Annotated in this window: 50 protein-coding genes and 1 tRNA gene (2 of these 51 running past the window's edge); 28 read left to right on the plus strand and 23 right to left on the minus strand. The window is 68.6% G+C overall.

What is annotated here, in order from left to right:
- Positions 1–223, minus strand: the 5' end (the start) of a protein-coding gene (locus ACGFIF_RS21710; RefSeq protein WP_393156701.1) for a cysteine dioxygenase. Its footprint begins 341 nt before the window's first position; 223 of the gene's 564 nt are visible here — the first part of the coding sequence; its start codon is at positions 221–223; its stop codon lies off the left edge, out of view.
- Positions 220–1,125: an amidohydrolase family protein gene (locus tag ACGFIF_RS21715; RefSeq protein ID WP_393156702.1), complete on the minus strand. Its 906-nt coding sequence runs from the start codon at positions 1,123–1,125 to the stop codon at positions 220–222. The genes ACGFIF_RS21710 and ACGFIF_RS21715 overlap by 4 nt, the downstream gene beginning before the upstream one ends.
- 107 nt (positions 1,126–1,232) lie before the next feature.
- Between ACGFIF_RS21715 and ACGFIF_RS21720 the strand changes: the two genes are divergently transcribed.
- On the plus strand, positions 1,233–2,240 hold the full coding sequence (locus ACGFIF_RS21720; protein ID WP_393156704.1) for a LacI family DNA-binding transcriptional regulator: 1,008 nt from the start codon (positions 1,233–1,235) through the stop codon (positions 2,238–2,240).
- Between the two features lie 190 nt (positions 2,241–2,430).
- Here ACGFIF_RS21720 and ACGFIF_RS21725 read toward each other — a convergent pair whose 3' ends face one another.
- The 3 genes from ACGFIF_RS21725 to ACGFIF_RS21735 all read right to left on the minus strand — a co-directional run bounded on the left by ACGFIF_RS21725 (position 2,431) and on the right by ACGFIF_RS21735 (position 7,751).
- Positions 2,431–5,337 carry a M36 family metallopeptidase gene (locus ACGFIF_RS21725; RefSeq protein WP_393156705.1) on the minus strand — a complete coding sequence of 969 codons (2,907 nt, stop codon included), beginning with the start codon at positions 5,335–5,337 and terminating at the stop codon, positions 2,431–2,433.
- 93 nt (positions 5,338–5,430) lie between these two features.
- Entirely contained in the window at positions 5,431–6,429 is a 999-nt protein-coding gene (locus tag ACGFIF_RS21730; protein ID WP_393156706.1) for a hypothetical protein, read from the minus strand.
- 119 nt (positions 6,430–6,548) lie between these two features.
- Complete coding sequence (locus ACGFIF_RS21735; protein ID WP_393156707.1) at positions 6,549–7,751, minus strand: hypothetical protein; 1,203 nt, start codon at positions 7,749–7,751, stop codon at positions 6,549–6,551.
- Between the two features lie 310 nt (positions 7,752–8,061).
- On the opposite strand from ACGFIF_RS21735, the gene ACGFIF_RS21740 reads away from it, so the two are divergent.
- The 6 genes from ACGFIF_RS21740 (at position 8,062) to ACGFIF_RS21765 (ending at position 14,658) form a co-directional block, all read left to right on the plus strand.
- Entirely contained in the window at positions 8,062–9,354 is a 1,293-nt protein-coding gene (locus ACGFIF_RS21740; protein ID WP_393156709.1) for an ABC transporter substrate-binding protein, read from the plus strand.
- 116 nt (positions 9,355–9,470) lie between these two features.
- The gene (locus ACGFIF_RS21745) at positions 9,471–10,226 is read left to right on the plus strand and encodes a carbohydrate ABC transporter permease (protein WP_393156710.1); all 756 of its coding nucleotides are present in this window, start codon (positions 9,471–9,473) and stop codon (positions 10,224–10,226) included.
- The gene (locus tag ACGFIF_RS21750) at positions 10,223–11,035 is read left to right on the plus strand and encodes a carbohydrate ABC transporter permease (RefSeq protein WP_393156711.1); all 813 of its coding nucleotides are present in this window, start codon (positions 10,223–10,225) and stop codon (positions 11,033–11,035) included. Before ACGFIF_RS21745 ends, ACGFIF_RS21750 begins: the two co-directional genes overlap by 4 nt.
- Complete coding sequence (locus tag ACGFIF_RS21755) at positions 11,032–11,676, plus strand: hypothetical protein (RefSeq protein ID WP_393156713.1); 645 nt, start codon at positions 11,032–11,034, stop codon at positions 11,674–11,676. The genes ACGFIF_RS21750 and ACGFIF_RS21755 overlap by 4 nt, the downstream gene beginning before the upstream one ends.
- A complete protein-coding gene (locus ACGFIF_RS21760) occupies positions 11,660–14,155 on the plus strand; it encodes a GH116 family glycosyl hydrolase (RefSeq protein ID WP_393156714.1) in 2,496 nt (831 codons plus the stop codon). The genes ACGFIF_RS21755 and ACGFIF_RS21760 overlap by 17 nt, the downstream gene beginning before the upstream one ends.
- 17 nt (positions 14,156–14,172) lie before the next feature.
- Positions 14,173–14,658 carry a hypothetical protein gene (locus ACGFIF_RS21765; protein ID WP_393156716.1) on the plus strand — a complete coding sequence of 162 codons (486 nt, stop codon included), beginning with the start codon at positions 14,173–14,175 and terminating at the stop codon, positions 14,656–14,658.
- 46 nt (positions 14,659–14,704) lie between these two features.
- Here ACGFIF_RS21765 and ACGFIF_RS21770 read toward each other — a convergent pair whose 3' ends face one another.
- Together ACGFIF_RS21770 and adh are read right to left on the minus strand one after the other, a co-directional pair.
- Positions 14,705–15,085, minus strand: a complete 381-nt coding sequence (locus ACGFIF_RS21770) for a DUF779 domain-containing protein (protein ID WP_393156717.1) — start codon at positions 15,083–15,085, stop codon at positions 14,705–14,707.
- The gene (gene adh / locus ACGFIF_RS21775; RefSeq protein ID WP_393156718.1) at positions 15,085–16,608 is read right to left on the minus strand and encodes an aldehyde dehydrogenase; all 1,524 of its coding nucleotides are present in this window, start codon (positions 16,606–16,608) and stop codon (positions 15,085–15,087) included. The genes ACGFIF_RS21770 and adh overlap by 1 nt, the downstream gene beginning before the upstream one ends.
- 82 nt (positions 16,609–16,690) lie before the next feature.
- Between adh and ACGFIF_RS21780 the strand changes: the two genes are divergently transcribed.
- Positions 16,691–18,142 (plus strand): GAF domain-containing protein, encoded by a 1,452-nt coding sequence (locus ACGFIF_RS21780; RefSeq protein ID WP_393156720.1) that lies wholly within the window; start codon positions 16,691–16,693, stop codon positions 18,140–18,142.
- A 1-nt stretch (position 18,143) separates the two neighbouring features.
- On the opposite strand, the gene ACGFIF_RS21785 is transcribed toward ACGFIF_RS21780, so the two are convergent.
- Positions 18,144–18,692 (minus strand): hypothetical protein, encoded by a 549-nt coding sequence (locus ACGFIF_RS21785; protein ID WP_393156721.1) that lies wholly within the window; start codon positions 18,690–18,692, stop codon positions 18,144–18,146.
- A gap of 186 nt (positions 18,693–18,878) precedes the next feature.
- Between ACGFIF_RS21785 and ACGFIF_RS21790 the strand changes: the two genes are divergently transcribed.
- The 4 genes from ACGFIF_RS21790 (at position 18,879) to ACGFIF_RS21805 (ending at position 24,474) form a co-directional block, all read left to right on the plus strand.
- Positions 18,879–21,032, plus strand: a complete 2,154-nt coding sequence (locus ACGFIF_RS21790) for a (Fe-S)-binding protein (RefSeq protein ID WP_393156722.1) — start codon at positions 18,879–18,881, stop codon at positions 21,030–21,032.
- Positions 21,033–21,120: 88 nt separating this feature from the next.
- A complete protein-coding gene (locus ACGFIF_RS21795) occupies positions 21,121–21,912 on the plus strand; it encodes a hypothetical protein (protein WP_393156723.1) in 792 nt (263 codons plus the stop codon).
- Positions 21,913–22,031: 119 nt separating this feature from the next.
- Positions 22,032–23,609, plus strand: a complete 1,578-nt coding sequence (locus tag ACGFIF_RS21800; protein WP_393156724.1) for an alkaline phosphatase D family protein — start codon at positions 22,032–22,034, stop codon at positions 23,607–23,609.
- 10 nt (positions 23,610–23,619) lie between these two features.
- Complete coding sequence (locus tag ACGFIF_RS21805) at positions 23,620–24,474, plus strand: NEW3 domain-containing protein (RefSeq protein WP_393156725.1); 855 nt, start codon at positions 23,620–23,622, stop codon at positions 24,472–24,474.
- On the opposite strand, the gene ACGFIF_RS21810 is transcribed toward ACGFIF_RS21805, so the two are convergent.
- Positions 24,471–25,265 carry an SDR family NAD(P)-dependent oxidoreductase gene (locus tag ACGFIF_RS21810; protein ID WP_393156726.1) on the minus strand — a complete coding sequence of 265 codons (795 nt, stop codon included), beginning with the start codon at positions 25,263–25,265 and terminating at the stop codon, positions 24,471–24,473. The genes ACGFIF_RS21805 and ACGFIF_RS21810 overlap by 4 nt on opposite strands.
- Before the next feature lie 100 nt (positions 25,266–25,365).
- Between ACGFIF_RS21810 and ACGFIF_RS21815 the strand changes: the two genes are divergently transcribed.
- From ACGFIF_RS21815 to ACGFIF_RS21830, 4 genes are all read left to right on the plus strand, one after another.
- Positions 25,366–26,127 carry a hypothetical protein gene (locus ACGFIF_RS21815; protein WP_393156728.1) on the plus strand — a complete coding sequence of 254 codons (762 nt, stop codon included), beginning with the start codon at positions 25,366–25,368 and terminating at the stop codon, positions 26,125–26,127.
- Complete coding sequence (locus ACGFIF_RS21820; protein WP_393156729.1) at positions 26,124–26,954, plus strand: DUF4097 domain-containing protein; 831 nt, start codon at positions 26,124–26,126, stop codon at positions 26,952–26,954. Before ACGFIF_RS21815 ends, ACGFIF_RS21820 begins: the two co-directional genes overlap by 4 nt.
- Positions 26,955–27,058: 104 nt before the next feature.
- Positions 27,059–27,286 carry a hypothetical protein gene (locus tag ACGFIF_RS21825; protein WP_393156731.1) on the plus strand — a complete coding sequence of 76 codons (228 nt, stop codon included), beginning with the start codon at positions 27,059–27,061 and terminating at the stop codon, positions 27,284–27,286.
- Positions 27,287–27,420: 134 nt separating this feature from the next.
- Positions 27,421–28,950, plus strand: coding sequence for a hypothetical protein (locus tag ACGFIF_RS21830; protein ID WP_393156732.1), 1,530 nt, complete (start codon positions 27,421–27,423; stop codon positions 28,948–28,950).
- Here the strand turns inward: ACGFIF_RS21830 and dcd are convergent.
- The gene (gene dcd, locus ACGFIF_RS21835; RefSeq protein ID WP_393156733.1) at positions 28,947–29,522 is read right to left on the minus strand and encodes a dCTP deaminase; all 576 of its coding nucleotides are present in this window, start codon (positions 29,520–29,522) and stop codon (positions 28,947–28,949) included. The genes ACGFIF_RS21830 and dcd overlap by 4 nt on opposite strands.
- 215 nt (positions 29,523–29,737) lie before the next feature.
- Positions 29,738–30,181, minus strand: a complete 444-nt coding sequence (locus ACGFIF_RS21840) for a MarR family winged helix-turn-helix transcriptional regulator (protein WP_242002341.1) — start codon at positions 30,179–30,181, stop codon at positions 29,738–29,740.
- 380 nt (positions 30,182–30,561) lie between these two features.
- Here ACGFIF_RS21840 and ACGFIF_RS21845 point away from each other — a divergent pair.
- Positions 30,562–30,635: transfer RNA gene (locus ACGFIF_RS21845), tRNA-Gly, on the plus strand.
- A gap of 96 nt (positions 30,636–30,731) precedes the next feature.
- On the opposite strand, the gene ACGFIF_RS21850 is transcribed toward ACGFIF_RS21845, so the two are convergent.
- On the minus strand, positions 30,732–31,451 hold the full coding sequence (locus ACGFIF_RS21850; RefSeq protein WP_393156735.1) for a phosphatase PAP2 family protein: 720 nt from the start codon (positions 31,449–31,451) through the stop codon (positions 30,732–30,734).
- Between the two features lie 69 nt (positions 31,452–31,520).
- Complete coding sequence (locus tag ACGFIF_RS21855; protein WP_393156736.1) at positions 31,521–32,120, minus strand: TetR/AcrR family transcriptional regulator; 600 nt, start codon at positions 32,118–32,120, stop codon at positions 31,521–31,523.
- A gap of 181 nt (positions 32,121–32,301) precedes the next feature.
- Between ACGFIF_RS21855 and ACGFIF_RS21860 the strand changes: the two genes are divergently transcribed.
- Together ACGFIF_RS21860 and ACGFIF_RS21865 are read left to right on the plus strand one after the other, a co-directional pair.
- A complete protein-coding gene (locus ACGFIF_RS21860) occupies positions 32,302–34,287 on the plus strand; it encodes a hypothetical protein (RefSeq protein WP_393156737.1) in 1,986 nt (661 codons plus the stop codon).
- An 81-nt stretch (positions 34,288–34,368) separates the two neighbouring features.
- On the plus strand, positions 34,369–36,888 hold the full coding sequence (locus ACGFIF_RS21865; RefSeq protein WP_393156738.1) for a polysaccharide lyase family 8 super-sandwich domain-containing protein: 2,520 nt from the start codon (positions 34,369–34,371) through the stop codon (positions 36,886–36,888).
- On the opposite strand, the gene ACGFIF_RS21870 is transcribed toward ACGFIF_RS21865, so the two are convergent.
- From ACGFIF_RS21870 to ACGFIF_RS21895, 6 genes are read right to left on the minus strand one after another with little or no spacing between them, the layout of a single operon-like run.
- On the minus strand, positions 36,866–37,342 hold the full coding sequence (locus ACGFIF_RS21870; RefSeq protein WP_393156739.1) for a MarR family winged helix-turn-helix transcriptional regulator: 477 nt from the start codon (positions 37,340–37,342) through the stop codon (positions 36,866–36,868). The genes ACGFIF_RS21865 and ACGFIF_RS21870 overlap by 23 nt on opposite strands.
- Complete coding sequence (locus ACGFIF_RS21875; RefSeq protein ID WP_393156741.1) at positions 37,342–39,129, minus strand: MFS transporter; 1,788 nt, start codon at positions 39,127–39,129, stop codon at positions 37,342–37,344. Before ACGFIF_RS21875 ends, ACGFIF_RS21870 begins: the two co-directional genes overlap by 1 nt.
- A complete protein-coding gene (locus ACGFIF_RS21880) occupies positions 39,126–40,151 on the minus strand; it encodes a MerR family transcriptional regulator (protein WP_393156742.1) in 1,026 nt (341 codons plus the stop codon). The genes ACGFIF_RS21875 and ACGFIF_RS21880 overlap by 4 nt, the downstream gene beginning before the upstream one ends.
- A gap of 33 nt (positions 40,152–40,184) precedes the next feature.
- On the minus strand, positions 40,185–40,703 hold the full coding sequence (locus tag ACGFIF_RS21885) for an AAA family ATPase (RefSeq protein WP_393156743.1): 519 nt from the start codon (positions 40,701–40,703) through the stop codon (positions 40,185–40,187).
- 15 nt (positions 40,704–40,718) lie between these two features.
- Positions 40,719–41,873: an anhydro-N-acetylmuramic acid kinase gene (locus ACGFIF_RS21890; RefSeq protein WP_393156744.1), complete on the minus strand. Its 1,155-nt coding sequence runs from the start codon at positions 41,871–41,873 to the stop codon at positions 40,719–40,721.
- Between the two features lies 1 nt (position 41,874).
- Positions 41,875–43,167, minus strand: coding sequence for an MFS transporter (locus ACGFIF_RS21895; protein WP_393156745.1), 1,293 nt, complete (start codon positions 43,165–43,167; stop codon positions 41,875–41,877).
- Positions 43,168–43,319: 152 nt separating this feature from the next.
- On the opposite strand from ACGFIF_RS21895, the gene ACGFIF_RS21900 reads away from it, so the two are divergent.
- From ACGFIF_RS21900 to ACGFIF_RS21910, 3 genes are all read left to right on the plus strand, one after another.
- Positions 43,320–43,820: a SigE family RNA polymerase sigma factor gene (locus tag ACGFIF_RS21900; protein WP_393156747.1), complete on the plus strand. Its 501-nt coding sequence runs from the start codon at positions 43,320–43,322 to the stop codon at positions 43,818–43,820.
- Positions 43,817–45,172: a hypothetical protein gene (locus ACGFIF_RS21905; RefSeq protein ID WP_393156748.1), complete on the plus strand. Its 1,356-nt coding sequence runs from the start codon at positions 43,817–43,819 to the stop codon at positions 45,170–45,172. The genes ACGFIF_RS21900 and ACGFIF_RS21905 overlap by 4 nt, the downstream gene beginning before the upstream one ends.
- 100 nt (positions 45,173–45,272) lie before the next feature.
- The gene (locus ACGFIF_RS21910; RefSeq protein ID WP_393156750.1) at positions 45,273–46,187 is read left to right on the plus strand and encodes an endo-beta-N-acetylglucosaminidase H; all 915 of its coding nucleotides are present in this window, start codon (positions 45,273–45,275) and stop codon (positions 46,185–46,187) included.
- Here the strand turns inward: ACGFIF_RS21910 and ACGFIF_RS21915 are convergent.
- On the minus strand, positions 46,184–46,705 hold the full coding sequence (locus ACGFIF_RS21915) for a histidine phosphatase family protein (protein ID WP_393156752.1): 522 nt from the start codon (positions 46,703–46,705) through the stop codon (positions 46,184–46,186). The two genes, ACGFIF_RS21910 and ACGFIF_RS21915, sit on opposite strands and share 4 nt — an antisense overlap.
- A gap of 99 nt (positions 46,706–46,804) precedes the next feature.
- Between ACGFIF_RS21915 and ACGFIF_RS21920 the strand changes: the two genes are divergently transcribed.
- The 6 genes from ACGFIF_RS21920 (at position 46,805) to ACGFIF_RS21945 (ending at position 53,213) form a co-directional block, all read left to right on the plus strand.
- Positions 46,805–48,664 carry an acyl-CoA dehydrogenase gene (locus ACGFIF_RS21920; RefSeq protein WP_393156753.1) on the plus strand — a complete coding sequence of 620 codons (1,860 nt, stop codon included), beginning with the start codon at positions 46,805–46,807 and terminating at the stop codon, positions 48,662–48,664.
- A 195-nt stretch (positions 48,665–48,859) separates the two neighbouring features.
- Complete coding sequence (locus ACGFIF_RS21925) at positions 48,860–50,074, plus strand: hypothetical protein (protein ID WP_393156754.1); 1,215 nt, start codon at positions 48,860–48,862, stop codon at positions 50,072–50,074.
- Positions 50,071–50,724 (plus strand): hypothetical protein, encoded by a 654-nt coding sequence (locus tag ACGFIF_RS21930; protein ID WP_393156755.1) that lies wholly within the window; start codon positions 50,071–50,073, stop codon positions 50,722–50,724. Before ACGFIF_RS21925 ends, ACGFIF_RS21930 begins: the two co-directional genes overlap by 4 nt.
- Positions 50,721–51,965: a hypothetical protein gene (locus ACGFIF_RS21935; RefSeq protein ID WP_393156757.1), complete on the plus strand. Its 1,245-nt coding sequence runs from the start codon at positions 50,721–50,723 to the stop codon at positions 51,963–51,965. The genes ACGFIF_RS21930 and ACGFIF_RS21935 overlap by 4 nt, the downstream gene beginning before the upstream one ends.
- Positions 51,966–52,079: 114 nt before the next feature.
- A complete protein-coding gene (locus ACGFIF_RS21940) occupies positions 52,080–52,850 on the plus strand; it encodes a DUF4097 domain-containing protein (protein ID WP_393156758.1) in 771 nt (256 codons plus the stop codon).
- Positions 52,851–52,964: 114 nt separating this feature from the next.
- The gene (locus ACGFIF_RS21945) at positions 52,965–53,213 is read left to right on the plus strand and encodes a DUF6458 family protein (protein ID WP_393156759.1); all 249 of its coding nucleotides are present in this window, start codon (positions 52,965–52,967) and stop codon (positions 53,211–53,213) included.
- Here the strand turns inward: ACGFIF_RS21945 and ACGFIF_RS21950 are convergent.
- The 3 genes from ACGFIF_RS21950 to ACGFIF_RS21960 form a co-directional block, all read right to left on the minus strand.
- A complete protein-coding gene (locus ACGFIF_RS21950) occupies positions 53,203–54,981 on the minus strand; it encodes an NHL domain-containing thioredoxin family protein (RefSeq protein WP_393156760.1) in 1,779 nt (592 codons plus the stop codon). The genes ACGFIF_RS21945 and ACGFIF_RS21950 overlap by 11 nt on opposite strands.
- A gap of 44 nt (positions 54,982–55,025) precedes the next feature.
- Entirely contained in the window at positions 55,026–56,660 is a 1,635-nt protein-coding gene (locus ACGFIF_RS21955) for a hypothetical protein (protein WP_393156762.1), read from the minus strand.
- Positions 56,661–56,841: 181 nt separating this feature from the next.
- Positions 56,842–57,257: the 3' end of a carbohydrate ABC transporter permease gene (locus ACGFIF_RS21960; protein WP_393156764.1), read on the minus strand. It continues 490 nt past the right edge of the window; the window shows 416 of its 906 coding nt (coding positions 491–906); its start codon lies beyond the right edge, outside the window; it ends in the stop codon at positions 56,842–56,844.

Raw genomic sequence — 57,257 nt, forward strand, 5'->3', positions numbered from 1 at the left:
CGCGGTGCAGCGAGGCGAAGACGCGCTCCTCGTCGCTGTAGGCGACCTTGTCCTCCCACAGGTGCGGCTGGGCGGCGATCGACGCGGCGAGCTCGGACAACTCGGTGGGATCGAGGTCCCGGCCCGGAAGGTTGTCCAGCGACAGACAGTTGTTGAGCTCCACGAGCCGGCTGGCTTGGCGCGCTGGGACGACTGGGACGTCGGTGATGGGCTGAGCAGTCACTGCACTCCCCTCTCAGGAGATGGTTGGCCGGCCCCGTACAGGAGCCGGTGTGGATTGTCGTGGCGGATCACCGCGGTCGCGGCGGCGCCTTGGCGGTGGTCGGTGATCCCGGCGTACGGCCGGTCGGTGCCGTGCACGACCTGGTCGATGCCGAGGATCCGCGCGACCGCGTCGATGCCCTGCGGGCCGTAGCTCGAGGTGTCGACGTACAGGTTGGGGTCGATGGTGCCGAGCCGGCCGCCGCGAGCGGCCAGCCGTTCGTGGTGCACGGGTGCGAGCCCGGCCGCGGCGACGAAGCACAGCCGCAACCGAGGGAACTCGTGCCGGCCGCCGTACGCGTGCCAGGCCCACCACGCGGCCTGCAGCTGGTTGGCGTAGTCGACGACCGGGGCCCACCAGCCGGGAGCCGCCTCGACCGGCTGGGCGATGCCGGGGTGGACGAGGAGCGGCTTGTTCAACCGCTCGAGCAGGCCGAGGAGCTCACCCTGCGCGGCCCAGCCGGCTGGCGTACCGATGACATGCGCGGGCAGCTGCAGACCAAGGAACCCCGTGCTCAGCAGGGATTCCAGACCTGGCAGGTCAGGCTCAAGAAGACTGACAGACGCCCACGCCTTGAAGGGCTCCGGCAGTGCGGCAGCGCCGATGTGCCACGCGTCGAGGAGCGCGAGATCGCCGAGCTGCTCGACGCCGAGCGGACTCGACAGCGACACGGCGGCAAGCGTCGTGCCGACGTCCTGCTCCACAGCGACCCGCTTGTCGATCGCATGTGCCGCCGGGTCGATCTCGCACGGCGCCTCGGTCGCGGTGTGCAGCGTCCAGCCGTCGAGGTACGGCGCGGTGTCGCGAGCCCGGAGCCGATCGACGAACTCTGCCGGCCACAGGTGCTGGTGGACGTCGATCACGGCCCCTCCTCCCGATCAAATTGAAGCGCTTCAGGATGTTCTGAGTGAAGCGCTTCAAAGCCCCCGTTGTCAAGTTTCTGTCCGAGCCACGGGCTAGGGTTCGACCCATGTCCGGAAACGGCCGGAGGCCAACCCTCAAGGACATCGCCGCGGAGACCGGTCTCTCGATGGCGGCCGTGTCCTACGCGCTGCGCGGCCTGCACGGGACGCCGGAGACCAGACAGCGGGTCCAGGACGCCGCCGATCGGCTCGGCTACCAGGCCGACCCGGTCGCCCGGGCGCTCGCCTCCGGCCGCAGCGGCTCGGTCGGCGTGCTCTGCGCATCCCTGGAAGACCTGTGGCAGCAGCGTCTCGCCGCCGCGCTCGGCCGGGAGCTGCTGGCGCCGGACCGGAACGCCTGGATCATCGACTCGGCCGGCGACGCGAACCGGCAACTCGAGCTCGCCCAGCACCTGGTCGACCACCGCGCCGACGCGATCGTGGTGATCCCGATCAACCCGGCCGCGAAGGGCTGGGCCAGGATCGCCCAGCAGACGCCGGTGATCGCGATCGGTGACGCGCTGCCGGGTGCGAAGGCGAAGTCCGAGGTGATCTTCGACAACGAGAACGGCGTCAGTACGGCGCTGGGCCGGCTGGCCGACGCGGGTCATCGGACGGTGGCGATGCTCAGCCCGTCGAGCCGCTTCGAGACCGAGCGACCGGCCGAGGAGATCGCCCAGCTGGTCGCGTCCAGGCTGAAGCTGAAGCTCCGCATCGTCTCGTCCCCACACGATCTGGCCGGCGCCACCAGGGTCGCCCGCGACCTGCTCAGCGACAGTCCGCGGCCGACCGGCATCCTGGCCCTCGCCGACTCGCTGGCCTACGGCGTGTACGCCGCCAGCCGCGAGCTCGGCCTCCGCATCCCCGAAGACCTCTCCCTGCTCGGGTACGACGACCAGCCACTGTCCCAGCTGCTCACGCCGCCACTGTCCACCTTCCACTGGCCGCTCGATGAGCTGGTCGCCGACGTCGTGGCCCGGGTGACCTCTGCCGTCGACACCAACCGCCGCGTCCGTCGTACCACCGTCGCGCCGACCCTGATCGAGCGTGGCTCGGTTGCCGCCCCGCCCACCTGAGCGTGACGACGACCTCTGAGCCACAGCATCCACACCCGCGAAACTAGACTAATTCACTGCACTTACTTCCCGCTGTCCATCATGTGGAAAGCCGGAAAGCCGGACGGCCGGAAGGCCGGTCGAGCGGGTGCTCGGCCGGAAGGCCGGTCGAGCGGGTGCTCGGCCGGCCTTCGCGGGGTGGTACTGCGGGTTACTTCGTGCCGAAGACCTGGAGTTCGGTCATGTCGGTGAACTGGCAACCGCCGAAGGCGCCGGCCGGGCAGTTCGTGGCGAAGTCGGGCACCTGCGGGCTGAGCATCCAGAACCGCACGTACTGGACCCCGCTCGCGTTGCCGGTCGGGGTGACCAGGTTGTACTTGCCCCGGTTCGCCGCGGTGAACTCACCCTCCTGGGCGGTCGCCCAGGTGGTGCCGTCGGCCGAGGTCTCGATCCGGTACTTGCCGGTCGAGGAGCTGCCCGGGTCACCACAGGTGTTCGACGGGTCGACGTTGAACGCGCTGACGTTGACCTTCTCGGGAAGCTTGATGTCGATGTGCTTCTCGACCATCACGTTCGTCGGCGTCGCGTTGTCGTCACCGGTGGTGCTGCCCCAGCCGGTGCCCTGGGCGTTGTCGATCGCGTAGTCCGGACCGCACTGCGGGCTGTAGTCCGGCCCGTTGAAGTCGACCACGGAACCACCACCGGAGGCGGCGGCCCAGTTGCGACGCGGCTCGAAGCTCGCCGTGGCACCGGTCTTGACGGTGACGGGCTGGACGATCAGCTCGTAGCCCGGCGCGGACACGACGACCTTCGGGTAGGTGCCCGGGGCAACACCGGTGATGCTGAACTTGCCGGACGCGTCGGTGGCGTCGGCGTAGTCACCCGCGTAGCCGGAGGCGTGACCGCCGATGTAGACCAGCGCACCGGCCACCGGAGCACCGGTGTCCTTGTCCTTCACCGTCCCGGTCAGCGTGGTGGTCGTGCCCTTCGGCGGCTTGTGGAAGTCCTCCGCCGGGAAGGCGTCACCACCGTCGACGACACCGGCGTACCAGCCCATGCCGCGGTTGGCGAACACGGTCCAGATGATGTCGGCGTTCTTGCCGCCGCTGGCGACCAGGTCGGCCTGCACGATCGCGTTGCGCATGTCGAGCATGGTCGGGTCGTTCGGCGACAGCTCCATCGCGCGGGTGATGATGCTCATCGCGTAGCTGCGGCCGAAGCGCTCCCGCAGGTCCCACAGCGTCTGCGCCCAGACCTCACCGGACGCGTGCACCTCGGGCGTCCCGCCGATGGTCGGGAAGTCGCCGTAGGTGTAGCCGCCCTTCGATCCGTCCAGCGCGACGCAGTTCGGGGCGATCGACTTGACCCGGCAGTCGTTCGCCTGGGTGCGGATCGTGCCGCCGCCGGTGACGTACTTGCCCTCGAGGATCTCGCCCGGGGCCGTGGTGTCCTTCTCCAGGCCGTGCGAGACCAGGTAGTCCAGCGCGTAGAAGTCGCTCCAGGCCTCACCCATCGAGCCGGCCTGGATGCTGTTCAGCGTCGAGTTGCCGGTCGCGTCGACGACCAGGCGGTTGGACAGACCGTGGGTGTACTCGTGATACAGGATGTCGGCCGCGTTGGACGAACTGGTGGCCACGGTCGTGTTGTCGCCCGGCGTGCCGAACAGGTACATCTGCATCGTCGGCGGGATGCCGTCCGGCGGGGTGTTCATGTTCGCGTTGTTGACGTGGTTGGCGTCCGGTCCGCCGTTGGCACCGGTGGCCGCGCCGTCCAGGGCGTTCAGCAGCACCGGGTCGCCGCCCGCGGCGTCGAACGAGCCGGCCGCCGGGGTGAAGCTGATCGGCGGCTTGGCCAGCCAGTCGTGGAAGTTGCTGGCCAGGTAGAACCCGTTGGTGACGTCCTGGTTCATGTTGGTCTTCCAGGAGTCCGGCTTGGCCGGGTCCCAGGAGCAGACGAACGTCGCCGAGCAGATCGTCGAGGCGTTCGGGAACGGCGTCAGCTTGTACTCGGCCGCGGTCTTGGTGCCGGGCACCTTGACCGTCTCGCCGGCGTTCGGCTGGTTGTCGTCGTTCACGTCGGCCCAGGCGGCGACCGACGTACCCTCGAGCAGGGTCTTGGCGTTCTTCGGCAGCCACTTGTTGTAGATCAGGTTCTCGACCCGCTGCGTGCCGCCCTTGGCGGCACCCGGGTAGTTGTCCTGGACCAGGGCGTCGCCGACACCCTCGCTGGACAGGTTCCGGCGGTAGAGCAGGCCGCCGGTCTGGGCGTCGATCACGTGCGTGTAGATCTTGGTGCCGCCGGTGTTGACGTACGTCATCCAGCCCTTGCGCAGCCCGTCGGCGGTGTGGAACCACACCTGCTTGACGACGTCGCCGTTGCTGAACTTGGTCTCGGCGCCGGCGGTCTTCGCGGTCGCCGACTTCGCCGTACCGCCGATGTCCTCGGCCGCGGCGCTGCGAGCCGCCGCCGCGGTGAGCCTCGGCGCGGCCGCGGCGGACCGGGCCTGCGCCTGGGAGGTGAGGCCGGCCACCGGGGCGCCCATGACCGAGATCAGCTGGCCGTTCTTGGTGACGTTGGCCTTCAGGCCGTTGCCGAACACCTCGATACCGTCGACCACCTGGGTCCAGAAGACGTGGTGGGTGCCGAGGTCGTCGACGTAGTCCTTGCGCAGCTTCAGCGTGGCCAGGTCGGCCTCGGAGAGCTTGAAGACCTCGGGGTGCGCCTTGACGTAGTCCAGCGCGATGTCCCGGGCCTTCTTGGCGCTCTTGCCGGTCAGGAAGCCGTCGAGCTTGGTCACCTGGGCCGGGGTGCCGGTGTTCGGGTCCACCTCGACGACACCTTGGGTGCCGAGCGAGTTGCGGAACTTCTCCGACGCCGCGGTCTCCTTACCGGCCACCTTGGCGGCGCGGGCATATGTGGTCTTGGCGCTCGGGGTGCGGGCGTCGTAGTTGCCCTTCTGTTCCCGGCCGCCGAGTTTCTCGCCCTGTGCCGCCTTGCCCTGGTCCGGGCCGGCGGTCTGCGCGGCCGTGGCGCCGCCGGCGGCGGTCACGACCAGCACAGTGGCGGCGGAGACGGCGGTGGCTGCCAGGAGCCCCCGCCCTCTGCGTGATGAGATCACAGCAACGCTCCATGGAGTTGTGTGCGCGGATCGCCCTCCACGACCCGTCCGGGGGTGACCCTAGAGCCCGACCGAGGGCCCGGGGAAGGGAAATCACCGGAATGGCGTGGAGACGAGGGATGTCCTTCGTCTGCGGCAGAGTACTAGGACCGACAGCAGAACAGTTGCACCCAGCCACGAACCGGCGAGCGTGAGTGTCGTGCCACTCGGATGGACCAGCGACTCGCCCCGCTGCGCCTGCCAGGTGACCAGCCAGATCAGCCCCGCGTACGACGCCGAGCCGACGAAGACCAACGCGGTTCGGGCACCCTCGGGACGCAGCACCGGGAACCGCCGGGCGAGCAGAACGAGGCCGACGGCAAGCAACGGGATCGCCTGCAGGGCGTGGACGCCGAGAAAGTGACCGATCCTCAAGTCGCCGCCATCGGTGCTCCAGCCGGTGATCGGCATCCCGGCGCCGCCGTCCTCGACACCCACGGAGTGCGATCCGAAGTGCAGTTGCTTCCCTGCCTCGGCAGCCTCCTGCTCCTGGGCCGGCGTGACCCGGAACATCAGGTTGCCGAGCAGCATGCCGCCGAGCGTCGTACCGAGGGCGAGCCGGATGCTCCAGCGCAGTGCCCGGTCGCCGGGCTTGTCGAACAGCAGCTGGATCGCGATCACCAGTACGGCGGCCCAGACCAGGTAGATCGTGGTCGCCATGATGTTGTGGATCAACTGGTCGGTCGGGGTCGACACGTTGAAGTGCAACTGCCGCCCGCGCACCACGACCTGTCCGGCGATGAGGACCATCTCGGCCGCCACACCGACGGCCACGACCGTGCCCATCCACCAGCCGAGCCGACGGGCCTTGGTCTGCAGGGACAGCATCCAGGCGAGGGTGATGCAGTAGATGCCCAGGCTGATGGCGAACTTCAGCGGCTTCATCCAGATCGGGTGACCGATCAGGATCCGGTCGTCGAACAGTGCGCCGCCGATCCCGACCAGGGTCATGACGGCCAGCCCGATCGAGACCGCGACCAAGGGCCGGTGCAGCCTGCTGGGCTTGTCGGGAAGAGTTGGTACGGCGTCCGGCCGGGCGGTGATCGTGGTCATGTGTCGATCCTCGGCACTGCCCTGCCGAGGATCAGGAGCGTCAGCCCCACTCGTGTGGTGGAGCTGGGCCTACCTCCAGAACGGGCGGACCCCTGTCGCGGCGGGGTCCGCCCGTTCCTTCAGAAGGCGCCGGCGCCGTTGGGGGTGCCGAGGCCGGTCGGGCCGTCCCAGCCGGTGCGGGCGTTGCACCACTGGGTCGTCGGGCAGGACCCATTGCTGCCGCTCGTGACGTCGAACAGCGAACCCGGGTGGGCGTACGGCAATGCGTTCGCGTAGCCGCTGGTGTTGCCGGACAGCGCGTAGACCGCGGCGATGATCGGCGCGGCCTCACTGGTGCCGCCGAACTGCGCCCAGGTCGACGCGGTCTTGCTGGTCGGGTAGTAGATCGCCATCCCACCCTTGCCCGGGTCGGCGGCAGCGGACACGTCCGCCATCGCCCGCTTCGAGCAGCCGGTGTTGAACGACGCGGCCGCACTCAGCGCGGTGTTGTACGTCGAACAGCCCGAACCGGCACCGCTCCACACGGTCTCGCTCCAGCCCCGGCTGTTGCTTGCAGCAACAAGCGACGTTCCGCCGACAGCGGTCGTGTACGTCGAGGAGGCCGGGTAGCTTCCGCCCTGGTAGCCGTCGTCACCGGTCGATGCGGTGACCGCGATCCCCGGGTGGTTGTAGTAGCTGCCGTACGTCGCGTCGGACGCGTCGCCACCGCCGTAGCTGTTCGAGATCGCCACCACGCCCGGCTGCTTGGACGCTGTCACGACCGCGGTCCCGAGGTCGGCGAAGCTGGCGGAGTTGGCCTGGACGACCACGATCTTCGCGTCCGGCGCAGCGGCTGAGACCGCGTCGACATCGAGGGCCTGCTCGCCGGCCCAGCCCGCGTTGAACCGCGGCAGCGACGTACCGCCGGTCTGGTTGATGATGCGCAGGCAGCCGTTGGCCGTCGTACAGGAGGACAGGCCGAACTGGGACCGGTAGACGCCGAGGTCTCGTTCGAGATTCGGGTAGCCGTAGGCGTCGACGATCGCGACCGTGCGGCCGCCGGCGCTCAGGCCGTTGAGTTTGTACGCGTCTCGCAGGCCGGCCGGGGTGAGCCCGGTCGACGGCGGTGTGGTCGAGGCCGGCGAGACGTTCTTGTCGTTCACCAACTTCTCCGCGCTGCAGGTCGCGGTGTGCGCGGCCTTGGTGGCCGAGCAAACCTTGGCGGCGTGCTTCCCGGCGGTGTAGGGGGTGGGGGCACCTTGCGCTGTCAGTCCTTGTGCTGTCAGTCCCGCGACGGCCAGTGCGCCGACGCCCAGGGCGGACACGAGAATCCGTTGCCTCAACAGAACTCCTCGAGCTGGGCAGGTCGCCGCCCACGGACCCTCTTCGAGGCCGGGGGCGGAGACCGGCATGGGTGGGGTGCTCGAAATCGTCCGCCCGCGCGGGACCCCGAATCCAGCGATCGGAGCCACGACAAATGTCATGGGTTTGAACCGCGGCCTGGCCGGTTTTTCCCGTCCTGACGGGGATTCCGGACCGGCGCCGGCCGCGAAGGTTTCCCCCCGACTTTTCCGTCACCCGCCCTTGACACGGTTTCGGCCTCCGGGCGTAAGGTGTCGAGAAATCGATTTCCCGCCTGCTGGAGGTCCACTGATGTCTCTGCTCAGCCGTCGAGGTTTCTTGCAGGCAGCGGGTGGTACGGCGCTCGCCGGCGCGCTGGCCGGATGCGGTGGCGGCAGTGACGGCGGCGGCGGGTCGTCGACGAAAGAGCTGTCGTTCGTCTACATGGGTACGGCCGAACAGCAGGCCACCTGGAACAGGCTGTTCGCCAAGTTCGGCGAGCAGCACCCGGACATCAAGCTCAAGGCCGAGGGCATCCCGCTGTCGAACTGGGGTGACTTCTTCAACAAGCTCTCCACCCGGCTGGCCGGCGGTCAGGTGCCGGACGTGATCCAGGTGGCCACCGAGGGCCAGCGGCTGTTCGCGTCCAAGGGCCTGCTCGCGCCGCTCGACGACTACATCGCCAAGGACAAGGCGGCGATCGACGAGTACTACGCCGACATGGATCCGAACCTGATCGAGTGGAACAAGAAGTACAGCTCCACCGACGGCAAGACCTATTACCTGCCGGGCGAGTTCAACACGATGTGCATGTGGTACTCCAAGGAGCTGTTCGCGAAGGCCGGCGTACCGGAGCCGACCGCCAAATGGACCTGGGACGACTTCCGGTCCGCCTGTGAGCAGATCAAGGCGAAGACCGGCGCGTTCGGGTACGCCGCGGGCCCGGAGTACTTCGCGGCGATCATGCCGTGGCTGCTCACGAACGGGACGAGCAGCTTCAGCGACGACTGGTCGAAGCCGACCTTCAACGACGCGGCGGTGATCGAGGCGGCCGAGTTCAACCGTGCCCTGGTGGCCGACAAGCTCTCGCCGCCACCGGGCGGCACGTTCGACGCGACGACCGCGGCGGCGCAGGGCAAGCTGGCGATGTTCGGCGGCGGCCGCTGGCCGATCATCAGCATCCGCAACCTCAAGGTGACGGCGAAGATGGGCATCGTGCCGTGGCCGACCAAGGTGCAGCAGGGCTCGCCGGTCGGCTGGAACGGCTACCCAATCATGAAGGCGTCGAAGAAGAAGGACGACGCCTGGACCTTCATCAAGTTCCTGATCTCCAAGGAAGGGTCGTCGTTCTTCGCCCAGCTCGGCGGCACCATCGTCCCGGCCCGCAAGTCGATCGCGAACAGTGAGTCGTTCCTGACCGACGCACCGAAGGGCACGGAGTACCTCTACCAGGCGCTGAGCTACGCGACGCCGATCCCGTCGCCGGACAAGGGCGCCGCCGTACAGAAGGCGGTGGAGGACGGCTGGAAGCAGGTGCTGACCGGCAACGCGTCGCCGGCCGACGCACTCGGCAAGGCCCAGACCGCGCTGGAGGGATTGGTCTGAGCGCCACGCAAGCGCACCGGCGGGACTGGCTGCCGGGTTACCTGTTCATCAGTCCGGCGGTCCTGCTCTTCCTCATCTTCATCGCCGCGCCGTTGGTCGCCGCCTTCGGACTGAGCTTGTTCCACTGGGATCTGCTGAGTACGCCGGAGTTCGCCGGGCTGGACAACTTCCGGCAGCTCGTCACCGACGGGGCGACGATCCGCGCGGTGATCAACACCTTCGTGTTCGCGATCGCCTCGGTGGTCACGCATATCGGGCTCGGCATGCTTCTCGCCCTTGGCGTGCACCGGACCATGACCCGGGGAACGAAGTACTTCGTGAGGACCGCCTTCTTCTTCCCGTTCCTGGTCTCCTGGGCCGCGGTCGCGCTGATCTGGAAATACGTTCTGGATCCAGCTTTTGGTCTGGCGAACTACTACCTTTCGTCGACGACCAACTGGCTCGCTTCGCCGACCTGGGCGTTGCCGACGCTGATCGTCGTCGACTGGTGGCACACGATCGGGTACACGTTCATCATCCTGCTGGCCGGTCTGCAGACGGTGCCGGCGCAGCTGCACGAGGCGGCCCGGGTGGACGGTGCGAACGCCTGGTGGCGATTCTGGGGCGTCACGCTGCCGGTGATGTCGCCGACGATCTTCTTCGCCACCGTGATCACCTTCATCGGTGCGTTCCAGATCTTCGACCCGATGGTGATCATGACGCAGGGCGGACCGGACGGTGCGACCCGCAGCATCGTCCAGTACACCTACGAGAAGGGCTTCCAGTCCTTCGAGGTCGGGTACGCCGCCGCCCTCTCGCTGGTGCTCTTCCTGGTGATCATGATCGTCACCGGTCTGCAGTTCCGGCTCAGCCGCCGGTGGGTGCACCAATGAAGGGCCGGCTGATCGACCTCGCGCTCGTCCTCGGCGGACTGCTGATGATCGCGCCGCTCGTCTGGCTGATCGTGACCGCACTGTCGGAGCCGATCGACGCGTTCCAGTTGCCGCCGCGGTGGATCCCGCGACCGCCATCGCTGGAGAACTTCCAGCAGGTGCCCGAGCTGATCCCGTTTGCGCAGATGGCCTGGAACAGCTTGCAGATCGCTGTCATCACCACGGCAGGATCCTTGCTGACCAGCGCACTGGCCGCGTATGCGTTCTCACGGTTGCGGTTCCCGGGACGCGACCAGATCTTCTCGGTGTTGCTGGCGGCGCTCGTCGTACCGGTGCAACTGACCGTCGTACCGGTGTTCATCCTGATGCGGTGGTTGCATCTGGTCGACACGACGGTGGCGATCTGGTTGCCGGCGCTGGTGAACGTGTTCGGGATCTTCTTCCTGCGGCAGTACATCGCCTCGATCCCGCGGGAACTGGACGAGGCGGCGATCATGGACGGGGCCGGGCACGGCTGGATCCTGTTCCGGATCATCCTGCCGCTGGCCCGGCCGGGGCTGACCGCGCTCGGGATCTTCGTGTTCGAGGCGTCCTGGAACAACTTCTTCTGGCCGTACATCTTCCTGTCGTCGCCGGAGAAGATGACGCTGCCGGTCGGTCTGGTGTCGTTGCAGGGGGCAATGGGCGGCGGGCCCGCGGTGGTGCTGTTTGCGGCGATCACCCTGGTGGTGCTGCCGATCCTCGTGCTGTTCCTGATCTTCCAGCGGTCCTTCATCGCCTCGATCGCGTCCACGGGACTCCGCGCATGACCGATCACCTGCCTGCTGCCTTTCGCGCCTTGTGGCACGAGCTCCCACTTCTTGCCACCGCCGGAGTCCTGGTCTGTACGGCGTCCGGCCTCGTCGTGCTGTTGATACCGGGCGTGTCACCGGGCAGCGTGTTACTCAGTGCACTGCTGGTCGGGCCGGTGTGGGCCGCACTGGTGGCGACTACTGATGCTGTGGTGCGTGATGGACGTGGTGGGGTGCTGCTGATGCTGCGCAACGTTCGACGGTGCGGACTGGCCGGACTGGAAGTAGCTGCCGTTCCCGCGGTCGTTGGTGCGCTTGCACTGCTCAACTGGACTCTCTACAGCGGTCCGCTCTTCCTGGTGCCCATGGCGGTCAGCGGTTGTGCGACCGTGCTGACCAGCTTGGCCGCCTGCTATGCGTTCAGCTTGCGCGTGACCACCGGGCTGCGGGGTCGACACCTTTGGTTCACGTCGTTGGCGCTGGTGGCCCGTGCACCCGCCGTACCACTCGGGATCGTTGCTCTGGCGGTCGTGGCGCTGATGCTCGGCACCTCGGTCACTGCGTCGTTGTTGTTGCTCGCACCCGGCCCGGTGGCGTTGTTCGCCTCGGCCGGGACCTGGACTGTCTATCGGACGGAGAACCATGCACTACACCGGTGACAAGCTGACGCACTTCGCGCTGCCGCTAGGCGGTCTGGGGACCGGCACCGTCGCCTTGGCCGGCAATGGCGCGTTGCGGCAGTGGCAGCTGCACAACATCGGCAACCACGAGGGTCACGTGCCGGACAGCTTCTTCGCTCTGCGACTGTCCCAGGTCGAGCCGCCAATGGACGAGATCCGTTTACTACAAGGGCCTTTGCGGGAGCCGTCGAACACCCCACTCGTGACGGACGACGCCGTACCGGCTGGTGAGAAGCGGCTGCACGAGCTGCTGCGACCTGTGGGCGAGGCGACGGTGTCGGCTGTCTATCCGCGAGCTCGGGTGGACTACGAGACCGATCTGCCGCTGGATCTCAGCATGGAGGTGTTCAACCCGCTGGTGCCTGCTGACGCGGCTGCAAGCTCTCAGCCGGTCGTGGCGTTCACGTTCACGCTGCAAAACACCGGTGAGTTCGCGCTACACGGTCTGCTCGCCGGCGCCTTGCAGAACTCGGTGGGCTGGGACGGCGTCACCCCGATCGACGGTGTCTCCTGCGCTCTCTATGGAGGCAACACGAACCGAGTGCGCCAGTCCGAACAGTGGACGTCGCTCGTCATGGAGAACACCGCACTCGCTGCGGATCACCCGGGCGCAGGGCAACTGGTCCTGTCGACCGAGAGCACCATTCCCTTGAGTTATCCACAGTGGTCGACGCCCGAGCAGTTCGTCACCTACCTGGCCGGACGCCCGACCCGGCGGCCGTTCCCGGCCGACGGTCCCAGCGCACCCGGGACGACGTGGAACGGGGGTCTCGCCGCGCCCTTCCGCCTGGAGCCGGGCGAGACGGTGCAACTGCGGTTCCTGATCGCGTGGCACTTCCCGAACCGATTTGTCGACTTTCAGCAGTTCGGCCCGCGGCGGGACTACGGCCACAGCCGCTTCTGGCTCGGCAACGCGTACACCCGTCGTACGCCCGATGCCGTCGCGGTGACCGAGTCGTTCATCGCCCGGTGGCCAGAGCTGCAGGCACACACCACTGCGTGGGCGGACGCGTTCGAGTCGAGCAGTCTGCCCGGTGAGGCCGGGTCACGGCTCGCTGCGCTGGTTGCCGACGTACGAAGCCCCACTGTCTTCCAGACCGCCGGCGACACGGTGCTCGGCTTCGAGGGCGTGCTCGGTGCGTCCACAGGGATGTGGGGTGGCCGGTACGGCGGCTCCTGCCCGCTCAACTGCACTCACGTGTGGAACTACGAGCAGACGCTGTCCCGGCTGTTCCCGTCGCTGGAGCGGAACATGCGGGACACGGAGTACGACGTGATGCAGGCGCCCGAGGGGTACATCCCACACCGGGTGATCGCACCGACGTACCACCGGCAACTCTGGGACGTGGTGATCGGCGGCCCGGAGGAGCCGGCACTCGACGGCATGCTCGGCAACGTGCTCAAGACGTACCGAGAGGTCCGGCAGGGCGCAGGACTCGAGTGGCTCACCCAACGATGGCCGAACGTCCAGCGGCTCCTCACCCACATCCGCACCAAGTGGGACAGCGACAACACCGGCGTACTGCGTGGCATCCAGCCCAGCACGCACGACATCGACCTGTGTGGCGTCAACACCTTCATGGGCACGCTCTGGCTCGCTGCACTACGCGCCGCCGAGGAGATGGCGCTGCTGCTGGGTGAGGACGGCAAGGACTACCGCATGCTCTTCGAAGCAGGCAGCAAGGCGTACGACGAGCTCCTGTTCACCGGTGAGTACTACCGGCAGGTGCTGTCGCCAGACGAGAAGCCGGACTTCCAGTGGGGCGACGGCTGCCTGGCGGACCAGCTGATCGGGCAGTGGTGGGCCCACCAACTCGACCTCGGGTACATACTGCCCGCGGACCACGTGAAGACCGCCCTGCGCAACGTCGTACGGCACAACCTCCGCAAGGGCTTCGAAGGCTTCGACCACCCCTACCGCGTCTTCGCCGACGGCAACGACACCGGCCTCCTCATGTGCACCTGGCCGTACGGCGGCCGCCCGGACATCCCCACCCGATACTGCGACGAGGTGTGGACCGGCTCCGAGTACCAGGTCGCCGCCCACTGCCTCTACGAAGGGCTGGTCGACGAGGGCTTCCAGATCCTGCAAGGCCTCTGGGACAGATACGACGGCAGCCGCCGCAACCCGTTCAACCCGATCGAGTGCGGTGACCACTACATCCGCAACGCCGCCGGCTGGACCGTCCTCGAAGCCCTCGCCGGCTTCCGGTACGACGCCCTGTCCGGCACCCTCACCTTCGCCCCACTCGACGTGGCGCGCTCGGACGGCGTCTGGCAACTCCCCTTCGTCGCCGGCACCGGCTGGGGCGTCGCCACCAGCACCCCCGACTCCATCACCCTCACCTGCCACGCCGGCCACTTCGACCTCCAGGCCGTCCACGTGGACGGCACCGCACTCCCCGCCGACAACACGGTCGTCGTCCCCGGAAAACCCTTGGTGATCGAGAGGCCCTGACCCCTACCGTCGACACCATGTCGTTGCTCGAACAAGCCCAGGCCCTCCAGAACGAGGCCCGGCAGCTGGCTGACCAGCTCCAGCTGGACACTGCCTTCCCCTGGCAGCCCCAGCTGATCGGCAGCGCGCTGTCGGGCCTGATGGTGGTCCGCGACCTCGACGTCATGTTCGACGCCCCCGACGCCACCCCAGCCAGAGTTCTCGAGGGCCTGGCCACCCTCGCCCACCGCGTCGACCTCCGCACCGTCGACTTCCGCGACGAGCGCGGCGATCGCCGCCCGACCCCGGCAATCACCGACGAACGCTTCTACGCCGTCCTGCACACCCCCACGTGGAAAGTCGACCTCACCTTCTGGCTACATGTCGTCGACCGCCCCCATGTCGCCGACGCTCTGCACCTGCGCGACGCACCGGCCGACAAGCGCCTCACCATCCTGCGGTTGAAGGAGCTCGGTCCCGACCTCAGCAGCTCCGACATCTATGCGGCGGTCCTCGGGACATGAAGAGTGCCGGCCGTCCGGCAACGCCACCGGACGGTCGGCACTCGGTTTAGTGGAGTCCCAGTGCGGCGGACTCCTGGTCGGTGAAGAGGCGGGAGCGGATCAGGAAGCGGACGCCTTCGGGTGCTTCCACCGAGAAGCCGCTGCCACGGCCTTTCACCACGTCGACGGTGAGCCGGGTGTGCTTCCAGTACTGGTACTGGTTCGCGGACATCCAGAACGCGATCGGCCGGTCCAGGCCGTCCACGACCAGGTCACCGAGATGCACGTCCGCCGACCCCGTCTTGAATTCCCCGTCCGGGTAGCACATCGGCGAACTGCCGTCGCAGCACCCACCGGACTGGTGGAACATCAGCGGACCGTGCATCGCGGTGAGACGGCGCAGCAGTTCCGCCGCCTCGTCCGTGAGCCCGACCTTCGCCACGACCATCAGAAGAAGCCGAGTTTGTTCGGGCTGTAGCTGACCAGCAGGTTCTTGGTCTGCTGGTAGTGGTCGAGCATCATCTTGTGGTTCTCCCGGCCGATGCCGGAGCTCTTGTACCCGCCGAACGCCGCGTGCGCGGGATAGGCGTGGTAGCAGTTCGTCCAGACCCGGCCGGCCTGGATCTCGCGGCCGGCCCGGTACGCCGTGTTGATGTCCCGCGACCAGACACCGGCGCCGAGCCCGTAGAGGGTGTCGTTCGCGATCTTCAACGCGTCGGCGTAGTCGTCGAACTTCGTCACCGCGACCACCGGGCCGAAGATCTCCTCCTGGAAGATCCGCATCTTGTTGTCGCCCTCGAAGATGGTCGGCTGGATGTAGTACCCGCCGGCCAGGTCACCCTCGAGCTCGGCGCGCGCGCCGCCGGTGACCACGCGAGCGCCTTCTTCCTTGCCGATGTCGATGTAGGCGAGGATCTTCTCGTACTGGTCGTTACTCGCCTGCGCGCCCATCATCGTGTCGGTGTCGAGCGGGTTGCCCTGTTTGATCGCCTGCGTCCGGCCGGTCGCGTCGGCCAGGAACTGGTCGTAGATCTCCGACTGGATCAGGGCACGGGACGGGCAGGTGCAGACCTCGCCCTGGTTCAGCGCGAACAGCGTGAAGCCCTCCAGCGCCTTGTCGTAGAACTCGTCGCGGGACGCGGCGACATCGGAGAAGAAGATGTTCGGGCTCTTCCCGCCGAGCTCGAGCGTGACCGGGATGATGTTCTCCGAGGCGTACTGCATGATCAGCCGACCGGTCGTGGTCTCACCAGTGAACGCGACCTTGGCCACTCTGTTGCTAGAGGCAAGCGGTTTGCCGGCCTCGACGCCGAACCCGTTGACCACGTTCAGCACCCCGGGCGGCAGCAGGTCGTGGATCAGCTCGAGCAGCACGTGGATCGACGCCGGCGTCTGCTCGGCCGGCTTCAGTACGACGGCGTTACCGGCGGCCAGCGCGGGAGCCAGCTTCCAGGTCGCCATCAGGATCGGGAAGTTCCACGGGATGATCTGCCCGACCACGCCGAGCGGCTCGTGGAAGTGGTACGCGATGGTGTCGTCGTCGATGACCGAGACCGACCCCTCCTGGGCCCGCAACGCACCGGCGAAGTAGCGGAAGTGGTCGATCGCGAGCGGCAGGTCGGCGGCCAGCGTCTCCCGCACCGCCTTGCCGTTGTCCCACGTCTCGGCGACCGCGAGCGCCTCGAGGTTGGCCTCGATCCGGTCCGCGATCTTGTTCAGGATGTTGGCGCGATCGGCCGGCGAAGTGCGGCCCCAGCCCGGCGCGGCACCGTGGGCGGCGTCGAGGGCACGCTCGACGTCCTCCGCCGTACCGCGGGCGATCTCGGTGAAGACCGCACCGGTGACCGGGGTCGGATTCTCGAAGTAGCCGCCCTTGACCGGCGGCACCCATTCGCCGCCGATGTAGTGCTCGTAGCGCGATTTGTACGTGACCGGGCTGCCATCACTGCCGGGAACTGCGAAGATCGTCATAGGTCCTCCTACGGAGCTCGACGGTGGACCGAACCTAGGTGGCGTGACGTTGCAAGGACGTTGCAACCCGGAGTGAGGCTGGATGGACGCACCGGAGCAGGCCCGCCGGTTGAGCCAGATGTACGACGAGGTGCTCGGTGGCGGCCGGGTGCCCAACGTGCCGCGCCCGCTGGTGGCCGCGTCCTGGGAGCGATCTCTCGCCGCCTCCGTCGATCCCGAGCTGGACGCGCCGCCGGTGATCGTCGACACCGGAGTCGTCGAGGGCATCCGCGAGAACCATCCGCTCCGCGCCGTCCTGCCGGTACTGCGCCAGACGCTGACGTCGATTGCCGACGAGGCCTCGCACATCATGATCATCACCGACGCGCAGGGGATGATCCTCTGGCGCGAAGGTGCGGCCGACGTACGCCGCCGGGCCGACCGGATCGCCCTGTCCGAAGGCGCGATCTGGTCGGAGGACAAGATCGGCACCAACGGCATGGGTACGTCGCTCGCCGTCGGGCAACCGGTGCAGATCCACTCGGCCGAGCATCTGGTCCGCCGGATTCACGAGTGGACGTGTGCCGCCGCGCCGGTCCACGATCCCGACACCGGCAAGCTGCTCGGAGCGGTCGACGTCTCCGGACCGTTGCGGACCGTTCATCCCGCGATGGTCGCGCTGGTGACAGCCGCGGCGCAGCTCGCGGAAGGGCAGCTGAAGGTCCGGATGGCCGCGGCCGACGAGATGCTGCGGGCCCGGAACATGCGGCACCTGATGGCCCTGGGCGACGCACCCGGCGCACTGCTCACGCCGACCGGCCGAGTGCTCGCCGTACAGCCGCTCGAGTGGTTGCCTGACCGCCTCGTCGTACCGGACGGTGCCGACCGCATCGATCTCGGCGACGGCCGTGAAGGCTTGATCGAGCAGCTCGACGAGGGCTACCTGCTGCGCATGCCCGGTACGCCGGTCCGCCGCAGCCGGCCGTCACTCCGGCTGCGGTTGCTCGGGACCGGCCAGCCGATCGCGGTCGTCGGCGGTCGCGAGATCGCGTTGACCCTGCGCCGGGCCGAAGTACTCACCTTGCTCCTGCTGCACCCGAGCGGGCTCACCGCCGAGCAACTGATGCTCCAGTTGTACGGCGACGAAGGCAACCCGACCACCGTCCGGGCCGAGATGCACCGGCTGCGGAACCTGCTCGGCGGCGGAGTCCTCGACACCAAGCCGTACCGGATCATCGCCGAGGTCACCGGCGACGTCACCGACGTCCAGGCGGCCCTTCGCGACGGTGACCTGAGCACGGCTCTCGACCGGTACGACGGACCGTTGCTCGCGCGCTCCGATGCGCCCGCCCTCCGCGCCGAACGCGACGAGCTCGACGCCACGCTTCGCCGCGCGATCCTCGACACCGGCGATGCCGACCTGCTGTGGCGGTTCGCCCAGACATCAACCGGTGCCGAGGACCTGGAGATCTTCGAGACTCTGCATGCGGTGCTGCCACCATCGGATCGCCGGCTGCCGGCCGTCGCCGCCCGGCTGCACCGGCTCACCGAGTAGGTCACTCCCGGCCGACGAGGATCCACATGTAGTCGCGGTTCTTGACCGGGAAGGTCGCGGTCTTGCTGCTGAGCTCCTTCGTCTTCTTGCAGTCGCTGGTCGTGTAGCGCCAGCGGACCACCTGGACGCGCCAGGACTGCTTGAGCTGGTGCAGCCGGCGGATCTTCCCGGCCGGGACCTCGGCCGTGTAGGACCAGGTCTGCGAGACCGAGTGCGACTTGCCGACGGTCTTGGAGTACTTGTTCTGGATCTCCGCGATCACCAGCGGGATGCTCACCCCGAGGTCGCCGGACCAGGACGAGTTCGACTCCGAGGTCGCCGTCTTCTGGTAGGTGATCCGGCCCGGGCCCTCCAGCCACTCGCTGTAGAGGTTCGTGCCGACGTACACCTCCTTGCCGCCCCGCGTGTACCAGTTGACCGCTTTGGTGTCGCACTTCTTGGCGACCGTGCTGTCCGCGGCGATCGGCGCGGCTGTCGCCGTACCCGCTCCGGAGACCAGCACCCCGCTCGCCAACATCATTCCCGCGACCGCTGCCCGCTGAAGACGCATCCCACTCTCCCGTGAAATCATTTCCATCCCTACATTCGCAGTGGTTGGAAACTTACGGATTGGCCTACTGCGCGGGCAATGGATCTCGTGTAACGCTCTGTGTCGGTTTGCTCAAGGTCACATCTCGGGCGTGATGAGCCCGACACCGACATGACTCACGGGTAACCAACCAATAACATCGCTGGTATGCAGATCCTCGCCATCGTCGTCTCGCTCGCGATCGCCGCCGTCGGCATCGCGTTGTTCGGCAAGACGATCGGGCACATCGTGTCCGTCATCAAGCTCGGTCAGCCGGTCAGCCGGACCGACCAGCCCGGGCAGCGCTCCGTCACCCTGGCCAAGGAGACGCTGGGCCACACCCGGATGCTGCAGTGGAGTCACATCGGCGTACTGCACTGGTTCGTCGCGTTCGGCTTCATCGGGCTGTTCCTCAGCCTGGTGACGGCGTTCGGGCAGCTGTTCGACGCGCACTTCGCGCTGCCGATCATCGGGCACTGGTTCGTCTTCGAGTGGGTGACGGAGTTCCTCACCTGGACCGGGCTGATCTCGATCATCGGCCTGATCGTGATCCGGCTGCTCAACCTGCCGAAGGGCCACCTGGCCCGGTACAGCCGGTTCTTCGGATCGCGCGCCTGGCAGGCGTACTACGTCGAGTACACGATCCTCGGCGTACTGGTCTGCATCCTGTTGCTGCGCGGCCTCGAGTACGAGCTGGGCGCCGGCTCGAAGTTCCACTTCCCGGGCACCTTCTTCCTCGGCGACGCGCTGTTCGGCGGGCTGAGCGAGCAGGGGCTGGAGAACGCGATCTACCTGGTCGCGATGATCAAGATCCTGATCTCGTTCGCCTGGATGATCACCATCTCGCTGAACGCGACCATGGGTGTCGCCTGGCACCGGTTCACCGCCTGGCCGAACATCTGGTTCAAGCGCGAGTCCGACGGCGGTACGGCGCTCGGCGCGCTGCAGCCGATCATGGTCAAGGGCGAGCCGATCGACTTCGAGAACATCGAGGAACTGGACGAGGACGCGGTCCTCGGTGTCGGCAAGGTCGAGGACTTCACCTGGAAGGGCCTGCTCGACTTCACCACCTGCACCGAGTGCGGCCGCTGCCAGTCCCAGTGCCCGGCCTGGAACACCGAGAAGCCGCTGTCACCCAAGCTGGTGATGATGAACCTGCGCGAGCACGCGTACGCCAAGGCGCCGTACCTGCTGGCCTCGTCCGACGACGAGCGCAAGTCGCTGCCCGAGCTGGTGCTCGCCGAGCAGGACAAGCCGCTGGTCGGTGCCGCCGACGTCGCGGTGATCGACGAGGAAGCCCTGTGGGCGTGTACGTCGTGCGGCGCCTGCGTGCAGCAGTGCCCGGTCGACATCGAGCACGTCGACGCGATCATGGACATGCGCCGCTACCAGGTGCTGATCGAGTCCTCGTTCCCGTCGGAGCTGAACGGACTGTTCAAGGGCCTGGAGAACAAGGGCAATCCGTGGAACATGAACCCGTCCGGCCGGATGGACTGGGCCAAGGACCTGCCGTTCGAGGTCAAGCAGGTCGGCACCGATGTGGAGACGCTGGCCGAGGTCGAGTACCTGTTCTGGGTCGGCTGCGCCGGCGCCTTCGAGGACCGCGCGAAGAAGACCACCCAGGCCGTCGCCGAACTGCTCAACATCGCCGGCGTCAGCTTCGCCGTACTGGGTGACGGCGAGACCTGCACCGGCGACCCGGCCCGGCGGTCCGGCAACGAATTCGTCTTCCAGCAGCTGGCGATGCAGAACGCGGAGGTCTTCAAGGAGACCGGCGCCAAGAAGGTCGTCTCCACCTGCGCGCACTGCTTCAACACCCTGAAGAACGAGTACTCGCAGCTCGGCGTCGAGCTCGACGTCATCCACCACACCCAGCTGCTCAACCGCCTGGTCCGCGAAGGCAAGCTCACCCCGGTCGCCCCGGCCGACAGCTCGCTCAACGGGCAGAAGATCACCTACCACGACCCGTGCTACCTCGGCCGCCACAACCAGGTGTACGACGCTCCGCGCGAGCTGCTCGACATCATCCCCGGTGCCGAGTACGCCGAGATGCCGCGGAACCAGACGAAGTCGTTCTGCTGTGGCGCGGGTGGTGCGCGGATGTGGATGGAGGAGAAGATCGGCAGCCGGATCAACCTGAACCGGACCACCGAGGCGGTCGAGACCGGCGCGGACAAGATCGCCACCGGCTGCCCGTTCTGCCGGGTGATGCTGTCCGACGGCCTGACCGCGAAGCAGGCCGACGGAACGGCGCGCGAGTCCGTCGAGGTCTCCGACGTCGCTCAGCTCCTGCTCGCCTCGGTCAAACGCGGCGAAAGTTGACCTGCAACTAACTGCAAAAGGCTTCCTCCGCAGGTGGTCCAGACCATAAGATCCGGCGTCTGCATCATCTGGGGAGGAATCCACCGCCATGAAGTTCCGCTTTGCGCTGTCCGCGGCCGCGACAGTGCCACTTGTCCTCGGCCTGGCTGCCTGCGGCGGCGAGCCGGCCGCGACCGGCTACCAGCCGTCCACACCGGCGTCGACGCCGGCGACCACCACCGCCGCACCGCAGAAGGTCGTCCCGGCCGCGCACCTCGACTCGACCAGCTTCATGCCGGCCGTGAAGAAGGGGATGATCGGCAAGGACACCGTCCGGATCTCGATGACGATGGAGACCGGCGGTCAGAAGATGACCATCACCGGCGAGCAGTCGATGAATCCGGTCAAAGCCAAGATCGACATGAAGGGCGCGGCGTTCGGTGGCCGGATGAAGCTGATCCTGGTCAACGACATCGCGTACCTGCAGACGAGTGACCTGCCGAAGGGCAAGTACCTCAAGGTCGACCCCAACTCGGACGACCCGATGGCGGCCGAGGTCGGGTCGATGCTGGAGGAGATGAGCCCGACCAAGACCTTCGACGCGTTCGACGCCGGCCTGACGAAGGTGACGTACGTCAAGACCGAGGCACTCCAGCGCCGCAAGGTCGACCGCTACGAGGTCACCGTGGACATGGCCGCGGCGATGAAGGCTCAGGGCCAGAAGGCGCCGGCCGGTGCCCCGAAGGCGATCGTCTACACGATCTGGATGGGCCAGGCCGACCACCTGATGTACAAGGTGTCGTTCAACCTGATGGGCGCCAGCGCGACGATGACGGCGTCCGACTGGGGCAAACCGGTCAGCATCAAGGCGCCGGCCGCGAAGGACATCGTTCGCCGCTGAGACCGGATTCGGTCACTTCACATCCACCTGTGAGAACTTCTCGTAATCTGCTGTTAGACAGGTAGAAGTTTACCTGTTGCAGAAGTGATCACAGTCGATGATCGAGTGGGCGGGTGCCGATGAGCGTGCGTGTGGGTAGTACTCGACGAAGCTTTCTGACTGTCACCGGAGCGGCCGCCGCGCTCGCGCTGAGCGGCAGTCTTCCCGAGGTGGGCCAAGCCCTGGCCGGCGCGACCGGCCGGGGCGACCGCCGGGATCCGTTCACCCTCGGCATCGCGTCCGGCGATCCACTGCCGGACGCGGTGGTGATCTGGACCCGGCTCGCCCCGGACCCGCTGGCACCGTTCGGCGGGATGGACCGCCGGCCGGTCGAGGTTCAGTGGCAGGTCGCCGAGGACGAGCATTTCCGCCGGATCGTCCGCCAGGGCACGACCCAGGCCCGGCCCGAGTCGAGCCATTCGGTGCACGTCGACGTACGTGGACTGCGTCCGTGGCGGCACTACTGGTACCGCTTCCGCGTGAACGGGATGCTCAGCCCGGTCGGCCGGACCCGCACCGCACCGTCGGCCGACGCGGTCGTCCCCGAGGTGTCACTGGCCTTCGCGTCCTGCCAGGCCTGGTGGGAGGGCTGGTACACGGCGTACGCCGACATGGCCAAGCGCGACCACGATGTGGTGTTCTTCCTCGGCGACTACATCTACGAGTTCGGGATCGACCGTGGCATCCGGCCGCTGTCGAACGAGCCCTGGATGACCCAGCAGACGGTCACGCTGGACGAGTACCGAGTCCGCTACGCGTCGTACAAGATGGATCCCGACCTCCAGGCGGCACACGCGGCCGCGCCCTGGGTGGTCACGCTGGACGACCACGAGGTGGTCGACAACTGGGCCGACGAGGCGCATCCGAGCGCGCCGCCCGCGCAGTTCCTGGTCCGGCGGGCCAACGCCTTCCGCGCGTACTGGGAGCACATGCCGCTGCGGCTCGCGCAGTTGCCGAAAGGCCCGGACATGCAGCTCTACCGGCGGATCCGGTACGGCCGGCTGGCCGAGTTCAGTGTGCTCGACACCCGGCAGTACCGCTCCGACCAGGCGTACGGCGACGGCACCAAGGCACCCGGTCCGGAGACCAAGGACCCGGCCCGCACGATCACCGGAGCGGCCCAGGAGAAGTGGCTGCTCGACGGCTGGTCCGCCTCGCGCTCGCGCTGGAACGTGCTCGCCCACCAGACCGCGATCGCCCGGCTCGACACCAAGGACGGCCCGGACGTGCTGGTCCCGATGGACACCTGGGACGGGTACGAGGCGTCCCGCGACCGCGTCCTCGGCGGCGCCGTCCAGCGCAACGTCAGCAACCTGGTCTCGATCGCCGGCGACCTGCACCGCAGCGTCGCCTCGGACCTCAAGCTGGACTTCACCAATCCCGACTCACCGACCGTCGGCACCGAGTTCGTCGGTACGTCGATCACGTCCGGGATGGACGGGATGGACCTCGATCCCGGCGGCCTGACCCTGCTCAAGGAGAACCCGCACATCAAGTTCGGCAACTTCCAGCGCGGCTACGTCAGCTGCAGCATCACCCCGCAGCGGTGGATCTCCGACTACCGGGTGGTCGACCGGGTCAGCGTCCAGAACGGCACCGTCAGCACCCGCGCCAAACTCCTCGTCGAGGACGGGCGCCCGGGTATCCAGACCCTCTGAGGAGAGACCGATGACGATTCGATGGCAGTCGGCGGTCGCGCTCGGAACCGCGGCGGCGGCGACCGTGATCGCGTTGCCCCAGGCAACCAGCAACCCACCGCGGACCGACGTACAGGTCTCGGTCCAGCCCGAACAGCTGAGCGTCGTCGGGCTGCCCTGCTTCCCGGGCACTCTGACGCTCACCATGACCAACACCGGCACCGAGGACCGGTACGCCGACCTGACCCTGGATCCGAGTGGTCCGCTGCAGCTGTCCCGCGAACTGTTCTCGTCCTGGCTCCCGGCGGTCGACCCCGACCAGCCGGTCTCCGCACCGGTCGAGGTTCGGGTGCCGCGCGACACCCAGCCCGGCAACTACTCCGTCGAGCTCGAGGTCGACCGGTCCAAGCTGACGGTCCCGGTGACGGTGAATCCCCTGCCACCGAAGGGCCCTGGCAGCAATGTGGCCCTCGGCGAACAGGCATCCGCCTCGTCGACGCACGGCAACTTCGCCCTCTGCGGTGCGGTCGACGGTGACAACGACTCCGAGCACTGGGACACCCTGACCGGCTGGAACGACGGGACCCGCGCGGTCTTCCCGGACAACTACGCCGTCGCGCTGGCCGCGCCGACCACGCTCAGCCGCGTCGAGCTCTACACCCTCGACTCGAAGCAGTACCCGGCCGCGACCAACGGCCTGCGCGACTGGGACGTCCAGGTCCGCAAGGGCACCGCCGACTGGCAGACCGTGGCCCAGGTCCGCGGGAACACCCTGGGCCACGTCACGTCGACCTTCGATCCGGTCGAGGCGGACGCCGTACGCATCCTCTGCCTGGCAGGCAACGGCAACACCTACTCCCGCATCGTCGAACTCGAGGTCTACTAGTGCAGGTATGACGCGCCGTTGAAGTCGAGGACGGCGCCGCTGGACCAACCGGCCGCCGGGGAGGCGAGCCAGTAGATCGCCTCGGCGACCTCCTCGGCGGTGGCGGCGCGATTGAACGGGCTCTGGGCCCGGATCGCGTCGCCGCCGGGACCGCTCAGGAAGCTCTCGGTCATGTCGGTGGCGATGAATCCGGGCGCGATTGACGTCACCGTGATGTCATGTGGCGCCAGCGATACCGCCAACGACTGCCCCAACGAGTGCAGTCCCGCCTTCGCGGCACCGTAGGCGGGCACATCCGGCTCCCCCCGGTACGCCCCGCGCGACCCGACGTTGACGATGGCGCCCCGCCGGCCGCCGTCAGCCGGGTCCCGGTCCAGCATCTGCCGGGCCACGCACCAGGTCAGGTGCGCGGCCCCTTCCAGATTCACCGCGAGCGTACGACGCCACGCCGACACCCACTCGTCGTACGACGTCTCGGCGAGCGGATGCCCGATCCGGCGGGAACCGGAGACCGGCTCGTCGACGAACAGCGCCGCATTGTTCACCAGCACGTCGATCCGGCCGAGGACAGCCACCGATTCCTCAACCAGGACAGGGATTCCGGCCGGATCGCCGAGGTCGGCCGCGACCACCCCATGCCCGTCCCCGGGCAACTCGGCGCGGACCTGCTCGGCCCGGTCGACCGCGCCGCGGCAGTGCAGCACGACCCGGTCGCCGGCCCGCGCGAACACCTTTGCGACCTCCGCTCCGACACCCCTGGACGCGCCTGTGACGAGAACACCTCTGGACACGCTTCCTCCTGTCGCCGACTGCGGCCCATTCTGCCCGTGCTGCCACCATGACATCAGAAGGGGTTGACAGTGACGTCATGATGACGTCATAGTTGCAGTCATGGAACTTGATCACTATCTCGAGTCGGTCCGGCGGAGCGTGGAGAACGCCACCGCCCTGGCCGACGATCAGACTCGCTCCGTGGCCCAGCGCCTCGGAGCCACGCTGGATGACGCGGGCCGGCTGGCCCTCATCTCAGCCCTGTCCGACGCCGCCGGGGAGATCAGCCGCGAGCTGTCCCCCGGCTCGGTCGAGCTCCGGATGGCCGGTGGCCGTCCCGAGTTCGTGGTCACGCCGGCCCCGAGCCAGCTGACCGGCCACGACGACACGGACGACGAAATCGACGAGGACGAGACCGACGACCAGCAGGACGAGGCGCTCACGCCGGAGGCCGACGAGCCGACCGCGCGGATCACGCTGCGGCTGCCGATGTCGGTGAAGAACAAGGTGGACGAGGCCGCCGCCGCCGACGGCATCTCCTCGAACGCGTGGCTGATGCGCACCGTGATGACCGAGCTGCGGGACCGGGGCCGAGGCCGCGGACCGCGTCCGCCCCGGCCCCCGCGCCCGCCGCGCGGTGGCGGCATCTTCGGCCCCGACGGACCGCTCGGCCCGAACGGTCCGCTCGGGCCTGAGGGTGTCTTCGGACCGGACGGCGTGTTCGGCCCCGACGGGCCCTTCGGCGACGAGGGTGTCTTCGGACCCGAGCGCGGTGGCAAGCGCAACCGGGATCGCGACCGCGACCGTGGCCGGCGTGACCGGGACCGGGACCACCGCGGACACCGCGGTCCGGGCCAGCGGATGACGGGGTGGGTCGAATGAGCGGCTTCACCAGTCAGCTGGTCGAGGATGCGAGCCTGATCGACCGGGTCCGGATCGAGATCGGCTCCGGCCGGGTCGAAATCATCCCCAACGACGGCACCGAGACCGCCGTCACCCTCGAGGTCGACAGTGGCAGCGAGGAGGACGTCGTCTTCAAGGTGAACGACGGCGAACTGATCGTCGAGGGCCCCCGTAACGTCCGCCGCGGACCGGAGATCCACGTCCGGATCGCCACGCCGTCGACACTGGACGCCCGGATCAAGACCGGCTCCGGTGACATCAGCTCGCGGATGCCGCTGGGCACCGCGCGGCTGGCGACCGGCTCCGGCGACGTCCGGATCGAGCGGGTCGAGGGCGACCTCGGCGTCACCACCGGCAGCGGTGACGTCCGGGTCGAGCACGCCGCGGGCACGGTCCGGGCCGGCACCGGCTCGGGATCGATCGACATCAACGAGGCCGCCGACGCGCTCGGGCTGAGCACGGGTTCCGGTGACGTCCGGGTCGGCGACGCGGCCGGCCCGACGACCGTCAAGGTCGGCTCGGGTGACATCACCATCGAGCGGATCCGGGACCACTCGGTCGCCACCTCCGGGTCCGGCGACGTCCGGGTCGAGATCGCCGACGGACCGAGTGTCCGGGCGGAGACGGCCCGCGGTGACGTCCAGATCGGGGTCCCCGACGGCGTCCCGACGTACCTGGACCTGAAGACCGTTACCGGGCGGATCCGGTGCGACCTGGAGCCCGGCCAGAAGCCGGCCGAGGGCGAGCGCGCGCTGATGCTGCGGGCCCGCACGGTCTCCGGCGACATCAGCGTCGTCAAGGTCTGATCCACACCACCCAGGAGGTTCCGCCGGCGACGGTCCGGCGGGACCTGGGCGAAGCACTGCCGAAAACAGCACAGCACGGGGACAACTGTGAGGGGAGCAAGGACATGATCACCGAACACCAAGAGGTAGCGCGCTATCGCGTCGCCGAGAGGATCCGGATCGCCGAGGCCCGGGCCCGGCGCCAGGAGGTCCGGGAGGCCCTGAAGGTCGACCGCGTCAGCGCTCCGCGCCACGAGCTTGCCGTCGTACTGCGCCGGCTGGCCGACCGGCTCGAGCCGCAGCCGCGGAACCGGCGCCCCGGGCTCTCCGTCGTACGCTCGCAGGCCCGGTGATGGGGTCTGTGAACAGCGCGGCGGCCTCCGTCTGCAACTTGCTGCAGCGGCTGGGACTGGTGACGGTGAGGACCCGGAGTCACTGCTAGCGTTCAGGCGATCATTCCGGGTCGACCTGGGGAGAGTAACCAACGATGCTGCGTCCGACGGCCGCCAAAGCAGTCGCCACCGCCGCCACCGCCCTCGTCCTGCTGACCGCCTGTGGCGGGTCCGACGACAAGAGCTCCGACGCAGGAGCCCAGGGCGGCGGCGAGACACCCGCCGGCACCCCGTCGACACCATCGGTCGCCTCGTTCGACCCACCCAAGACCTTCGTCACCAGCTCCGCCTTCGGCGTCGCGCCGACCAAGAAGGACAACCAGTACACCTTCACCGCGGGGATGGTCGGCCAGACCACCCTGATCGCGGGTCTGGAAGGCATCAGCGGGCGCAACATCGCCGCCCAGGGCAAGGCCTGGTTCTACCCCGCCACCGAGCTGGACACCACCGAGACGCTGGACCTCAGCGCGCCGATGGGTGTCCAGGTGGACGGCAAGGACGTCGTCGCGATCGCCTATACCCAGACCGACAAGGGCAACGGCACCCAGAAGGCCAAGGGCCAGGTCGTGTTCCAGTGGATCGACGCCGCCGAGGGCACGAAGGTCGCCGAAGTGATCGCGGACCTCACGCCGGCCCTCGGGCCCGGCGCCGGCGCTGACGACGTGGTGAGTCAGGCGTACGACGCCACCACCGGGCAGATCGCGTTGGGTGTCTCGCCGTACAACGGCCCCAAGAACTCCGAGGCCTTCACCGTTTACGCCGACCCGAAGACCCAGAAGTCGAGCGTCATCCCGGACGTCACCCCGGCGGGGGTGCTGAACGGCGTCGTCGTCGGCGCCAAGGGCGGCAACCAGGAAGGCGCCAACGACGGCACGATCGTGGTCGCCGACGGCGCCACCGGCAAGATCAGCAAGCAGACTCCGGTCAAGCAGGACTACCTGTTCCCGGCGAGCAACGGCGGCACCAAGCGCGCCTACCTGTCAGGTCACTCCTACGTGAAGGCGAAGCCGGGGACATACGACGGCACGTACAACAACGTCCTGTACTCCGTCGACATCGCGACCGGCGTCGTCGTACCGACCAAGTCGCCGTTCGCCGCTGACTCGATGAACTACACCTGCCTGGGTGACCGGGCCAACGCGGTCGTGTGCACGGGCAAGGACAACATGGCGAAGGAAGAGATCCTCGGCCTGGACGACTCGACCGGCAAGAAGACCTGGGGCTACTCCAAGGAGTCGGCGAGCCGGATCATCCCGGACGTCACCGCGGCCTTCCACGGCATCATCTACGCGCAGGCCGAGGTCCAGCCGGTGCTGATGGACGCCGCCACCGGCAACGATGTGAAGAGCGGCCCGTCGGACAGCGCCACCCCCACCGAGGGCTCGACCCCGTCCGACGGCTCGTCGCCGAGCGAAGGTTCGTCGCCGTCCGAGGGTTCGTCGCCGTCGACCGGCTCGACGTCGCAGGGTGCCGACCCGGGCAGTGCGAACGGTTCGGACATGTCCCTGTTCAACGGCAAGATGAAGTCGCCGGTCGCCGTGACCCAGTACGGCGGCAGCTACCTGCAGAGCACGATGGGCAGCAGCTTCTACACGATCCTGATCGCGCTGACGCCGACCGCCTAGATGTCGGTGCGGTGGAAGTTCTTGTACGAGCGGGACGGCGTCGGGCCGCGCTGGCCCTGGTAGCGGGAGCCGCACTTCGCCGAGCCGTACGGGTGCTCGGCCGGCGACGACAGCCGGAAGAAGCACAGCTGGCCGATCTTCATCCCGGGCCAGAGCTTGATCGGCAGCGTTGCCACGTTGGACAGCTCCAGCGTCACGTGGCCGGAGAAGCCGGGGTCGATGAACCCGGCGGTGGAGTGGGTGAGCAACCCGAGCCGGCCCAGCGAGGACTTGCCCTCCAGCCGCGCCGCCACGTCGTCGGGCAGCGTCACCAGCTCGTACGTCGACCCGAGCACGAACTCGCCCGGGTGCAGGATGAACGGCTCCTCCCCCTCCGGTTCGACCATCCGGGTCAGGTCGGGCTGTTCCTCGGCCGGGTCGATGTGCGGGTATCGGTGGTTCTCGAACACCCGGAAGAACCGGTCCAGCCGTACGTCGACACTCGACGGCTGCACCATCGCAGCATCGAACGGATCCAGCTGGACCCGCTTCGCGTCGAGCTCGGCCAAGATGTCACGGTCGGAGAGCAGCACGGTCGCACGTTAGCAGCGTGCCGCTCGTCCGCCCAGTTTCAGCCCCCAATCGGGGCCCGGCGCCCGGTGACCGATCGTCCGGAGCCCTCAGCTCCCCGGCGAGACCACGTCCCCGGGCTTCCCCGAGTTTCTTCCAGCAGTGTCCGGCCGCCCTGCCCCGATCATCCGGCGCCGTTGCGGCGCACCGGCCAACTCGGGGCCTGAGGCAACGAACCCTAGTCGGACAGCTTGTTGAAGCGCGACACCTGGGTGGCGAAGGTCTTCACCTGCGCCGGCGACCAGTCCTTGAGCAGGTCCTCGATCACCTTGTGCCGCTTCTTCCGGGCCGCCGCAAGCTTGCGCTTGCCCGCCGCGGTCAGCGTCAGCAGGGTCGCCCGGGCGTCCGACTTGTCGGCCGCACGCTTCAGCAGACCCTCTTCCTCCAGCCGCGCGCAGGCCCGGCTGACCGGACCCTTGTCCACCTCGAGAGCTGCCACCAGGTCGGCCATCCGCACCGGCGCCAGTTCCTCGACGTGGTTCAGCAACGCGTACTGCGCCGGCTCCAGATCCGGATGCGCCTCGTCGGACAGCGTCCGCTGCAGACCACGCAGCCGGCGCGCCAACGTGACGAGCTCCTTCTCCAGGTTGTCCAGCGCGTCACTCGTGTCTGTTGCCACCATTCACCCCTTCATCCAGTTGCCCCGCAACCATCTTGTCCGGTCCCGGCGAGGACCGCATCCTCACGTTGCGTCGAATGTTGCCCCCGGCAACGCGTTCTAATCTGCCAGAAGATGCCGAACCTGCCCAGTCCTGGGCGTGCCCTTTGTGGAAAACTGCCCAAGAACCCCCCGCGCAAACCGCCCCACACCCCCTTTTCGATGCATCCGGCATCGGTCCGCAGTGCGCACCGTTCGTCCGTCGGCGCGCGCCGGACTACTCACCTGGTGCACAAGCTCGAGACATCGGCTCCGATCGCCCGCGGCGCGCCGGACCCACCGTGGCCCGGACCCCACCCATCGGCTATGCTCTTCTCCGCCTGCTGGTCCCACCGCCAGGCACTGCGGGTGTAGTTCAATGGCAGAACATCAGCTTCCCAAGCTGACAGTGCGGGTTCGATTCCCGTCACCCGCTCCATTTGTCAGGACATGACAAGGCCCAGGCCGACGGCCTGGGCTTTTCGTTTTGTTGCCTCGACACCCTTCTTTCCGACAATCCGGGTTTTCGGGTGGATCAAACGGTTGACCTAAGCAAGAGGTCGGCGTCGATCCGGCGACCTCTGGTCAGCAAGCCGACGGCTTTCGCCGCGAGTGGGTTGGCGATCAGGAGGATCGCGGCGACGAGGGATGCACCGAGGGCGGCGCCGGCGACGACGTCGTGCGGGTAGTGGACGCCGGCTGCGACTCGCGCCAGCACGACCGCGGCCGCGAGGGGCAACGCGACCGTGGCCAGCCGAGGGCGCAGCAACGCGATGCCGACAGCTAGGCCGGCCGCGAGTGTGGCGTGGTTGCTGGGGAAGGACCAGTCGCCGATCGCCGGGCAGTGGGCGATCAGTTCGGCGCCGGAGACCGCGCGGCAGGGACGTTCCTCGTCGACCACCAACTTCAGCGCCTCACTCATGCCATAGGCGGCCGCAGTCCCGACACCAGTCAGCAGTACGCCGGCCAGGGTCCGGGCATCGCGACAACGCAGAGCGGTCCATACCAACAGCAGACCCAGCACTAGCAGCAGCCCGTCGCCCGCGACGTCGACCACCGAGCCCACCCACGACGGCGCATCAGCCACCGCCTCATTCACCGCCCGGAACACCGATGCCGACTCACCGCTCGTCACACGCACCGGCACGGTCGTGCCCAACCCACCCGGATAGAGCAGCAGAACGACGACCGCTCCCGCGATCAGTACGCCGATCGAACCCAGTGCCCGACGGACCCCGTCGTACCTCGTAGTCATTCTCCCAACACTACGAGCGACGACAAGACGGCACAGTGACCCAAAGTCCTGCCCCACCCCTGACGATCGTCAGGTCGTTGCCCGAGGCACCTTGTACGGCGCGAGCATCAGGTCGAGCTGCTCGGTCAGGAATTCGGTGAGCGAACCCCAGCCGTTCACGGCCCAGACCTGGAGGGCGCCGTTGAAACAGACCAGGGTGTGCCGGGCGAGAGCCGGTACGTCGGTGTGCGGCAGCAGCTCACCCGCGTCCTGGGCCGCCCGGTAGAGCCGGGCGCAGCTGTCGACAATGGCGGCGGAGTGGGCCACCGCATGCTGGCGGAGCTCGGGATCGGTCACGTCGAGCTGGAGGAACCCGAGACCGTTGCCGAGTTCCTCGCGCTGCTTGATATGAGCAACGGCCGACAGCGCGAAGTCGCGAAGCGTCGCCAGCGGCGAGGTGTTCCGCGTCTCGGCCTCCTCGACCGCCCGGAGCACCAGCAGCGGCGCCTGGGCCGCTGACGCCAGCAGCAGACCGCGCTTGTTGCCGAACCGCTGCATCAGCGTCGGCGGGGCCAGCCCGACCCGCGCGCCGACCGCGGCCAACGTCAGTTTCGCCGGCCCCAACTCGGCCAGAACCTGCCTGGTCGCGGCCAGGATCGCGTCGTCGCCGACGAGCCGCGGCCGGGCCATCGCAGCACCTCCGAGTTTGCGAATCGCCATTCGTTAATTCATGGAACAGTAACAGATCCTTGTTCGCTCAGTTATTCACAGCAACGGGTGAACTACGGGGCGCAACAGGGCCGCCGTGGGGGTGCCCGTTGCCCGGTCCACCCGCCGCGGCCCGGGCTCGTCGTACCAACGGGAGCTCTTCATGCGTTTCGCCCGCACCGCCCTGGGCCTGCTGCTGACGCTGGCCGGCCTGGTGGTCACCCTCGCCGGAGCGGTCGCCGCCTTCTGGCTGGTCGGCCCGGACAACACCATCAGCACCGGCAGCCGCCAGTTCACCAGCCAGGGACTGGCCGTCATCACCGCGCCCCACCTGCTCGACCGGCACGGACCGACCCTGCATGTCACCGCGACCGGCGACAGACCGCTCTTCGTCGGCGTCGGGCAGGACCTGGACGTCGCGAACTACCTGGCCGGTACGGCGCACACGCGGCTGATCCGGTTCGACCCGCCGGCGACGTACGGCACGCAGGAGATGCGCGGCCGCAGCCCCAAGCTGACGCCGCCCGGCGAGCTCGACTGGTGGGTCGCGCAGGCCGGCGGGTCCGCCCGGCAGTCCGTCGCCTGGCCGATCCAGGACGGCCGGTACGACGTCGTCGTGATGAACGCGGACGGGACGCCGGCCGTCGGCGCCGACGTACGGTTCGGCGTCGAGGTCGACCGCGCGTTCGGGATCTGCCTGCTGGTGCTGGGCGCCGGCATCGTGGTGCTCACCGTCGGCCTGATGCTGACCTTCCGCCGCCGGGCAAGAGAAGCCCCAGCCGCCCCGGCAGCCGCCCCCTCCCGAATCACCCCGACCCCCGTCGCTCCAGTGACTCCTGCATTCGGTGGCCCGAGTCCGTTCGCCCCGGCCGCGGCGGAGGCTGCCCCGGCCTACCGGGCGCCGGCGGTCAACCCCGCCGAGCAGCGGGAGTCGATCACCACGGCGCCGATGCTGATGTCACCCGTCGCGGTGGCGAAGGCGAAGTCCCCGGCCTTCCTGATCGCCGTCGGCGCGGTCGCCGACGAGGAGCCCGGCTACGACGAAGCGACGTACGCAGAAGCACCGCCTGTCGAGGACGCTGCGCCCGTGCGGCTGCGCGTGGTCGAGCCGGAGACCGTGAGCCTCGAGGAGTCACCGGAGTTCGAGCGCAGCGACGAGGCCGTGCGGAAGACCGCGGCCCTGCTCGCCAGCGGCGCTTTGTTGCTTACGACAACGAGTTGCGGCCTGCTGCCGGCCAAGAACAGCGAGGCCGCGCCCGAGACCCGGCCGGCCGTCACCCTGGCCGACGCGCAGGCCGTCGTGCAGCGGTACAACCAGCTCAACAACCAGGCGAACCAGGCCCGCGACGCCAAGGTGGCCGAGACCATCGAGGCGGACCCGACGCTGGCCCAGACCCGGGCCGGCTACCTGATCGGGCGCAAACTCGACGCGGCCGGCAAGGACCGGAGCAAGCCGTTCACCTTCACCGAGCCGCAGATCGGCGCCCCGGAGTTCGGGTCGTACCCGATGCGGTTCGTGGTCAGCTCCGGCATCTCGACCGATCCCGGCAGCCGCCAGCTCGGCGTCTGGCAGCGGCAGAGCGCCGGCACGCCGTGGCTGCTGACGAACACGGTCTACCCGCTGAAGTCGGTGAAGCTCCCGTCGATGGAGGGCTTGCGGACGCCGACCCAGGCCGACCTGGACGCGCTCTACAGCCTGCCGTCGTCGGCCGCGACCAACCTCGCGGCGTTCCTGTCCGAGGGCGCGACGTCGGCCAAGGCCAAGCTGTTCGTCCCCTCCCCCGGTACGACGACTCTGCTGGAGCGGCGGGCCAAGGCGAAGGTCGCGGACACCAAGGAGACGTACATCGCGAGCGTCGCCGACACCTTCAAGCCGTCCGGCGAGCCGCTCACCTTCATCACGTCGACCGGCGAGGCCCTGGTCTTCCTCACCCTCACCGAGCAGTACCTGCAGCGGGTCGAGCCGGGCTCGAACGCCTACTGGACCAGCGGCGAGGCGACCGCGTTCAGCAGCATGGTCAAGTACACCCAGACCCTGCACCAGGACTACCTCTACCAGGCCGCCATGGTCATCCCGACCAAGGCCACCGGCGGCACCATCCGCCTCCTGTCCATCGACGGCCAGCTAGTAGGCGCCGGCGGCTCCTAACACCAGCAAGCGGTTGCCGAAGGATAGTTCCGGCTGGTTGACTCCCAGGGTGAGGATTTTCCCATCCGCCTGGGAGTACTTGTGCACATCACCCGCCGCCGCCTGCTGTCGTTCGTGCCCGCCACCGCATTACTGACCGCGGTGAACCCTGCCCCCACCGCCCGCGCCGCGGGCGCCATCGCGACCACCACTGCCGACGCGAGCCAGTTGCTCGCCAACGCGGTCGCGATCTACGCCGGTACGCCGGAGTCGAATGCCCGCCCCCACGTCGCCGCCAAACTGGCCGCTCTCGACGCGACCGCCCGGACCTGGCTGACCGCGATGGACAACGCCGGAGCCGGTGAGCTCTTCGCCGGGGTGGCCCTCGGCACCAGCGATCCGAACCTCAACGCGTCGTACCAGCACCTCTACGAGATCGCGCTGGCGACCAAGCGTCCCGGCCCGGCCTCGGATCTGCAGGGCAACGAGCAGGTCCGCGCCCGGGTCGCCGAGAAGCTCGTCTGGTTGCACGAGAACTACTACGGTGACCAGTCGAAGGGGTACTACGGCAACTGGTTCAACTGGGAGATCGGCATCTCGACCCACGTGTCGAAGACGCTCGCTCTCCTCGACGCGCCGGCCGCGCTGGTGGCGCGGTACGTCCCCTCGATGGACGCCTACCTGCGCAACGGCAAGGACGGCGACGTCGACCTGGACTCGCGCTTCCACACCGGCGCCAACCTCGTCGACATCACCGCCAACCGGGTGCTGCAGGGGGCGTTGATGGGTGACGACGCACGGATCCGCAAGGCGCTGCAGGACCAGTTCACCGTGTTCGCGACGATCGACCCGTACAACCTCCAGCACGGTGTCACCGACGGGTACTACGCCGACGGCTCGTTCATCCAGCACTCGTCCGTCGCGTACACCGGCTCGTACGGGAAGGGCCTGCTCAGCCGGGTCGTCCAGACCATCAAGGTGCTCGCCGGGACGGAGTACGCGCAGAGCGACGATCTCGTCGGCGTGGTCCAGGGATGGGTCGAGCACGGGTTCGCACCGCTGATCTTCGAGGGCTGGATGATGGAGATCGTCAAGGGCCGGGCAGTCTCCCGGACCACCACCGGGTACGCCGACGTGGCGGTCGTGGTGGAGGCGATCGTCGACCTGGCCGACTACGCGACCGGCGACGACGCGGCGCGGCTCAAGTCGTTCGCGAAGTTCACCGCCCAGCCGACGATCAACCCGAACAGCTTCGTCTCCCCGGTCAGCATCGCCCGGTTCGCCGACATCACGGCCGATCCCGCGATCGTGCCGGCCGATCTCAACCCGGCCGCGAGTACGACGGCGTTCAACGCGATGGACCGGACCGTGCACCGGCGGCCCGGGTTCGCGTTCGCGCTGGCCCGCAACTCGGACCGGATCAGCAAGTACGAGTACATGAGCGGCGAGAACCTGCTCCCCTGGTTCCAGGGCGACGGCGCGCACTACCTCTACCTCGCCGGTCAGGACCAGACCCTGTCGTACGGCGTCGACTACTTCACGACCGTGTCGCCGTACGCGCTGGGCGGTGTGACCGCGCCGGTCGAGGTCCGCAAGTCGATCCCGGAGCTGTACGGGACGGCGTACTACGACAACCCGGATCACCCGCTGAACTTCACGCCCTCGAGTGAGTCGCAGAACACCTACGTCTACTTTCCGACCGGGACCAACCCGCATTCCGGCGGCGCGACGCTCGGTGCGTACGGCGCGGTCGGTTGGGTCCAGTCGAGTGACTTCGCCTACGCGTCGCGCGACATCCTCCCCGACGATTTCGTCGTCTACCGCAATGCGGAGGCGACCAAGTCGTGGTTCATGCTCGACGACGGGATCGTCGTGCTGGCCGCCGGCGTCGGTGACGACACCCGGGCAGTAACGACGACACTCGACACCCGGATCGCGGCTCCCGGTGATGCCGTCGCGATCACCGGCGTACGACGGGATGGCAGCGCCTGGAGCGGGACGGGTACGACGGACCCGCGGTGGCTGCGGTACGCGAACGGCGGGGTGTCGCTCGGCTACTACTTCCTACAGCCGAGTCAGGTCTCGGTGGAGCTGCAGCAGGTGACGCGGAGCCGCCGGGTGGTGCGGACCGCGAACCCGGACACCGCGGTGACCAAGCAGGTCTTCGGGTTGACCGTCGCGCAACCGGCCGGGTCCAAGCGGTCGCTCGCCTACGCATTGGTGCCTAATGCAACAGAATCCGGTCTGCGGTCCTACCAGCACGGGCGAGTGGCGGTGCTCTCGAACACCCCCCGGTTGCAGGCGATCCATCACCTCGGGCTCGGGTTGACCGGCGCCAACAGCTTCGGACCCGGTCAGCACAATCTGCCCGGTCTGTCCATCGACGGGCCGGGATCGGTGCTGCTGCAACGGCATCGGGACCGCACGATCACGGTCTCCGCATCCGACCCGACCACGGCACGCGACACGATCACGGTGAACCTGTGGGCGCAGTACCTGCGGCCGGCCTCAACGGAACCCGGCGTACAGGTGGTGCGGACCGTGACCGGGACGCGGCTGACCTTCACCACTCACCACACGTACGGGCGGAGCCTGACGGTCAAGCTTCTTCCAGCCTGGTGATCAGGGCCTGCATGGTGGCGAGTGTCGTCCGCAGCTCGTCGAGGTCGAGGTCCGCGCTCAACTTCTCGGCGAACGGGTGCTGGGCGACGGAGATCTGCCGGATCGCCCAGTAGCCGGCCTCGGTACAGGCGAGCAGTTTGGCGCGGCGGTGGGCCGGGTTCGGCCGGTACTCGGCCAGGCCGCGGTCGACCAGCAGGTCGGCGATCCGCTGCACGCCCTGCCGGCTGACGCCCATGATCCGCCCGACATCGGCCACCGACCGCGGCTCGTCCAGGACGCCGCCGAGGACCTGCCACCACGCGGCGGTCAGCCCGCCGTGGGCGGCGAGGTCCTGGGCGGCCTCCATCAGCCGGGCGTTCAGCCGGAAGGTGGCGAGGATGACGTCGGTCACCAGCACACCACCTTCCGGCAGCGGATCCGGCTGCGGCCAGTCCTTGCGCGGAGGAACAGTCATCAGCCGACGAGCGCCGGGTAGGCGGACGGATCGGCGCGATGGAACACGCCTTCGTACGCGTCCAGCTTCTCGTCCGATGCGAGCCCGAGCCGCTGGAGCGTCGCCCGGGCGAACTGCACCGGCGAGTCCGGACCGGCCGTGATCAGGTCGCCGTCGACCACGGCGCGCTCGTCCACGTAGTTGTCCCCGCCCTGGTAGCCGGTGGCCAGCAGATACTCCTTCACCGCGCTGGTGTGCTTGCGGTCGTCGAGCAGACCAGCGCGAGCCAGCCCGGCCGTCGCCCCGCAGATCGCCGCGACCGGTACGCCGGCCTCGAGGAACCGCTGCGCCACCTTCGTGAACGCCTCCCCTTGACCTTCGTCCCACAGCGCCGACCCGGCCAGCACCAGCAGGTCGCCGTTCTCGGGCTCGACATCGGCCAGCACCAGGTCCGGCACGACCCGCAACCCACCCATCGTCGTCACCGGCTCGGCCGACTCGGCCACCGTCACGATGGTCCACTGCTCACCGGTGAACCGCCCGGTCCGCAACTCGACCAGCAGATGCCCGACCTCCCAGTCCGCCCACGTCTCGTACACGCCCACATAAGCTGTCTTGTTCATAGACAACATACTGTCATTTCGACAACATGTTGTCAATGGTTCGAGCCGGACGAGGGCCAGACCGGCGATGGCAGTCGACCCGGCACACAGGATGAGCGCAGGCCGGATCTCCAGGGCCGCCAGGAGATTGGTTGAGGCGATCAGCGGGATCGTCTGAGCCAACGACAGCAGCGACTGCAGCCTGGTCAGGTGCGAGCGCGGCGAACTGCGGACGAACAGCGGGGCCAGGTGAGAGGTGAACAGCCCGACGCCGATGCCCTGGATGAGCGCGGCGCCGGTCGCCGCCCACGCGGCGGGTGACAGGGCGATGCCGGTGATCCCTAGGGCCGCGAGCAGACAGCCGAGGCCGCCGGCCAGCCCGGAGCGCTCGAAGGTCCCGAAGCGCGCGACCAGCAAGGTCACGAGCAGCCCGCCGGCAACAACCGCTCCGACGATGAGGGCGGTCTGGGAAGCGGCCCAGCCGTGGGTCCGGGCCAGCAGCGGCACGCACAACGACGTCACCGGCAGCACGAACGCCGCGACCAACGCGACCACGAGCAGCACGACCCGCAGTACCGGATCCGCCCAGGCCACCCGGATCCCGTCCATCGCGTCCCGTGCCACCGACTTCCGGTCCAGCCGGGGCTTCACGTCGTACGGCGGCCTGATCGCCAGCAGGACGAGGAACTGGACGGCGAACGTCAGCCCGTCGACCATCAGCGCACCCACCACGCCCGCCGCGGCGACGAGCAGCCCGCCGATCGGGCCACCGGCCAGGCGGACGATCTGGTTGGCCGACGTACTCAGGGCCATCGCCTTCGCCAGCTCGTCATCGGGCACGAACAGCCGCGGCAACGCACCCGCGGCCGGTAGCGCGAACGCGTCGACCGTCCCGATGACAGCCGCCGTCAGGATCAGCAGCCCGGCTGAGGTGCCGGCAAGCCCCACGGCAGCAGCCAGACCGAAACAACAGCCGGAGACGAGGACCGAGCAGACCAGGAGGACACGGCGCGGACCCCAGCGGTCGCCGAGGACGCCACCGAGCAGCAGGAGTACGGCGCGCGGCAGGGTGAACGCGGTCAGCACCAGCCCCGCGACCTGCGGGGCGATCCCGGTTGCCGCCCAGCCGAGCGCGAAGAACAGCGCGCTGTCGCCGAACGCCGAGAGTGTGGATCCTGCCAGCCAGCCGTAGTAGCTGCGGTTCAACCGTCCAGCCGGACAGGCATCACCAGGGTGGTGAACGTGCCCTGGTCGGCCGAGCGGACGACGACCGGCCGGTCCTGAGCGCAGATCTCGAGGAGTACGTCCGGCCCGACACTCGCGTCCAACGCCGCGGCCAGCAGCGACGCGGTGAACCCGATCCTGATCGACCCCGAACCGATCACCTCGAGCTTGACCGAGTCGTCGATCCGCAGCTCAGCCGAATCAATGTCAAAGGCAACAACCTCGCGGCCCTCCAGCGCTGCCCGCAACGCCGCCCGATCCACCACCACCCGGCACTCCGGAGGTGTCAGCCCCTGCAGAATCCCCTGGTACGCCGGATAGTCGCCCGAAGCCACCGTGAGTTCGCGCTCCTGCCCGTCCCGCACGATCACCGCCGTACCCAGCCCGGCCTCGATCCGCACCACGTCACCGGCGGCAACCCACCGGCTCAACCCGCTCAGCTCAGACGCCGGCACCAGCAACCGCGCCGCGGCCCCGCTGAACTCGACCGGTTGCAACGTGCGCATCGACAGCCGGTAGCGGTCGGTCGCCACAAACGTCACCTCGTCGGAGCCGAGCTCGATCAGCACGCACTCCAGCACCGCGAGCTCTCCGGATGTCGCCGCGGCGGGGGTGACCTGGCGGATGGCGCTGGCCAGTTCGGGGCCGCCCAGGACGACCACTGTCCGGTCGGCCGACAGTTGCGTGAGGAGGTGGTCGGCGGCAGCTCGGGCGGCGGCGGTCTTCGCCTCTACCGTCCGCAGGTGAGCACGGACGACCGCCGCGAGCTCGGCCGGCTCCGCGTCGAGAGCGACGCGCACCTCGGCGAGCGGGAGGTCGATCTCACGGAGGTCCCGCAGCAACCGGGCCCGGCGTTCCTGCGAGGGCGCGTAGTACCGGTAGCCGTTGGTCTCGTCGACCGAGGCGGGCGGGAGGACGCCGCAGTCGTCGTAGAAGCGCAACGCACTCGGCGCCAGCCCCACCAGCCGGGCGAACTCGCTGATCGTCAGCCGCGAAGAAGTCATGGCCCGACCCTCAGGCCTGAACCAACTCGAAGGTCAAGTCCGAAGCCGTCCCCACAGACCCAAGGTCTTGCCCAGGCGCTCGCCGCGGATCCAGTCCAGGATGCCCTTGGCGGAGCGCTCCGGTGAGACGTCACCGCGCACCGAGCGGGGCACGAGCTTGCGGAGCTCGGCGGCTTCCGCGAGTGCCTCCTCGATCTGCGACTCCGCCCACCCCCGCCCGGCCAGCCGTTTCCGCCGGACCGCGTCCGGACAGTCCAGATGCAGCCACCGACCCTCGGGCAGCTCGGTCGGCAGCAGCGGCGACAACAGCAGCACCGGGATCCCGGACCGCCGGATCAGCTCGGTGATCCGCAACCACAACGCGTTGTACGCCGGCCAGATCGACGCCGCGGTCGGACTCGCGATGCTGATCCCGAGCAACCGTCCGTGATCGTCCAGCAACTCGTCCATGTCCATCACGACCATGTTCCCCGGACTGAGCCGTACCAGTTCCGGCACGACCGTCGACTTCCCGGAACCGGGCGCACCCGTCACCACGAAGAGCCTCGTCACAGAGACAAGTGTCGGTCACTCGATCACGAGACTCACCGGAGGTCGCGCGTCGCCTCCGGCAACCGGCAATCCGGCAGCCCCGGGGGTGATCGATCCGAGCACACTCGAGTGCCGCGCGCCCGTGCAACTCGGCACCGTCCCACCGAGCCCGTTCACGGTCAGAAACCCGAGTACGGCGAACGCGTACGCCTCCTTGGCCGCCGACGGCAACCCCAGTTCGTCGGTACTGCGCAGTGGCACCGTCCCGAGCTCTGACGCCAGCTGATTCATCAGCACCGGGTTGCGGATGCCCCCACCGGACGCGATCACCTCGGTCCCGCCGTACCGCCGTACCGCATCGGCAACGGTCCGGGCGGTCAAGGTCGTCACCGTCGCCACCAGGTCGTCGGCGGGGATCTCCGACAGGCCCTCCAGCGCCCGGGCGAGGTAGGCGAGGTTGAACAGCTCCTTGCCCGTGCTCTTGGGCGCCGACCGGCCGTAGTACGGCTCCGCCAGCAACCGCTCGAGCAGCTCCCCGTGCACTCGCCCGCGCCCGGCCATCGCCCCGTCCGCGTCGAACGCCCGGCCGGTCAGCTCGGTCACTACCGCGTCGATCAGCGCGTTCGCCGGCCCGGTGTCGAAGGCGACCGGCTCGCCGTGCACCACAGTGATGTTCGCGATCCCACCGAGGTTCAGCGCGATCGGTACGCCGGGCCGCCCGCGCAACCACAGCACGTCGAGGATGCTCACCAGCGGCGCACCCTGCCCACCCGCCGTGACGTCGCGAGCCCGCAGGTCCGACACCACCGTCGTCCCCGTCGCCTCCGCGATCCAGGCCGGCTGCCCAAGCTGCAACGTCCCCCGAACGGTCCCGCCGTCGACCCAGTGGAACACCGTCTGACCGTGCGACACGATCAGATCGGCGGACCCACCGCACAGCTGCTCGACCGCCTGCCGCGCCACCTCGGCGAACGCCTGCCCGATCCCGGTGTCCAGCCGGCACACCTGCTCCATCGACGTACTTGCCGGCGGCAACGACCCGGCCAGCGCATCACGAACCGCGGAAGTATAGGGCTGACTCAGCAGACCGAGCGGCGTCAGCACCAGCCGATCCCCGTCCAGCCGCAGGTCCGCCGCGGCGGCGTCGATGGCGTCGTACGACGTCCCGGACATCAGGCCGATGACTCGCATATCAGTCCCGCAACTCCCGTCGATGGTCGTCACCGCGCAATGTCAGCAGCGCGAGCACACTCACCGCGCACGTCACGACAACGTAGTACGCCGGGATGTCGATGTTCTTCGTCCGCTTGATCAACTCGGTGATGATGAGCCCGGCCGAGCCGGAGAACACCGCGTTGGACAGCGAGTACGCCAGCCCGAGGCCGGTGTAGCGGGCCCGGGTCGGGAACATCTCCGCCAGCATCGCCGGCCCTGGACCCGCCATCAGCCCGACCACCAGACCGGCGAAGAACACGGCCGCACCCTTGGCCGCGTTCCCGGCCTCCTTGTCCTGCAGCAGGTTCATCAACGGGAACGCCAGTACGACGACCAGCGCGGCGCCGGCCACCATCACCGGCCGGCGCCCGATCCGGTCGCTCAGCCAGCCGGCCGGCATGATCGACGCGGCGAACCCGGCGTTGGCCAGCACGGTCGCGACCAGCGCCTGCTGGAACGTCGCGTTCAGCGTCGCCTGCAGGTACGACGGCATCACCACGAGGAAGGTGTAGCCGGCCGCCGACCAGCCCATCAGCCGCCCGATGCCGAGCGCGATCGCCTTCGCCACCTCGGCCTTGTCCGCCGGTCGCGGCTCTTCCTGCTGGACCCGAGCGAAGTTCGGCGTCTCATCCAGGCGAAGCCGCAACCACAACGCGACCAGACCCAGCGGCAATGCGAGCAGGAACGGCACCCGCCAGCCCCAGTCGGTCAGCGCCTCCTTGCTCAGCACCGTCGCCAGCGTCGCCGCCAGCCCGGCACCCGCGAGCAGCCCGAGTGCGACCGTGAACGACTGCCAAGCGCCGTACAGACCGCGCTTCGTCTTCGGTGCGAACTCGGTCATGATCGACACCGCGCCGCCGAACTCACCCCCCGCCGACAACCCCTGCAGCGCCCGCACCAGCGTCAGCAACCACGGCGCGGCCGCGCCTACGGTCGCGTACGTCGGCAGCAGGCCGATCAGCGTGGTCGACAGGGTCATCAGCAGCAGCACCAGGATCAGCGTCGGGCGCCGGCCGATCCGGTCGCCGACCCGGCCGAACACGGCCGCGCCGATCGGCCGGAAGAAGAAGGCCAGCGCGAACGAGGCGTAGGTCTTGATCAGGCTCTCGGCGTCACTGGTCGACGTACTGCTGAAGAAGTTCGCCGCGATCACGGTCGCGAAGAAGCCGTAGGCCCCGAACTCGTACCACTCGACGAAATTGCCGACCGTGCCCGCGACCAGGGACCGCCGGGTCCGCGCGGTACTGGTGGCCTGATCAACTGTGCTCATCGGGTCCTCTCCTCCTGGGCCCCCGGTAAGTTTTTCCCTCCCTCGACGTACATCTTCGTCCATTAGTCACACCGGCCGCGACCCGGGGATGCAACCTTCCGGACGCCGCCGGTGTCTACCTGCTGACAGACCAGATGACCGAGGAGGGGCGGATGGTCACCCGCGGTGACGACTTCGACGACTTCGTCCGTGGCAGCTCGACCCGGCTGCTAAGGACCGCCGTACTGCTCACCGGCGACCGGGCCGCGGCCGAGGATCTCGTCCAGGAGATGTACGAGCGGGTGTACGTGCGCTGGCGGCGGATCCACACCGCTCCCGAGGCCTACGCCCGCAAGACCCTCGCCAACCTGGCCGCCAACCGCTGGCGCAGCAAGGGACGCAAGCCAGAGGTCGCCCTGGCCGACCGCCACGACGCGCCCACCCCGGACGGCACCGAGGGCTTCGCTGTCCGCGATCAACTGCTGACCGCACTCCAGGAGCTCCCGCCGCGGCAACGCGCGGTCGTCGTCCTGCGGTACTACGAGGACCTCACCGAAGCCCAGACCGCCGAGGCTCTCGGCTGTTCGCTCGGCACGGTGAAGAGCCAGACCTCTCGCGCCCTCGACCGGCTCCGCCTGATCACCGAACCCGCCTTCCTGGAAGGACTGCGATGACCGAGACCGATCTCAAGAACAGGCTGAGCGCCAGCGTCGACGACATCGAAGCGCCGCCGGACCTGCTCGACCGCGCCCGCCTCGGTGGTGCCCGCCGGCTCAGCCGCCGCCGCTTCCTCTCGCTGTCGGCCGGCACGCTCGCGGTGGCGGCCGTCAGCGGCGCAGCGGTCGGCGCTCCGACCCTGCTCGACCGCTTCGACGACGTCCCGTCCGCGGCGACGCCGGTCGACAACGACCCGTACGGCTTCCTGATGAAGGGCGCGACCCGGGGCGATCTGGCCGGCGACGCCACCTACCTCGACCAGGCCCTGACCGCCTGGCGGACCACGCACCGCAAGTCCGCGAACCACGACCGCGGCATCTTCGACCGCCTGCGCGGCGAACCGAAGGTCTACTGGGCCGGCCACACCCCCGGCGGCCGGGTCGCGATCATCGGGCAGTACTCCGATCTGCGGCACCACGACAACATCCAGCTCGACCGCGAAGGGGTCCACACCCTCGTCGGCTTCGTTGTCGACGGCAAGGACGGCAAACCCCGCGTCCTGGCCGACAGCTACCCGGCGCCCGGTGTCGGCCTGGTCACCGGAATCGTCGCCTCGAAGGGCGAGACGAAAGCACTCGTCGTCCTGGACATCGGCAAGAAGACCGGCTGGTCCCCGGGCCGGAACTACGACGAGCAAGGCGGCAGCGGCCGCGTCTACACCCCACTGCGCTTCACCGACGGCGTGGCCGTGGTGGAACTGCCGCGGGACATCGACCTTCCGGACCTCAGCATCAGCCCGCTCCCGGCCGCGGCCTTCTCCGACCAGTGGATCGCGAACGGAGGGATCGAGGCCTCGCCGCCCGAACAGGCCGGCGACCGGCGACTGTGGACCGACTTCCCCGACCGGGCCCTGTGGCCGATGACCGAGAACGCGGAGAAGTTCCGCGCCACCGCGCCCGACGTCTTCGACGCCGCCCTCGACCCGGTCACCGACAAGAACACCTACTCGCGCGCGTTCTCACTCTGGAGCGGGTACGGCGTGACGTCGACCGGGACCGCGGTGTACCTCGGCGAGCAGCAGCTCGACAACGACCCGACCCGGGTCTACGCCGTCCTCAAACCGAAGTCCGGCAAGACCACCATCGTCCCCGGCGGGATCCCCGATCGGGACGCCGTACTGCCGGTGTCGATCAAGCTCACGGCCGGCCAGGGGTGGGCGGTGGCCCGCCGGGACGCCAAGCTCTCCTACCGGTACGACGGAGGCGCGTGGAGCCCGGCGCGATCGGACGCGCTCCTGGTGCCGGCCGGCTCGGAGCCGGAGGTGAAGGTGGAGGCCGGCGGCAAGGAGGAGATCGTCACCCTGCGCTGACAACCGCTTGACAGAGGGTCCCCGGCCGTCGAAGATCAGGCTGCTATACCGGTTTAGCACCGGTCATGTTTGCCCCGCCCAGCAGACCTGGAGTTGATCGATGAGCCCTGAACCCATTCGCAGAAGAACCCTGCTGTCGGCCATCGCGGCGACGACCGCGGTGGCCGGCACTGGTGCCGCGCTGCCCGCGACAGCGGCCGCGAAGCGCTGCCCGCGCGCGAAGACCGGACCGATCTCGGTGGTCTACGTCGAGGTCAACAACGAGAGCATGACGAACGCCGCCAAGTACACGCTGGCCAACGGCGGTGCCCAGGTGTTCGACGTCGCGGTCATCTTCGCGGCCAACATCAACTACGACGGTACGAACGCCTACCTGCACTTCAACGAGAACGTCCAGAACGTGCTCGACAACGTGGCCACCGAGGTCCGGCCGCTGCAGCAGAAGGGCATCAAGGTCCTGCTGTCCGTCCTCGGCAACCACCAGGGCGCCGGCTTCGCGAACTTCCCGTCCCAGCAGGCCGCGGACGCCTTCGCCCAGCAGTTGGCCGACGCGGTGACGACGTACGGACTCGACGGCATCGACTTCGACGACGAGTACGCCGAGTACGGCAACAACGGCACCGGCCAGCCGAACGACAGCTCGTTCGTCTACCTCGTCTCGGCCCTGCGCCAGAAGCTGCCGAACAAGCTCATCACGCTGTACGACATCGGCCCGGCCTCGGATCGCCTGACCTACAACGGCGTGAGCATCGCGAACACCTTCGACTACGCCTGGAACCCGTACTACGGCACCTGGGCCGTCCCAAGCGGCCCGAGCGACAAGTCCCGCCTCTCGCCGGCGGCCGTGTCGTTCACCGCGACCAGTTCGTCCACCGCCGCGACCCTGGCCCAGCGCACGGTCAACGAGGGGTACGGCGTCTTCCTCACCTACAACCTGACCGCGGCGAACACGGCGACGTACATCTCGGCGTTCACCAACAAGCTCTACGGCAGCGCCGCCGTCTACAAACCCTAGACCTCGTACTCCCAGCCTGGTCGCCAGTCGAACGGGGCGGCGACCAGGTCTTCGAGGGAAGCGCGACTGCCCAGAAGGTGATCGAGGGACCAGCGGTTCGCCGAATGCGCGACCACGAGCACCTTCTGGCCGTTGTGCCAGCGCTTGAGGTCCTCGAGGAACGAGCGGGTCAGCTCCATCACCTCGAAGTAGCTCTGCCCACCGGGGAACGGTGTGTGCACCCGCTGCGCCCGCGGCTCGAGGGCACTCCGCGGCGATCCGTTGAGCGACCCGTAGTTGCACTCGCGCAACCGCCAGTCCTGGAAGTGCGGCATCTTCAGACCGGCCGCCTCGACGGTGTGCACCGCCCGGCGCAGGTCCGAACTGAAGACGACGTCGACGTCCTGCCGCCGGCCGCCCAGCTCCGCCGCCTCCCGGAGCCCCGCTTCGGAGAGCTCGCCGGGCAGCCACCCGGTCGCGATCCCCCGCTCGTTGTCGAGAGTTGTCGAGTGTGTCTCGTACACCAGCCTGACCTTCACCGGACAAGCCTCACAGAGAATCGTCCTTTGCCTTCGTTACCCGTGGGTATATACTTAAGTTACTCGTGAGTACGATGCTGCGAAGAGGTAGGGGACCCTGTGAACCACTACAAGTCGAATCTGCGGGACATCGAGTTCAACCTGCTCGAGGTCCTGGGCCGGGACGAGGTGCTTGGTCAGGGCCCGTACGCCGAGATGGATGTCGACACCGCCCGTGAGGTGCTGGCCGAGATCGACCGGCTGGCCAAGCACGAGCTGGCCGAGTCGTTCGCCGAGGCCGACCGCAATCCGCCGGTCTTCGACGCCGAGGCGCATGAGGTTCGGATGCCGGAGGCGTTCAAGAAGAGCTACCACGCCTACATGGACGCCGAATGGTTCAAGCTCGAGCTGCCGGCCGAGCTGGGCGGTCAGCCGACGCCTCCGTCGCTGCGCTGGGCCGCCGCCGAGCTGGTGCTGGGCGCCAACCCGCCGGTGCACATGTACGCCGCCGGCCCCAACTTCGCGCACGTGCTCTGGCGCAACGGCACCGAGCGGGACCAGAAGATCGCGCACCACATCATCGAGCGCGGCTGGGGCGCCACCATGGTGCTGACCGAGCCGGACGCCGGTTCCGACGTGGGCGCCGGCCGGACCAAGGCGACGCTGCAGGAGGACGGCAGCTGGCACATCGAGGGTGTCAAGCGGTTCATCACCTCGGGCGAGCACGACATGACCGAGAACATCGTCCACCTGGTGCTGGCCCGGCCGCAGGGCATCGAGGGTGTCGGCGGTCCCGGGACCAAGGGCCTGAGCCTGTTCGTCGTACCGAAGCACCACTTCGACCTGGAGACCGGCGAGCTGACGGGTGAGCGCAACGGCGCCTTCGTCACGAACGTCGAGAAGAAGATGGGCATCAAGGTGTCCACCACCTGCGAGATCACCTTCGGCGACGGAGTGCCGGCCAAGGGCTGGCTGCTCGGCGAGGTGCACGACGGGATCGCGCAGATGTTCCAGGTGATCGAGTACGCGCGGATGATGGTCGGCACGAAGGCGATCGCGACCCTGTCCACCGGCTACCTGAACGCGCTCGAGTACGCCAAGGAGCGGGTCCAGGGTGCCGACCTCACCCAGCCGGCCAAGGACGCGCCGCGGGTCACCATCACCCACCACCCCGACGTCCGCCGGTCGCTGCTGACCCAGAAGGCGTACGCCGAGGCGCTGCGGGCGCTGGTCCTGTTCACCGCGACGTACCAGGACCGAGCCGAGCAGGCGCGGTACGCCGGTGAGCACGACGTCCTCGCCGAGGGTGTGAACGACCTGCTGCTCCCGCTGGTCAAGGGCTACGGCTCGGAGAAGTCGTGGACACTGCTCGGCACCGAGTCACTGCAGACCTTCGGCGGCTCCGGCTTCCTGCAGGACTACCCGATCGAGCAGTACGTCCGGGACGCCAAGATCGACACCCTGTACGAGGGCACCACCGCGATCCAGGGCCAGGACCTGTTCTTCCGCAAGATCATCAAGGACCAGGGCAAGGCGCTGGGCCACCTGGCCGAGCAGATCCAGGGCTTCGTCGCCTCCGAGGCCGGCAACGGCCGGCTGAAGGAGGAGCGGGCGCTGCTGGCGAAGGGCCTGGAGGACACCCAGAAGATCCTCGGCGTGATGGGCCAGGCGCTGATGGCGAGCAACCCGCAGGCGGAGAACGGCGACCCGCGCAACATCTACAAGGTCGGCCTGAACACCTCGCGGCTGCTGTACGTGCTGGGTGACGTGGTCTGCTCCTGGCTGATGCTGCGGCAGGCCGAGGTCGCGCTGAACAAGCTCGGCGGCGAGCTGTCCCCGGCCGAGCAGGACTTCTACACCGGCAAGGTGGCCGCGGCCCAGTGGTTCGTCCGGTCCACGATGCCGTCGGTCCGGGCCGAGCGGGTCAAGGCCGAGCTCACCGACCTGGACGTGATGGACCTGCCGGAGTCCGCTTTCTGATGCCCGACTCCTCCGGCTCGGTCACTTGCGCGGATCGAGCCGGAGGCCGCCCGGGGCAGATGGATCTGCCCCCCGATCTGCCCTGGTGAGGAACCACCGCCCTGTAGGAACGTTTCTGCCCGTGGCACCACCGCGACCCTGGCTCGGCTTCCCCTGTCCGAGCCAGGGCCGTGCCATTTCGTAGGCTGTCCCGCGATGTCCCACCGCCTGCTCCGCCTCGCCGCACTGCTCGCCGTCCTGGCGTTCGTTCCTGTCCTCCCCGCACGGGCCGCCACGCCGGAGCTGCCGGACCGGATCGCCGCCGCCTGGCAGCGCGACAAGATCTACGTCGACGAGCGGTTGGGGCCGATCCCTGATCTCGATCGGATCCGCGCGGAGGCCGGCACCGTCGACTTCGCCGTGTACGTCGCGCTGGTGCCACGGACGCCGTACACGCGGGAGAAGCTGAGCGATCTGATCACGCTGCTGCAGGCTCGGGTCGGGCAGCCGGGGCTGTATGTGGTCGCCGTGGTCTCCGACGACTACTGGTCCGGGATGGAGGAGCTGTACCGGCCGGGTGGGCTGAGGGGCCGGGATCTGACCAGCGTGCAACTCGACGACGAGCGGTACCGCGACATCGTCGACGACCGGCCGGGGCCGCAGATCGTGCGGACGATCCAGCAGGCCGCGACGGCGTACGACGGTCGCCCGCTGTCCGCGATCCCGGCCGGCGATCTGGAGCCGGAGGACGAGCCGCGCGGTCCGTCGGTGACCGACCAGGAGGATCGGACGGCGTTCACCGGCATGGGGGTCGGTGCGCTGGCTGGTTTCGCGCTGACGCTGTGGCTGGCGCTGCGCCGCCGGACCCGGCCCGCCGAGCAGGTGCCCGCCGGCGGGTCACCCGTCAAGGTGACGGTGATGCAGGCCAAGGCGGACGACTGGATCAAGCGGGCGCAGCTCGCACTCGACAAGGTGGACCAGCGGCGCGGGAAGTCGGTCAAGGTGCTCGACCAGCGTGACGACGCCTACCGTCGCCTGGACGCGGCCCGCAAGCTGCGGGACGGTCAACCGGACGATCTGCTGGCGGTGACCGGCGCCTTCGTCCTGGCCCGTCAGGCCCAGCGCGGCGCCTCTGGGGCGCAGGTCCTGCCGCCGTGTTTCTTCGATCCGACCCACCAGTCCGGGACGACACCGGTCAGCTGGTCGGACGACGTCGAGGTGCCGGCCTGCCGGAAGTGCGTCCGGGTCCTCGGCAAGGGCGAGACGCCGTACGGGCTGCAGGTGTGGAAGCGGTCCGGCCTGATCGGTCGTGAGCACGTCGCGTACTGGACGCTGGATCCGGAGGACAGCCCGATGGTCGCGACCGGGTTCGGCGCGCTCTCCGACGACCTGCCCCAGCGGGTAGCGCAGGTCCAGGACGGGGTCCGATGAAACGCTTGTTGCTGTTGCTCCTGGCAACAACCTCCCTCGTGCCGGCTACGGCGTGGGCCGCGGTTCCGTCGGATCCTCGCGTGACTGCCGCGACCACAGCCTGGGCGACGCAGCCGTTGTACGTCGACCCGGACTACACGTCTCTGGTCGACGCGCCCCAGTCCGCCGAGCTACTCCGCGAGATCGAGGCCGCCCCGGTCCCGGTGTTCGTCGCCGTCGTACCGACCGGGGAGTGGTTCCAGGAAGAGGGCGACACGGAGCTGCTGGCCGGCTGGCTCGCCGCCTCCAACGACAAGCCCGGCCTCTACGTCGTGATGGACGGCAACACGACGTACGGCGTGGAGCACGAGATCGCGGCCTGGGTGCCGTCCAGCTCGTACGCGAAGGCGAGGCAGTCGATGTCCGGTCAGCTCGGCGACTACCTCGAGGACCTCAAGACCGACGAGCGGTACGACCCCAAACCGGCGCGGACCGAGCCGACCCAGCCGTATCCGGAGTCGCCGTCCGAACCGGAGCGGTTCACCGTCGGCAAGGCGATCGGCAACGGCATCGGCGGCGGCGTGGTCGGAATGCTCGGCGGCGCCCTGCTCGCCGGAATCGTGCTCGCGGTGGCGGCAGGGGTCGGACGACGACGTGGAGGAACGCAGTGAGAGCCCGGTTCGCCCTGACGGCCCTGTTGACACTGCTGGTGTCGCTGACCGCCTTACCCGCGCAGGCGCAGACGCCGGCCGAGCGCGCCCGGGAGATCGCGGCGGCGCTGGCCAAGGATCCGCTGTACGTCGATCCGGCGTACAAGTCGGCCCTACCGGGGAACCTGCGGGCCGATGTCCAGGCCAAGGCGACGGCGCTCGGGTACCCGGTCTACTCGATCGTGCTGCCGCTGGCGCCGAGCGACCCGTTCCAGGGTGAGGAGCGCAACGTGCTCACCCTGGTCATCGATGCCCTGGACAAGCCCGGCCTGTACGTCGTGGTCGACGGCGGGGGCCAGTTCCCCTGGTACGAGGCCCACAACCTGCCGCAACTGGACGAGGACAAGTTGCGCGCGGCGCGGGAGCGGGCCCTCGACGACACCGGGTACGACGCGGGGCCGACCGAGGTGCTGGCCCGGATGTACGAACTGCTGGCGGCTCCCGGGCTGCCAGCGGCCACACCCACCACCTCCCGGCCGCCCAGGTCCTCCTCGTCCGATGATTCAGAAGAGGACGACTCCTCAGCTGAAATGATCGTGCTGGTGATCGGGCTGGGGATCGCCGCGCTGGTCGGGCTCGGGCTGGTGATCGGCCTGCGTCGGCCTGGCTCGCGACACCAGGACCGGCCGCGGCGGGAGAAGCCGTTCAGCATCCCACCGCATGTGGCCGCGAGCGTTGCGGCCGGGCGACGCCGTCGCCTGACCCAGGAGACGAGTGCCGAGTTGACCACGCTGGGCTCGGAGCTGGCCGCGTTGCCTGATGCCTCGGGTGAGGGTCTGCGGCATCAGCAGGCCGCGCTCGACGCCCATCACGCCGCCGGCAAGGTGCTCGACTCGTCGGAGGATCTCGTCGATGTGGTCGGTGCGATGGTGCTGCTGGACAAGGCCCGACGTGAGTACAGCGCTGCCGTCGCGGTGGCGGCCGGCCGAAAGCTGGACGTAGTACCGGAGTTGTGTGCGTTCAATCCCTTGCACGGAAGGTCGTCCGGTCGGCCGACGCAGGTGAAGGCCGACGGGACGACGTTGACGCTACCGTTGTGTTCCGAGTGCCGGCAGGCGCTCAAGCGCGGCAAGGCGCCGGCCTCGCTGCCTGGTGACGACGGGCCCTACTGGCACGGCGACGATCTCTGGGCCCGGACCTTCTTCGGCAACCTCGACGACGACCTCGCCGCCGCCGTGTCCCGGGGCGACTACCGGTCCTGACTCAGGCCTCCCTGAGGTGGCGTTCAGGGGCGTCTCGGGGGACCTGCCTGATCCTGTGCCACCGCTTCCCGGCCTACTGTCGAGCGGACGAGGTGGGACGAGAAGGGGCGGATGATGGCGGAGAGCAAGCAGCTCGGGGCAGTGCTTCTGGTGGCCGCGGCCGGGCTGGCGTTCTGGCAGTTCGGGGACCGGGACTCCACCGACGACCACGAGATCAGCGAGAAGATCACCACGGTCCAACTGGCCGCCAAGAGCGCCGACGTCACCATCCAGGTCTCCGGCGACGACAAGACCACGGTCCAGGAGAAGCGCAGGTTCTGGCTGTGGAAGAAGGGCGACGCCTACTCGGTCGACAACGGCGTGCTGAAGCTCGACGGCGACTGCGGCTGGCAGTGCAGTGCCGACTTCGTGGTCACCGTCCCGCGCGGGACCAAGGTGACCGGCGAGAACGGCAGCGGCGACATCTCGATTGCCGGGGTCAGTGGGGTGGACGCCTCGTCCCGGTCCGGCACGATCGAGATCAGTGACGTCACCGGCGACGTGAAGGTCGACCTCACCTCGGGTGACGTCGTCGTCAAGGACCTGACCGGGAAGCTGGACGTGACGGCGACCTCCGGCGACATCGAGGCATCCGGACTCAAGGGCGGAGCGGTCAACGTCGAGACCACCTCCGGCGACCTCGAACTCGAGTTGGCCGAGGCGAACGACGTACGCGCCAAGGGCACCAGCAGCGACATCGAGGTGACCGCACCGGCCGGCAGCTGGAACGTCAGCACCGAGACTCGCAGCGGCGACGTCGGCAACCGGCTCGGCGACGACCCGAACGGCACCCACACCCTCAGCGCCACCACGACCAGCGGCGACATCGAGCTCCAGGCGCGCTAGAGCCCGGGTTTACCGCTGGGTACCCGTGGCGTAACAGACAGGGTTCGTTGATGGATTACGCCGCCCAACCGGAGTAGCGTCGAGCGTGTTGGGCGACTTCACGAGGAGGCTCGGATGAGCATCGGTGTGGGGATCTTTCTGATGGTCGTGGGTGCCATTCTGGCGTTCGCGGTCCGGGACTCGTGGGAAGCAGTCGACCTGACCGTCGTCGGCTACATCCTGATCCTGGCCGGCCTGGCCGGGATCGTGCTCTCCTTCTACATCACCAACCGGCGCCGTCGGGTCGAGACCGACGCGATCGACCCGGCGATCGAGGAAGAGTACCGGGTGGTCGAGGAGCACCACCGCGACGTCAAGGAGTAGACGCTCCGGACAGCACCAACTCGAGCCGCGTGGCGCCGTCCGGCGTCACGCGGATTGGTACGCCCCAGTCCTGCCGGTGCATGTGACAGGCGGGGAACTCGACCTCGGCGGAGTCGTCACACGAAGCGGCCTGGACGGCGACGTGCAGCACCCCGTCTCCGACGCGCTCGTCGATCACCAGCGGCCGGGCGAGATCCGTCGAGTCGCCCGCACCCTCGCGTAGCAGCGACTCGGGCGTCGACGACACCAGCAGCCGCGTCGACGGACCGTAGCGATCGTCCAGCTTCTGTCCCGGCGGCGGCGTGAACACGACCTCGAGAGTGATCTCGCCGGCCGCGATGTCCATCGGCGGCCGCTGCGTCCTGGTGCTGAACTCGTCCGCGGTCGCCGACGCGCCGAGCGGGATGCGGGTCAGCCGGTGCGCGGCCGACTCGACCACCAGCAGTTCGTTGCCGACGACAACAGCGCCGCTCGGTTCGGCGAGTCCGGTCGCCATCGTGTCGACCACGTCGGTGCGCGGGTCGTAGCGTCGTACGGCGCCGTTGTAGGTGTCGGCGATCGCGATCGAACCGTCGGGGAGGACCGTGACACCGAGCGGGTGCTGGAGCAGGGCCTCGCTCGCCTTGCCGTCGCGCAGGCCGAAGTCGAACAGGCCGGTGCCGACGGCGGTGTGCACCTCGGTGTCGATCCAGCGCAGCGCGGAGATCTCCGAGTCGGCCAGCCAGAGGCGATCACCGTCGACGGCCAGACCACTGGTCTGGGCGAACCACGCCTCCTTCAGCGCGCCGTCCTTCAGCCCTTCATTGGTGGTGCCGGCGGCAACTTCCGTGGTGCCGGTGAAGGGATCGAAGGTCCACAGCTGGTGTACGCCGGCCATCGCGATCCAGACCTTGTCCTGCCACCAGGCGACATCCCAGGGCGAGCTCAGGACGTCGGTGCCGTCGCCGTCCATCCATTGCTTGCCGGTGCCGACCAGGGTGGTGACCTGGCCGGTCTCCAGGGTGATCCCCCGCAGGGCGTGGTTCACCGTGTCGGCGACGACGACGTCGTACCCGAGTTTGCTCGCGACGTCTGCGGGGAGGACGGTGAGGCCGTTCGGCTCCGAGAAGGCGGGCTGGTCCCCGTCGGTGAATCCGCGGGTGCCGGTGCCGAAGCGTCGTACCACGGTGGTCGCGTCCTCGGCGAGCTGGACGATGCTGTGGTTCCCCGCGTCGGCGACCAGGAACCCGTTGTCCAGGGCAACCACCTTGGCGGGGAAGCGCAGGTCACCGGCCTCGGGCTCCGGAGCGACGTACGGCGACTGACCTCGCGTCAGCGTGCCGGCCTGCTCGTGCTCGGCGATCAGCTCGGCCAGCTGAGCATCCAGGGCGTGCGCGTGCCCTTCACCCGAGTATTGGGCGACGATGTAGCCGTTCGGGTCCACCAGCACGAGCGTCGGCCAGGCCCGAGCCGTGTAGTTCTGCCAGGTCACCAGCTCGGGATCATCCAGCACCGGATGCCCCACCTCGTACCGCTCCACCGCGGCCCGAACCGCCGCCTCTTCCCCTTCATGCGCGAACTTCGGCGAGTGCACCCCCACGATCACCAGCGCGTCGCCGTACTTCTCCTCCAACGGCCGCAACTCGTCCAGCACATGCAGGCAGTTGATACAGCAGAAGGTCCAGAAGTCGAGGAGCAGGAACCGCCCCCGGAAGTCCGAGAGCGACAGCTCCCGCCCACCCGTGTTCAACCACCCACGACCCCTGAGCTCCGGCGCACGCAAATACATGTCCCCATTCTGCGCCGGGGTTCAACCGACCCCTCTCGCCGGGGTCAGCGAGGCAGGATGAGGGTGTCGGTGAGGAGTTTGGCGGTTTTGCGGAGGGTGGCCGGGCTGGAGGAGAGGTCGGCGGCCAGGGCGTAGGGGGTCAGGGGTTCGCCGGGGCCGACCAGGCGGTGGCGGTGGGCGAGGAGCCAGACGATGGCTCGGGGCCAGGTGGAGAGGCGCGCCTTGGCGAGGAGGTCGGGGGCGTCGCGGACCAGGCGTTCGGCGATGTCGAAGGCGTCCGGGGCGTACGTCGAGCCGAGGGTCTCGCCGGCCATCAGCCAGGCGTGCGGGGCCAGCACCGACAAGGTCGCCGCCTGAGACTTGTCCAGGCCCTCGAGGTCCGGTTGCGGCGGTGAACCCAGGCCGGACAGGGCTCGGTAAGCGTCCTCGAGGTCATTGGTAGTGTCGTCGAGGAAGACACGTTCACCCGGTTTGGAGCCGATCGGGTCGATCATCGCCGCGGCCTCGAGCGCCGGGGTCCACACGTCCACCGCGTCGACCGCTTCGTCGATCGCGTCCAGCGCCAGCCCGGTCCGCTCCCCCGCGAACTCCAGCCACGCCTTCACCACCAGGGGAACCGCCTCGAAGTAGGTGCTGTCGGCAAGCACCTTCCGCGGCAGCCAGTGCGCGAGGAACAGCTCCACCAGTACGGCGCTGACCCGCAGCGGCCCCCCGACGGTGTGGTCCACCGCGTGGTCGATCCACAACCGGACGATGTCGGCCGCGTCGTCGGGCAGGTCCACGGCGTACTGCGAGTCGAGGAACTCGTCGACCAGCTGCTCCCGCTGCTTCGGTGACAGCAACGGCCGGATCGGTGGGCGAATAGGCCGCTCGGGCAACTGGGTCAGCCGGTTCACCAGGAGTCCGGAGAAGAACTCGAAATCCTCGGTCACCGGCGGATCGTCGTAGTCGTTGGTCTCGCCGAGCGCCTGCAGGATGATGCCGGCCGCGGTCGGCGGCCGGACCGTCCGGATGGTCACCCGGCCACCGCGCTGGTACGCCTCCAGGACCCGGTCCACCGGCGGCCCGACGAACACGTCCTTGACGATGGCGCCGAGGTTGTTGTCGATGAAGACGACCACGGTGTGCGGATGCTGCTCGTCGTCATAGTCGAGTACGACGCTCAGCCCGTCACCGGTGATGTCCTCCGACACGATCGCGCTGGTCAGTCGGAAGCCGGCGATCCGCGTCACCCACTCGGGCACCTCGGCCTCGGTCCGCAACCGGGACAGGTGGGCCCGCTGCAGCGGCAGCCGCCCGGCGGGACCGACCGTGCGGGCCAGACTCGTCAACAGGACAAAGGATTGCGGGTCACGGCGCTCGCCGAGCACCCGGGCGGCATCGGCCCAGAAGAACCGCTCCACCTCGCCGATCTCGTCCGGCCGCCCGGCCGGCCACAGCTGGTCGGCGAGCATCGCGGCGGACCGCGCGACCGAGGCCTCCGCGATCACCGGGTGCAGGGCCCGGGGTGCGGCGGCCAGATCGAGGGACAGCGTTTCCAGCAAGGTTTCCAGCACGGCGACACTCGGCGTGGTGTCGACGTCGACACCCGCCGTGGGCCGGTGGGTCGGGCCTGGCGTGGAGCCGACCAGCCGCAAGTGGCTTGGTCGTCCGTCCCGGCCTCGTGGTGACTTGGTCACGTCCGCGACATTACCGTCCAGCCCCAGTCCGCCGCAGGCCCGTGCGCGCGTCCTGTGGATAAGTACGTCGACACGCCGTCACCACACGACTGCGGCCCGTGCAGTGCTTTTGGCCGGGCCTCCGGCGCCGGCGTGGTCATGGGGCCTTGGCTCCCGGCCCCATGACCTCGATCGGACCTGTTCAGCCCTTCAGGGCGCCTGCCATCAGGCCGCCGATGAACCAGCGCCCGAGCAGGATGTATACCAGCAGGGTCGGGAACGAGGTGATCAGCGCACCCGCCATGCTGGCCGCGTAGTCGACCTTCTGCCCGCCGGCCAGCGCGGCCAGGCCCAGCGTGACCGGGCCGTTCTGCTGCTGGGTGAGGAACAGCGCGAACAGGAAGTCGTTCCAGACCGAGGTGAACTGCCAGATCAGCGTCACCACGAACCCGGAGATGGAGATCGGCAGGATGATCCGGGCGTAGGTCTGGATCAGCCCGGCACCGTCGACCCGGGCCGACTCGATGATCTCGTTCGGCACGATGGTGGCGTAGTAGTTCCGGAAGATCAGCGTGCAGATCGGGATGCCGTAGATGACGTGGGCGATGATGAGGGTCG

Source organism: Kribbella sp. NPDC049174 (assembly GCF_043197365.1).
In the GTDB taxonomy this organism is placed as follows: Bacteria; Actinomycetota; Actinomycetes; order Propionibacteriales; family Kribbellaceae; genus Kribbella.

What these genes read in the sequence shown, in the direction of transcription:
- ACGFIF_RS21720 (WP_393156704.1), top strand. Translation starts at nt 1,233, where the DNA reads ATGTCCGGAAACGGCCGGAGGCCAACCCTCAAGGACATCGCCGCGGAG.
- ACGFIF_RS21730 (WP_393156706.1), bottom strand. Translation starts at nt 6,429, where the DNA reads ATGACCACGATCACCGCCCGGCCGGACGCCGTACCAACTCTTCCCGAC.
- ACGFIF_RS21740 (WP_393156709.1), top strand. Translation starts at nt 8,062, where the DNA reads ATGTCTCTGCTCAGCCGTCGAGGTTTCTTGCAGGCAGCGGGTGGTACG.
- ACGFIF_RS21750 (WP_393156711.1), top strand. Translation starts at nt 10,223, where the DNA reads ATGAAGGGCCGGCTGATCGACCTCGCGCTCGTCCTCGGCGGACTGCTG.
- ACGFIF_RS21755 (WP_393156713.1), top strand. Translation starts at nt 11,032, where the DNA reads ATGACCGATCACCTGCCTGCTGCCTTTCGCGCCTTGTGGCACGAGCTC.
- ACGFIF_RS21760 (WP_393156714.1), top strand. Translation starts at nt 11,660, where the DNA reads ATGCACTACACCGGTGACAAGCTGACGCACTTCGCGCTGCCGCTAGGC.
- ACGFIF_RS21765 (WP_393156716.1), top strand. Translation starts at nt 14,173, where the DNA reads ATGTCGTTGCTCGAACAAGCCCAGGCCCTCCAGAACGAGGCCCGGCAG.
- ACGFIF_RS21770 (WP_393156717.1), bottom strand. Translation starts at nt 15,085, where the DNA reads ATGGTCGTGGCGAAGGTCGGGCTCACGGACGAGGCGGCGGAACTGCTG.
- adh (WP_393156718.1), bottom strand. Translation starts at nt 16,608, where the DNA reads ATGACGATCTTCGCAGTTCCCGGCAGTGATGGCAGCCCGGTCACGTAC.
- ACGFIF_RS21780 (WP_393156720.1), top strand. Translation starts at nt 16,691, where the DNA reads ATGGACGCACCGGAGCAGGCCCGCCGGTTGAGCCAGATGTACGACGAG.
- ACGFIF_RS21785 (WP_393156721.1), bottom strand. Translation starts at nt 18,692, where the DNA reads ATGCGTCTTCAGCGGGCAGCGGTCGCGGGAATGATGTTGGCGAGCGGG.
- ACGFIF_RS21790 (WP_393156722.1), top strand. Translation starts at nt 18,879, where the DNA reads ATGCAGATCCTCGCCATCGTCGTCTCGCTCGCGATCGCCGCCGTCGGC.
- ACGFIF_RS21795 (WP_393156723.1), top strand. Translation starts at nt 21,121, where the DNA reads ATGAAGTTCCGCTTTGCGCTGTCCGCGGCCGCGACAGTGCCACTTGTC.
- ACGFIF_RS21800 (WP_393156724.1), top strand. Translation starts at nt 22,032, where the DNA reads ATGAGCGTGCGTGTGGGTAGTACTCGACGAAGCTTTCTGACTGTCACC.
- ACGFIF_RS21805 (WP_393156725.1), top strand. Translation starts at nt 23,620, where the DNA reads ATGACGATTCGATGGCAGTCGGCGGTCGCGCTCGGAACCGCGGCGGCG.
- ACGFIF_RS21815 (WP_393156728.1), top strand. Translation starts at nt 25,366, where the DNA reads ATGGAACTTGATCACTATCTCGAGTCGGTCCGGCGGAGCGTGGAGAAC.
- ACGFIF_RS21820 (WP_393156729.1), top strand. Translation starts at nt 26,124, where the DNA reads ATGAGCGGCTTCACCAGTCAGCTGGTCGAGGATGCGAGCCTGATCGAC.
- ACGFIF_RS21825 (WP_393156731.1), top strand. Translation starts at nt 27,059, where the DNA reads ATGATCACCGAACACCAAGAGGTAGCGCGCTATCGCGTCGCCGAGAGG.
- ACGFIF_RS21830 (WP_393156732.1), top strand. Translation starts at nt 27,421, where the DNA reads ATGCTGCGTCCGACGGCCGCCAAAGCAGTCGCCACCGCCGCCACCGCC.
- ACGFIF_RS21840 (WP_242002341.1), bottom strand. Translation starts at nt 30,181, where the DNA reads ATGGTGGCAACAGACACGAGTGACGCGCTGGACAACCTGGAGAAGGAG.
- ACGFIF_RS21850 (WP_393156735.1), bottom strand. Translation starts at nt 31,451, where the DNA reads ATGACTACGAGGTACGACGGGGTCCGTCGGGCACTGGGTTCGATCGGC.
- ACGFIF_RS21855 (WP_393156736.1), bottom strand. Translation starts at nt 32,120, where the DNA reads ATGGCCCGGCCGCGGCTCGTCGGCGACGACGCGATCCTGGCCGCGACC.
- ACGFIF_RS21860 (WP_393156737.1), top strand. Translation starts at nt 32,302, where the DNA reads ATGCGTTTCGCCCGCACCGCCCTGGGCCTGCTGCTGACGCTGGCCGGC.
- ACGFIF_RS21870 (WP_393156739.1), bottom strand. Translation starts at nt 37,342, where the DNA reads ATGACTGTTCCTCCGCGCAAGGACTGGCCGCAGCCGGATCCGCTGCCG.
- ACGFIF_RS21880 (WP_393156742.1), bottom strand. Translation starts at nt 40,151, where the DNA reads ATGACTTCTTCGCGGCTGACGATCAGCGAGTTCGCCCGGCTGGTGGGG.
- ACGFIF_RS21890 (WP_393156744.1), bottom strand. Translation starts at nt 41,873, where the DNA reads ATGCGAGTCATCGGCCTGATGTCCGGGACGTCGTACGACGCCATCGAC.
- ACGFIF_RS21895 (WP_393156745.1), bottom strand. Translation starts at nt 43,167, where the DNA reads ATGAGCACAGTTGATCAGGCCACCAGTACCGCGCGGACCCGGCGGTCC.
- ACGFIF_RS21900 (WP_393156747.1), top strand. Translation starts at nt 43,320, where the DNA reads ATGGTCACCCGCGGTGACGACTTCGACGACTTCGTCCGTGGCAGCTCG.
- ACGFIF_RS21905 (WP_393156748.1), top strand. Translation starts at nt 43,817, where the DNA reads ATGACCGAGACCGATCTCAAGAACAGGCTGAGCGCCAGCGTCGACGAC.
- ACGFIF_RS21910 (WP_393156750.1), top strand. Translation starts at nt 45,273, where the DNA reads ATGAGCCCTGAACCCATTCGCAGAAGAACCCTGCTGTCGGCCATCGCG.
- ACGFIF_RS21925 (WP_393156754.1), top strand. Translation starts at nt 48,860, where the DNA reads ATGTCCCACCGCCTGCTCCGCCTCGCCGCACTGCTCGCCGTCCTGGCG.
- ACGFIF_RS21930 (WP_393156755.1), top strand. Translation starts at nt 50,071, where the DNA reads ATGAAACGCTTGTTGCTGTTGCTCCTGGCAACAACCTCCCTCGTGCCG.
- ACGFIF_RS21940 (WP_393156758.1), top strand. Translation starts at nt 52,080, where the DNA reads ATGGCGGAGAGCAAGCAGCTCGGGGCAGTGCTTCTGGTGGCCGCGGCC.
- ACGFIF_RS21945 (WP_393156759.1), top strand. Translation starts at nt 52,965, where the DNA reads ATGAGCATCGGTGTGGGGATCTTTCTGATGGTCGTGGGTGCCATTCTG.
- ACGFIF_RS21950 (WP_393156760.1), bottom strand. Translation starts at nt 54,981, where the DNA reads ATGTATTTGCGTGCGCCGGAGCTCAGGGGTCGTGGGTGGTTGAACACG.